Here is a 42,336-nt window from a genome sequence, read left to right as displayed (position 1 = left end):
CGGTCGTTCTGCTATGTCAGCGATCTGGTCGACGGTCTGTTCAAAGCGGCGACGTCGGAGCGCGCGCTGGGCGAAGTGATAAACCTGGGAAATCCTCGCGAGTACACGGTGCTCGAGGTCGCGAAGCTTGTGAGCCGGCTGTGCGGTGTCCAGGAGCGCTTCCGCTTCGCTGCGATGCCGGAGGACGATCCAGCGCGGCGCTGCCCCGACATCTCGCGCGCTACGACGCTCCTCGGTTGGGCTCCGCGCGTCGAACTCCAAGAGGGCCTGCAAAAGACGATCGCGAGTGATCGAGACAAAGCCTGAGACGAACCCGCTCGTCTCGCTGGTCGTGACCACCAAGAACTCGGGTGCGGTGCTCCGCGCCTGTCTTGAGAGCGCACGCCGGCAAGATCATGCGCGCCTCGAGATCATCGTCGTCGACAACGGCTCGAGCGATGACACGCTCCAGATCGCGCACGAGCTGGCCGACGTCGTGTTGCAAGCCGGACCCGAGCGCTCGGCTCAGCGCAATGCGGGCATCCGCGCGGCGCGCGGCCGGTATGTGGCGATCCTCGATTCAGACATGGTGCTCGATCCTGACGTGGTGAGCAGCTGCGTGGCCGCAGCCCAGCGGAGTGGTGCGCGCGGCATCTGCATCCCCGAGGAGTCGTTCGGGTCCGGCTTTTGGTCGCGTTGCAAAGCGTTCGAACGGGATTTCTATCGCTTCGACCAGACAGTGACAGCGGCTCGTTTCTTCGAGCGCGAGCATATCCTCGAGCTCGGCGGCTATGACGAGACGATGACGGGCACCGAGGATTGGGACATGTCGATCCGCGCCCTCGGCGCCGCGCCGATGGTGTTCTGCGCCGGACTGATCCGTCACGATGAGGGCCGCCAAACGCTCGCCTTGCTGTTCGCCAAGAAGTACTACTATGCGCGGGCCTTGCCGCAGTTCGTGCGCAAACACGGCAATGCGGCGATGGCGCGGCTCACACCGATGCGCCAGGCGCTCCTCAACAACGCCGGACAGTTCGTGCGCCACCCGGTGCTCGGGGGCGGACTTATCGTGATGAAATCTTGGGAACTCGTCGGCGCCGTTCTTGGGTTGCTCGATAGGCGACCGCGACGTCCGGGAGAGCTTTACGGTCGCAGCCGGGCTTCACGCTAACACCGCAACGAGCGGCGTCATGTCTTGCGCGCGACCACGATGAGGCCGCTCGCGAGGGACGGCCGTGCGCACATGATCGCGTCCACGAGATTCGCGAGCGGCACTCGATCCAATTCGAAGAAACGATTGCCGAGCACACGCTCGATCGTGAAGCCAAGGTCGCGCAGCATCTCGACCAGCGCGCCGCGCGTGAACAAACGCAGGTGTCCTTGCAGGCTCTGCCCGCCCTGGCCCAGCACCTTCAACCATCGCCCGTAGCGCTTGCGGGTGCTCGTCTCTGAGTACAGCGGCTGGATGCCGAGCGGCAAAAGCACGCGATTCGTCCAGCTTGCGAGATTGGGCGTCGTGACGATGAGCGTGCCCCCAGGCCGAAGTACACGGCGCACCGCGAGCACGCACGCATCTGGGTCGAAGACGTGCTCGATGACTTCGCCCATCAACGCGAGATCGACGCTGCCGTCGGGCAACGGAATCCCATCCGCCACGTCCGTGCGAAACACGGTCATTCCGCTGCGCTCGGCCTGATCGGCGAGACCAGGCGAGAGCTCGACGCCGTAGCAACGCACATCGGGCAGCTTCTCGCGCAGGGCGGATGCGAAAAAGCCCCGGCCGCAACCGATGTCCAGCAGACTCGAAGGCCGCGCGCGCACGCACTGCGCGAGCACCTTGCGCAAGCGGTCGTCGAGAACAGGATAGTCGGTTTCGGTCTTCGCGTAGAACTCGTCTGCGGGCTTGCTCACGCCTCCACGCATTCGCACCACAGCTCGTCGGCTACTTCGTCCCATGAGGAATAGCGCCACGAGCACGCCTCGTCGTGGAGCCGGCGGTACAACGCCTCATCGGTGAGCACCTCACGGATGGCCTGCGCGAGCGCTTCCGCGCTGGTGCCGCGTGCCGTATGGCGTCCGAGCGGAAATACTGCGGCGAACGCGGGCACGTCGAATGTGATGCACGGCAGACCGGCCGCAAGCGCCTCGCCGACCGCGAGCCCGTACCCCTCCTCTTTGCTCGCGGTGATGAAAGTCCGCGACGCGCTCATGAGCTCTCGCACCTCGTCATCGGAGGGGCCGATGAATATCTGCACCGCAGGTGCGAGGGAATGCCGTTGAATCTCGCGGGCGACGTCGAAGCCCGGCATCTCACCGCCGACGAGCGCGAGCCGTGCCGCCGGAACCGCGCGCCGAAGGATCGCCCACGCATCGAGCAGATCGATGATCCCCTTGGCCGGCGTCAACCTGCCGATGCAGATCGCATCGAACTGCGGCGGCGCCTTCGCTGCGAGTCCAGCGCGCGCTCCCATACCGGTCGTGACGATCGCCGTGGGCGCGATGCCGTTGCGGATCAGGTCGTCGCGAGCGCCCGCATATGCGACCAGCACCACGTCGGCGTAGCGTGCGATGAGTCGCAGCATGACGCGCTGTTCGATCCACGCGAGCAGGTTCGCCAGCGGATTGCCCGTACGATTGGTCGGCGGTGGCGTCACGTGATAGAACGGCACGATAATGCGCTTTGTCCGCCCCTGGATCTTCGCCGCGACCGCGGGCAGCACGTCGTAGAAGAATGGCGATCCTGCGTAAACAGCGTCGAGGTGTCCGACCTCGGGCAGGCGGCGCAGCGCGCGCAAGCAGCGGGCGATGTAACCCAGCCGCAGAGCGCCGATGCCCGAGGCGCGCGATTCGGTCAGCATGAGCGGAAGGTGGTAACCGAGGTTCTCGGCGAGCTGCGCACCGGTCCAACAGGCGATCACATGCATCTCGACATCGGGGCGGGCCGCCCAGCGCTGCCAGACCTCGAACTCGTGCCGATCGCCGCCCGCTAGGGTGCGTGCGGTGGGAGGGGCGCCAAGAACACACGCGATGCGCCGCAGGTGCGTCGATGTAGCGCCATCGCCCTCACTCACGCGTGCGACGTTCTGTGCTCGCGCGTCCGCTGCCCCCTCGGCGTCACGGCCGGGGCGTTGCGATGACGCAGACTGAGCCCAAGATGTAACCGAGCGGGGTTCGATACAGCGCGTCGAGCCAACGTCGCGACTGAAAGCGCTGTGTCGCCGAATAGTCGACGATGCGCATGCCGCGACGGCGCAACGCACGCCGTAGATCGAAGACGTTGATGAGGCAGATCGCATCTTCGTCAGGCTCCAGCGCGTTTTCGTCGACCGCATTCTCGATCAGCATGAACTCGCGATCCGCCCGCCAGCCGATCGGCAGAGCGCGACCGGCGAGGTACGCCGCATTCTGCAGCCTGATCAGCCACGGATTGCGCAATCCGCAGCGCGCCCGCGGCCACGTCAGCGACAGCATGTTGGGCGAGAATATCACCAGACTGCCCGCCGGCGAGAGCACGCGGCACATCTCGGTCAGCAGCGCCGATGGGTCCGCGACGTGCTCGAGCACGTTCATGCAGCCGACCACATCGAACGATGCATCGGAATAGGGCAGGCTCGATTGAGATACCATGGCCTCGAAATATTGTCCGCACTCCGCGCGCGCCGAATCGAGGGACGGGCCGGACACGTCGCAACCGAAGGCATCGCGTCCTAGCGCGCGCAACGCGGCGACGGCGGCTCCGATCCCACAACCCACGTCGAGCGCTTGCTTGGGATTCAGCGCCTCGATCGTGGCGACGTACTTGTCGTAGTCACCGCGGCCGCTGGTCTTGAGATACTCGGTGTACTGGCGGCTTTCGACGTAGAAATCGAACCCGACACGTTTTTTCATCAGCTGCCTGACGTCGCTTTCGGGTTCATAGCGGGACGGCCTGCGAGGGCAGGTGGCCGCTGCGGATGACCTAACTCTCCGCCAACCTACGTGATCCTTGGGGACGACTCGCGTTCATGTCCGACTCTCAACAGGAAGCGCCAATCCCGCACACCTCGGGCTCGCGCGAAGCCGACGTGCTGCGGGTTTGTGGCGTTGTCGTTTCGGCGTGGCTTCTCTGGAACGCGTATTATATCTGGGTCAACACGGGCACGGTCGAGCACGCCGATGCAGCGGTTGTGACCTTCGCCGCCTATTTGTTGTTCTTCGCCGTCTCAATACTGACGCTGCAGGGCACCCTCCCGCACCATTACCCCATCGCGCTCTTGTCCGGCTTGGGCATCGGCCTCTGCATGCGGGCATACGCGATGCTCCATTACGTATTGCCCGTGATCACGACAGATGGCCTGGCGTTGAGCCTGTACGCGGCGGAGCTGTTTCTGCGCGGTATCAATCCATATGGCTTGGACCTGGCCGCGTCATATGACATCTTCCACGTTCCAATCGCGTTCAACACGCCCCTAATAGAGGGCGGAGTCGTCGGCTCCATGCCGTATCCGGCGCTGGCCTTCTTGTCATACATCCCGGCTCTCCTCATACACGTCGACCCCCGTTGGGTCGACGTCTGCGCAGTATTGGTGTCGATCGCGCTGCTCTATGCGATCGCGCCGCGGCATTTGCGAAGCGTCGCGATCTTGGTGTTCTTGGTCGATCCCGGCAGCATCGATTTCTCTTTCGGCTCCGAGCAGGATATTCTGTATCTCGCGCCGCTCATGCTCGCCGCCTTTTTTTGGACCCAGATGCCAGCCGCTGCTGGGGCATTCTTCGGCATCGCCTGCGCCATTAAACAGGACCCGTGGCTGGACGCGCCTTTCTTCTTCATCGGTGTGATCGCGGCAGCTCCGGCCGGACGGCGAGTGCACAATTTCGTTCGCGCCGTCGCCGCGGCGTTTGCCGCATTCATGTTGCCGAACGCATATTTCGCGATCACCAAGCCCGCGGCATGGGCAGCTGGCGTCTTCGAACCCTTCATCGCCCACCACGTCGAGTGGGGCGCAGGGCTCGTCAACATCGTTCTCTCCGGCCACGTCCATTGGGCGCCGGAAGTCCTCACCAGAGTTGCAGCTGGCGTCTTTATAGCTCTGCTTCTGGTCGCGGCACTTTTTTTCAAACCCGTCCGGAACCTTGTTTGGCTAGCGCCAGGGCTCACGCTGTTGGTCGCACCTCGATCGCTTGAAAACTACTTCCTTTTTCTACTGCCGGTGTGTCTGGCGTCTTGGTTCGGTTCGTTGCCCGACGCCATCGAGCTCAAAGAGAGCCTTGCAGGGGCGTTCGCGGTTCGGATGCGGCGGTGGCTGCCCGCGGCCGCGGCCGTTGTACTGATCACCGCCCTATTCGGATGCGGTAAGGAGCCCCCGATCCACGCTACCATATCAGGCCTGTATGATTCGCACCACCTCGGTTTTATCGACAAAGTCTCGTTGAGCGTCCGCAATGATAGTGATGATTTTCTTGGCACAACCTACCTCATGGCCTACGACTTCATACAGTACCTCTGGCGCTGCGAGACGGGGTGCGAGCCGGTGCCCCCGCACGGGACACAAGCGGTCGTGATCGCCGCGCCGGACAACCTGGCGGCGATTCCGGCGGGCTCACTGGCACAAGTGCGCATCGTGAATGCTCGGACCGGCGAGGAATACCTGAGCAATCGTTTTCTCGCGTTGACGCCGATCGTCCACATCCCAAACCCTCAGCTCGCGATCCCTGTCAATCGAGGATATGTCGTCCCTGCGGCGTGGAGTTTGAACGTCGGAGATATGGTTGATGGTTCGATTAGCTACGTCCGCGGCGGAGGGCGGCGAGGCACGGTCGGCATCACGCTGATGCCGACCAAGAACCCCGCCCTCATGTGGACGACTCGGTCGGTCCAACAGAATTATGTGCCGTTCGATCAGCCAATCACCGCTCGCGTGTCGAAGACGATTCTCTTCAAGGCCGACGCAGCAGGCCACCCGACCCAGTTCGCGGGGATCGAGATCTATGGCGACGACGATTTTGTGACGTTCTGCTGGGGTGACGTCGCGAGCACGCAAGTGGTGGAATCCGGCGGATTGTACGTGGTCGAGCCTGTCCAGTCGAGCTCGGATGACCTGCTTATCGACCTCTGGAAATACGCGCGGCCAACGGGCTTCCCCAAGGGAGCCACATTCCGCTTGTCGTTCGTCGCAGCCGCGGTGCGTCCGGCAGCCCCGTTGCATGTGACCTTTTCCGGATTCGACTTACTTGGTCAGTCCAATACCGTCCAACCAGTGCAGTTCAAAGGCAGCCCGTAGCGCATCACGGTATATCGGCCCAACGGTAGACCGTCGCATCGACGGCGAGCGCATCGCTGCCCTCGATGTAGAGATCGCGCGCCGTGCGTTCGAGTCCATTGCGATCGCGCTCCGCGCTGTTCCACGAGCCGCGCGTGAACAGGAAATGGAAATCGGTCCCGGTACGCAGGCGCAGCTCGATGAAGAAATGGATCGCGTCTTGGCGCTGCATCTTCACCGCTTGCGGATTCCAGCCGCTCGTGTCGGTGGTCATGAACACGTCGTCGGTGAACGGCGTGTTCGGCGGCACTTGCACGGTGATGCGCACGAGCGTGTCCGTGCTCAGCTTGCTCGTGTACTTCGGCTTTGGCGGTTCAAGCTCCGGATTGCCCTGCGGGGGCGATGCCTGCACGACGTATTGGCGCGGGATCTGCGTGATGGACGTGCCCTGCGACAAGGGTTTGTGCGAGAACCGTACTGACGTCACCATGCCGCTCGCCGTGTCGATCGAGGCCAGCGCGAATATACCCGGGGCCGGCGCGTTGGTCAACGTCGCGCCTGTCGCATCGTCGAGCAGTGCCGCATTCGGCGCCAGGCGCAAAGCATCGCCGCTGGTGAAGACGATGAAGCCGCGCTCGATGTCGATCACCTGGCCGTTCACCTCCAGCGGCAGCGGCGTCGCCGATGGCGCAGCGAGGTCGGGCGGCGGCGTTTGCGATGCCTGCGGGATCGGCGTCGGCAGGGCATGCGCGGTCAGCGGTGTCGCCAGCATTGCCAGCGCGATCAGAGATCGCGCTACTACATTTGCGAACTTCATTGCGACGTTATCAAGATCTGGAAGTGCGGCGACCACGTCTGCCCGCCCCAGTTGAAGAAATACGAACGCTGCGCGTCGAGGAACAGCACGCGGGTGATGCGCATGCGCACGTCGCCGCTGATCTGATATCTCGGCGGTCCGGTCGCCAAAGGCGCCTGTTGCGGCGAATAGTCGGATTGGGTCGCCGCAACGGTGAATTGGAAGTCCGGCGACGGCGTCCATACGGTGTTGAGGCCATACGCGCGGTTGGTCGCCCGCAAGAACGGACCGAGCACGACGGGCAGGCCGTCGATGGACGACGGCAGGGGCACGGCTCCGGTCGCCTGGTTGGGCGAGATGATCGAGAACGCGTTGCGCGAGGTCGCGCTGTCGATGACGTCCGACCCGATCAGCAGCACGTGCGGCGAGACGCGCCGGCTGATCGTCGCCGTCGTCGTCTGCTCTTGCACGATGTTCGGGAAACTGAAGTAGGACTGGCTGATCGTGTACGCCGCGTTGATGCCGGTGCCGAGCGGGCCGCGGTAGGTCGGCGTGAAGAGCGAACCTGCGAAATAGTAACTGTTGACCTCCGGCTGGCCGCTGTTGCTCACCCCGAACGCATCGTGGATCGTGCCGAGCCCGGACGCGAGCCGGTAGGTGAGTCCGGTGCGCAAGAGCTTCTGATAGTACCCCTGCCACTGCAAGCCGCCGATGAATGGGTGATTCGGGATCCATTGATGCGACGGATCGCCGTAGTACCCGAGCGCCGGCTGCGCCAGCAGGCTTGAGTACTCTTGCGTGACGTCGACCAACACCGACGACTGGCGGATGCCCTGATTGTACTGCAGATCAGCGTAACCGCTGGACGAGAGCGGCTGAGACAAGCCGTACTGATAGGTGAACAGCTGCGTGTTGAGGCGCAGCGCGCTCGCCGGCGACATGCGGTCGTAGCTCAATAGATTCCACTGTTTGGGCGGTTCGCTCGCCGGATTCAGGCTCGCCACGGCATAGCCGGCGCCGAAGACCGAGTGATGCTCGAGCGACCAGTACGTGCTGACCGGCAGCACCTGATCGTAGCGGAAATGCAGCGCGTCGAGCGACACGGGCGAGCCGGCCAGATTGTACGGCACGTCGAAACTCGCGCCGGCCAACGCGTTCACCCCGAAGTTCTGATTGGCCGAGAAATTATACGTGTACGGAGGCAGCGGCGTGGTCCACAACGCGCCGTTGAACAAGACGAAGGTCGCCGGCGTCATGCGCAGATACGTAGAGGCGTTGATCGTCACGGCCCGGCCGACGATGTACGGCTTCGTGCCGGAGACGTCCGGGATGAAGAACGCATCGCCCGGCATCTGCCGGCCCTTTTTCGGATTCGCGAAATCGTAGTTGAAGAACGTCCAGCGGTCCGCTTCCGGGTCGAGCGGCACGAAATACTGGCGGCGGAACACGAGGAAATCCGCATAGGCCGCGCCCGACATCGCGCCGGCTTTGGTCTGCAAGCGCACGTGGCCGGCGACCAAGAACCGGCGCAACCCGAGATTCATGACGAAGACGTCGCCTTGCACGACCGAACCATCGGGTTCGACCACGTGAACGTCGCCGCGAGCGACGATCAGCGCGGAATCACCGTAGTATTCGACGCGATGTGCCGACACGCGGATGGGAGCGGGCAGCGCGGCGAGACGGGGATCGACCGGCGGGCCGGCGGCTTGCGCGATCAGCGGCGCGAACGCGAGCAGCGATGCGACAGCCGCGTGCGCGACGCGGGCCCGCATTAGGCGATCGGCGTAGCGGTTTCGCGCAGCTCGGCCGACGCCGCCGCGGCCGGCGCACGCACCTGCGCTCGAGCGCCGGCGAGGTCGCCGGCCGCCGCGCCGATCAGCAGCCACCACAGCAGGCCGACCTTCGGAAAGAAGAACAGATCGTCGAAGACCTGGTGGAGCAGCAGGCAGATGGTCGCGACCAGCGCCGCGCGCGCGAGCCACGACTGCGAGAGGCCGAGCCCGCATTCGCGCAACACGACGACGTAGAGGGCGAGCAGTGCGATGAACCCGACGAGCCCTTGCTCGGCCAGCGTCTGCAGCCAGAGGCTGTTCGCGTGCGTCTGGACGTTGGCCAAACCGACCGTCGAGAGCAGATGCTCGAAGTTGCCGGCCCCGACGCCGATCAGCGGATGCGCGCCGAACATCGCGAGCGCGGCGTTCCACAGCTCGTTGCGCGTGCCGACGCCGCCCGGGTCTTGCAGCGGCACTTCGGAAAGCCGGAAGATGTCGCCGAGCAGCGCGAAGCTGTGCGTTGCTCCCCAATACCATTGGATCGCGATCGCGAAGCCGGCCAGCGTGCCGGCTGCGAACGGGATCCACGACTTGCGCGCCGCAGCGCGGTCGACGAACCATACCAACGCGAAGGCGGCCAGCGCGAACGCTACGCCGGAGCGCGACAGCGTCATCGGGATCGCAAGCGCCGCGGCGAAGATCGCGATCCAGCGCAGCGCGCGCAGGCGATCGCTCAGCAGCAGCGGAGATAGGAACAGCACCGGCAATGCCATCTGCAAGAAGCCGCCCAGCTGATTGGGTCCTTCCAGCGGTCCGGCGACCCGCGGCAGGCGGTGGCCGTTGATCCACACGCCTGAAGGCGCGCCGCCGAGCAAGCCCTGTGCGACCGCATCGAGCGACACGACGAGCACCGACGCGATGATGCCCGCCTCGATCCAGCGCAAGTCCTCGCGCTGTTCGATCACCAAGCTCGCGGCGCACCAGAACATCACCAAGTATTCGACCTGTTTGAGGGCTTCGCGCAGCACCGGACCCGGATAGGTAGCCTGGATGCCGGAGATCGCGATCGCCGCGAGCACGATCAGACCCGCGATGAGGATGCGGCGCGCCGGCGCGCTCGCGGGGACGAGCGGAGCGCCTCGCAGCACCAGACCGATCGCCACGCCGATGATCACGACCTTTTCGAGGGTGATGGTCGTGTGCATGAAGTCGCGGTAGAACGCAAAAGGGATCACAAACGCGATGAGAGCCGCCGCCCATTGGGGGCGGCGCAGGCATAACCATAACGCGGCGAGACCGGCGAGCACGAAGAGCACGGCGGAGACGATCGTGAGCGGCGTTTGGTGGATGGTTTGGTCGACGACTGGGGGCAACAACAGCAAGGGGGCCGTTACCACGCGCCTTCCCCGCGAAAAACCGCGGGCACGGTGCGCGCCAAGATCCATAGGTCGAGCAGCGGATTCCAGTGGCGGGCGTACCAGACGTCCATCGCCATCCAGCGGCGGAACGGCACGTTGGCGCGGCCGCTCACCTGCCACAACCCGGTGATCCCCGGCATCACCGCGAGGCGCTGCAGGTAGTGCGGTTCGTAGTTAGCCACTTCACGCGGCAATGCCGGGCGCGGCCCGACAAGGCTCATGTCGCCGCGCAGCACGTTCCACAGCTGCGGGAGTTCGTCGAGGCTCGTGCGCCGCAACACGGTGCCGAAGTCGTGCACGCGCGGATCGTCGGCGATCTTGAGCGCCGGGCCGTCGAGCTCGTTGAGATGCAGGACGTGTTCGTGCAGCAGATGCGCGCCGTCCACCATCGTGCGGAACTTGTAGAAGCGGAACTCGCGGCCCCGTTTGCCGACGCGCATCTGCGAGAAGAACACCGGTCCGGGCGAGCTGAGCTTGATGCCGACGGCGATGAGCCCGAACACCGGCGCGAGGATCACCAAGAGAAGCGCCGATAGGACGATGTCCAGCGCGCGCTTGGCGATGCGCCATGAGAGCGGCGCGGTGCGGCTGTCGGCGATCCGTTGCGACCGCCGCTGCATCTCCGGAAGCGGACGCCCGACGACGGTTTGAGCGGCCGCGGTGGCGCTGGTGGCGATCATGCGAGAAGCGGCTCCGGTGCGGTCAAACCAAATGACTCCATGACGCGGCTGCCGACTTGTGCGAACGAGATGAGCTCGCCCAACGCGCGGCCCGGTTTGCCGGGAGCGTAGTCGAGGAGCGGGGCGTATTCACGCGTGTGGTCGGTGCCGGCTGCGGTGGGGTCGCATCCGTGGTCAGCCGTGATTATCAGTCGATCTCCGTCCTTCAATCGATCGAGAATATCGGGCAAACTCCGGTCCAGCGCCAGCAGTGCCTTGGCGTAGCCGTCGGGGTCGCGACGGTGGCCGTACTTCGAGTCGAAATCGTTGAGGTTTGTGAAGCAGAAACCGCCCTGTCCCGCATCCAACCACTCCCGCGTCCGGGCTAGTCCTTCTGCGTTGTCGCCCGTTCGGCTCCCCGCTGCGATACCCTGGCAGCAGTATATGTCGCCTATCTTCCCAATACCGCAGGTCGGCACACCTGCGGCGGCGAGCAGATCGAGGATGCTTGGCCGCGGGGGCGCCACCGCGTAGTCGCGCCTCCCCGCGGTCCGCGTGAAGCGGCCAGGCTCGCCGACGAACGGCCGGGCGATGACCCGATTCACGCGGTTGGCCCCTGTGAGGATGCTCCGTGCTTGTTCGCACCAGTGCCATAGGGTTTCCAGCGGTACGACGTCTTCATGCGTGGCCACCTGAAAAACCGAATCCGCAGACGTGTAGATGATGGGGCGGCCGGTCCGCATGTGTTCGGCGCCGAGCTCCTCGATGATCTGCGTGCCCGAGGCCGCGCGATTGCCGAGCACGCGTCTTCCGATCAGCGATTCGAAGCGCTCCACCACGTCCGGCGGAAAGCCGCGCGGATACGTCGGGAACGCCGTCCGGATGACGATGTTCATCATCTCCCAGTGTCCGGTGATCGTGTCTTTGCCCGCGCTCACCTCGCGCAAGCGACCCCACGACGCGCGCGGGGATGCCGCGTGCGCGACGCCGCGCATATCGGTGATGTTGCCTAACCCCAACTTCTCGAAGGTCGGCAGGGCGAGGCCGCCTGCTGCCGCCGCGGTGTTGCCGAGCGTGTTGACCGTCGGGGAGTCGTGGAAGGCGGCGGCGTCCGGCGCGGCGCCGACGCCGCCCGAATCGATGACGAGCACGATGACCGATGGGCCGGCCACAGGTCAGCGGATGTCGACGGAGATCGTGCGCTGTGCGGTAGCGCCGTCCGTCCTGATCGCGGTGATGATGACGGTCTGATGCGAGGAATAGAAGGCGAATGCGGGGACGTGCAGCTGGGTGCGGAAGATGCCGGGCGCTTTCTTCGGCACCAGGACGCGGATCGTTCCCACTGCGACGGTGACCGCCGCTGCGTTGCTCGAGCACGTCACCTCCGCCGTGACGGTGTCGCCGCGCTTGGGCTCGCTCGGTGAGAAGTTCACGGCGGTGATGCGCACAGGGTCAGTGTCCGACGCGTATGGCACCCCGGCCGGCAGGCCGTTATGCCCGGCTGCTCCGTCGTCGGCCCTAACGGCAAGGCAGCCCGCCGCGAGCAGCATGCCGGTCAGAATTGTGGTGGCGATTCTGTTTGTTTTCAATTATAATAGGTGGCCCGAGATAGGCTCGGGTAATATCGGTTTGACATAGGCCGGGTCGCGCGCGACCCGGCCAAAGAGCTTTGGAGATTATTCGTGGCCGCCTCGCTGGGTCCCCTGATACCGCGCATCGTGAGCAACGCGTCCGACGCGCTAGCGCGCGCCGAGCAAGCGGTCGGGGCGCGCGCGGCCGTAGATGTGACCGAGACGACAGCCGCCGCTCGTCCGGCGCTCGCCGCGGCGCTCTGGCGTTCTCTCGGCGGCTGCCTCATCGTGTGGAGCGCGACGCCCGACGCCGCCGATCGCTTCGCCAACGACGCTTCCTTCTATCTCGAAGACGCGGGCGACGTCGTCCACGTGCTGCGGCCGCGCGATCGCGCAGTGGGCGGATTGTTCAACCCGACCGAGCGCAGCGCGCGCATCGAAACGCTGTCCGGGTTGGCTGCCGGGCGGCCCGGCATCTACTGCGTTTCGCACGCGAGCATCCGGCAGCCGCTTCCTTCGCCAGATCGCTGGCGCGACGCATCCTTTGCGATGCGAACCCGCGACGATTACGAATGGGAGCCGCTGCTCGCCCGCCTCGTCGAGCTCGGCTACGATCGCGTCGACATCGTCAGCGCGGTCGGCGAGTTCACCGTGCGAGGCGGCTTGATCGACGTGTTCGCGGCGACCGCCGACCGGCCGGTGCGCCTCGAGTTCTTCGGCGACGTGCTCGAGAGCATCCGCGAATTCTCGCTGTCGGACCAACGCTCGATCGATTCGATCGACGAGATCACAATCGCGCCCTGGAACGAGGATGCGCTCGCGAATGACGGCGCGTTCATCGGCGAGTATGCCCCATCCGCGCCCTTCATGGTCGACGACGCCGAGCTGATCGTCGCGATAGACCACGGCTTCGCGGCCGAACGCGACGACGGCACGATCGCGGCCGCGGACAGCGAAAGCCCGGAGACGCGCTCGGCCGCTTCGAAAGCCGGGGCGTCGGCGCCGGCGAGAGCCGAAGCCGCCGAGCCGGAGAGGGAGAATATCCTGAAGCTCTCCGGCGTCCCCGGCGCAGAAGCGGCCGGCGCGCCTCCGGAGCTTTCGCCGTTCGCGCTCGACGACATCGCCGCTCGCCTAACGAAGCGCGCGGTCGTGACCTTCGCGACGGCAGGTCCGCGCGTCACTCGCCAGGCCGACGTGACGGTTGCGCTGCCGTCGGTCCCAGCGCCGATCTTCAACCGCAGCATGGAGCGCTTCGTCACCGACGTGCGCGCACGCGTCGCGGCCGGCGAGCTGATCGCCATCGCATCGGTGGGCCACCGGCGCATCCGCGAAGTGCTCGACGAGCATGACGTCGCGGTCGCACCGCCGCCCAAATCGTGGAAGCGCGGCGACGGCGGCCGCGTCGTCATCGCGGAGGGCGCGATCGACGCGGGATTCGAGATGACCTCGCTCGGCGTGGTCGTGCTCGGCGACGCCGAGCTGTTCGGGCACGCGGCGCGCCGTCAGAAGATCAAAGCGGTCAAGGAAGGCGTGCCGATCACCGAGGCCGACCTGAAGGCCGGCGAGTACTTCGTGCACGCCAACCACGGCATCGGCCAGTATCTCGGGCTCGAGCACATCGTCGTCAACGAAGTCGGCCGCGACTTCATGGCGCTCAAGTACGCGGGCGCCGACCGGCTCTACGTGCCGGTCGAGATGATGCACCTGGTGCGGCGCTACGTCGCCGGCGACGGCTCGCCGCCCGCCCTATCGAAGATGGGCGGCTCGGATTGGGCGCGTGCGCGCTCGCGGGTGCGCGAAGCGGTCGAGAAGATCGCCGAAGGTCTGGTGCGCCTGTACGCGCAGCGCGAGGCCGCACAAGGCCACGCGTTCGCACCGGACACGCCGTGGCAGGCCGAACTGGAAGAGTCGTTCCCATACGATGAGACGCCCGACCAGCGCTCGGCGATCGAAGCGGTGAAAGCCGACATGGAGCGGCCGCGGCCGATGGACCGGCTCGTCTGCGGCGACGTCGGCTACGGCAAGACCGAAGTCGCGATCCGAGCTGCGTTCAAGGCGATCATGGATCGCAAGCAAGTGGTGGTGCTCGTGCCGACCACCGTGCTCGCGGCGCAGCACTACCGGACCTTCACCGAGCGCTTTGCCGCGTTCCCCGTGAAGGTCGGGCTGCTCTCGCGCCTTCGTTCGAAAGCCGAGCAGAAAGAGACGCTCAAGCAGCTCGCCGACGGCGGCATCGACCTGGTCATCGGCACGCACCGCGTGCTGCAGCGCGACGTCGGCTTCAAGAACCTCGGTCTGGTCATCGTCGACGAAGAGCAGCGCTTCGGGGTCGCGCACAAAGAGCGCCTCAAGGAGATGCGCCGCTCGGTCGACGTGCTGACCCTGTCGGCGACGCCGATCCCGCGCACGCTCCACATGTCGCTCGTCGGCGTGCGCGATCTCTCCTTGATCCAGACGGCGCCGAGCAACCGCATGTCGGTCAAGACGGTGGTCACGCCGACCAGCGACGCGCTCATCGCCTCCGCGCTGCAGCAAGAGCTCGACCGCGGCGGCCAGGTCTACTTCGTCCATAACCGCATCGAGTCGATCTACGGCATCCGCGATGCGCTGCAAGCGCTCGCGCCGCGCGCGCGCATCGCGATCGGCCACGGGCAGATGGACGAGCACGAGCTCGAGGACGTCATGATCGGGTTCGTCAACGGCGACTTCGACGTGCTCGTCTCGACGACGATCATCGAGAACGGGCTGGACATCCCGAACGTCAACACGATCGTCATCAACAACGCCGATCATTTCGGGCTGGCGCAGCTCTACCAGCTGCGCGGACGGGTGGGGCGCAGCGCCCACCAAGCCTACGCCTACTTCTTGTATCAACCGCACCGCGCGCTGTCGGAAGCGGCTCAAGCGCGGCTCGAAGCGATCCGCGAGTTCTCTCATCTCGGGTCGGGCCTGCGTCTGGCGATGCGCGATCTGGAGATCCGCGGCGCCGGCAACCTGCTCGGGCATGCCCAATCGGGCTTCATAGCAGCCGTCGGATTCGACGCCTATTGCCAGATCCTGGAAGACGCGATCGGCGAGCTGCGCGGCCAGCCACACGTGCCGGATGAGCCGCCGCCGGTGCTGGACCTGCGCGTGAGCGCCTACATCCCGAACGAATACGTGCGCGGCGCCAGCCAGAAGATCGCGCTGTACCAGCGCCTCGCCGCCGCCCGCTCGCTCGAGGCGCTCGCCGGCGTCGCCGACGAGATGCGCGATCGCTACGGCCCGCGGCCCAAGGAAGTCGACGCGCTCATCGAGCTCGCCCGCTTGCGTTTACTCGCTGCGGGGAAAGGAGTCGAAAAACTGTCGCTCGAAGGCCGACGATTGACGCTCGAAGTCGGGCGCCGTTTTTCGCTCTCCGAAAGTTCACTTCCGGCTCTGACGTCCCTCACTCGAGGAAACTTCCGTTTCACTCAGGGCGCGATTGTGGCTCAGCTTCCGCCGCACGATTCCGCCGGCGACGGCAAGCTTGCGACTGTGCGTGAGATTCTAGCGGCATTGTAAATGGAGGAATGATGAAGTCCAGGTTCGCGACGCTCGCATCGCTCATGGCCGCCGCATGCGCGGTGCTGCTCATGACGGGATGCGGCGACCAGAAGACCGTCGCGACGGTCAACGGCGAGAAGATCACCAAAGGTGAGCTCGACGCCAAACTCGAGCAGCAGGGCGGCAAGAACACCCTCGCTGGAATGGTCCAGCAAGACCTTATCTTCCAGTACGCCAAAGAGCACAACATCACCGCGACCGATGCCGAAGTGAACGACAAGCTCACCGAGATCGAATCGCATTTCCCGCCCGGCCAGTTCGACACGATGTTGAAGTCGCAAGGCATCAGCATGGACGACGCGCGCAAGCTCGTGCGCCAGAACATCCTGACGACCAAAGCGGTCGACCAGAACATCACCGTCACCGATGCGCAGGTCAACGATTATCTCAAGCAGCAGCACCTGGTGCTCGGGCAGCCGGCACAGGTGCAGGCGCGCCACATCCTCGTCAAGAGCAAGGCGCAAGCGGAAATGATCGAGGCGCAGCTCAAGAAGGGCGCCGATTTCGCGACGCTCGCCAAGCAGTACTCGATCGATCCTGGCACCAAGGACAAGGGCGGCGACCTCGGTTGGTTCGGCCCGGGCCAGATGGTGCCGGCGTTCCAGAACGCGGCGTTCGCGCTCAAGCCCGGCCAGATCAGCGCGCCGGTGCAGACGCCGTTCGGCTGGCACGTCATCCAGGTCGAGGGGGTCAAGCCGCTGACCAAAGAAGCGGTGATCGACCAGATCAAGAAACAGCAAGAATCGCTGCAGATCCAGCCGTTCATGAACCAGTTGCGGGCCAGCGCGAAGATCGAGGTCGAGGACCCGCGCTACCAGGATCTGTTCCCGTCGCCGGCTCCGGTGGCGCCCGCGACCGCCGCGCCGGCACCGGCTCCAGCGACGCCGAACAAGTAGCGCTCGCAGCGCAACTTCCAGAAGCGACGGCGCAACGACTCAAGGCGCGGGCAGATGCCCGCGCCTCTTCTTTAAAGAGAACGGCTGGCGCACTAGAGGCCCTGCCGCAAGCGCCGCCAAACTTTTGGTTCCATGCCCACGCTAGCCATCGTCGGCCTTGGGCCGAGCGATAGCTCCCTTCTCACGCTGGGCGCGCTCGAGCGCCTGCAAGCCGCCCCGCGAACCGCGGTCTGTGCCGCCCCCGCATCGGTCAGCGAGTTTCTGCGCTCCAAAGGCGTCAACGTCGAGCGCGCGCCGTTCGAAGGCGCGGCGTTGCTGCGCGGCGTGCCCGCCGCCGTCGAGGCGCTCGTCGCGTTCGCGCGCGGCGGCGATGCGGCGCTCGGCGTCCCCGGCCATCCGATGCTGGACTTCCCCGGCCTGCCGCACGTGCTGCGCGCGCTCGAAGATGCCAAGATAGACGTCGAGCTCGTGCCCGGCATGCCGCGCGCCTCGCTCCAAGCGGCCACGGCGGCGCCGCTGCTGCCGCTGCCGCCGGTCGCGGTGCATCATTCATGGGAAGAACTGGTCGAGATCATGACGCGCCTGCGCGCGTGCTGCCCGTGGGATCGCGAACAGACCCATCAGACGCTGCTCCCGTATCTGATCGAAGAGGCGCACGAGGTCGTCGAGGCCGTGGACGAAGCCGATCCCAAAAAGCTGTGCGGTGAGCTCGGCGATCTGCTGCTGCAGATCGTCTTCCATTCGCAGATCGCCGCCGAGAAGGGTCAGTTCAGCGTCGCCGACGTCATCGACGCGCTGGCCGACAAGATGATCCGCCGCCACCCGCACGTGTTCGGCGACGCGAGCATCTCGACGTCGCAGGAGCAGATGAAGTCGTGGGAGCTCATCAAGACGACCGAGGCGGGCCACAAGCATCGCGAATCGCTGCTCGACGGCATCCCCAAGAGCCTGCCCTCGTTGCTCGGTGCGCAGCGGCTGCAGGAAAAAGCCGCGACGGTCAACTTCGATTGGCCCAAGACCGACGGCGTCGTCGAAAAAGTCGACGAGGAGATGCGCGAGCTGCGCAGCGCGGTGAAGAGCGGCGAACGGGCGCACGTCCGCGAGGAGCTCGGCGACGTCTTTTTCACTTTGGTCAATCTCTCGCGCCGCCTAGGCGTCGACGCCGAAGCCGCGCTGCGCTTCGCCAATGTGAAATTCCGCGAGCGCTTCGCCGCGATGGAGCGCATGGCCGGCGGCGGCGCGACCGCGCTGGCCGGGCGCAGCCTCGAAGACCTCGACGTGCTGTGGAAGCGCGCCAAGGACCATGAGACTGGACAAGTTCCTTAAGGTCTCGCGCCTGGCCAAGCGCCGCACCGAGGCCAAGGAGGCGCTCGACGCGGGCCGCATCGAGCTGGACGGGCGAGCGGTAAAACCGTCGCATCCGGTGAAGGTGGGAGACGAACTGCTCATCCACTACGCGTCGCGCGACCTCCGCGTCCGCGTGCTGTCGTTGCCGGAGCGGCCCGGTGCGCGCGTGAAACCCGAATCGCTGTATAGCGTGCTCGAAGAACGCCGAACGGCGTAGAGGAGCCTTGCCGAGCGACCGCCTCACGATCGGCATGTTCGCCGACTCGTACCTGCCAGAGATCAACGGCGTCGTCACCTCGCTGGTGAGCTCGACGCGCGAGCTGCGCCGCCGCGGCCATCGCGTGATCGTCATCGCGCCGTCGCACGAAAGCGCGGTCGACGACGATCCGGACGTGTTCCGCCTGCGATCGTCGCCCTTCCCCTTCTATCCGCAGTTCCGCATGGCGTTTCCGCTGCCGGCCAAACTGCTCGCGACGCTGCCGCGCATGCCGTTCGACGTGATCCACGTGCACTCGATGTTCTTCATCGGCTGCCTGGGCGCGTATCTGGCGCAGGTCCGCCGCATGCCGCTGGTCTTCACCTATCACACGCTGTGGACCGAGTACGCGCACTACGTGCCCGTCGATCCCGGCTTCACGCGCTCGCAAGCCGTCTGGGTGTCGCGCGAGTTCTGCAACCGCGCCACGCGCGTCATCGCGCCGACGCATGGGATACGCGAACTGCTGGCGACCTACGGCGTCGATCGCTCGGTGGTCGTGCTGCCCAGCGGCGTCGACGTCTCCGTGTTCGAGTTGAGCGTCGCGGACGCGCCGCGCATCCGCGCCGGCGGCGGGCCGATCGCGCTGTTCGTCGGCCGGCTCGGCAAGGAGAAGAACGTCGATCTGGTGCTCGACGCCTTTGACGTCGCAGCGCGGCGTATCCCCGACCTGCGGCTCATCGTCGTGGGTTCCGGCCCGCATGAAGAAGCGCTGCGCCGCCATGCGAACGGGCTGGCGTCGTCGCCGCGCATCCGCTTCACCGGCGCGCTCGACCAGCGCGAGCTGGGAGCCTATTACGCGGCAGCCGATGCGTTCATCTTCGCGTCGACGACCGAGACCCAGGGTTTGGTGCTGCTCGAAGCGATGACGCACGGCGTGCCGGTGGCCGCGGTCGATTGTCCGGTGTCGCGCGAAGTGGTCGCGGGCGAGTCCGGGCTGCTGGCGCCCGAGCGCGCCGGCGAGCTCGGTGACGCGCTGGTCGCACTGGTGCGCGCCGGCGAAGACGAACGCGCGCGACGCATCGCGTCGGCCAAGAACGTCGCGCGGCCGTATTCGCTCGAAGCGCTCACCGACAAGCTCGAGGAGCAATACGCACAGGTGTGCGCGCCCTCGTCAGCGGCGCTCTGACACCAGCCGTGTTCTCGACGGACGCCAAGGACGAGGTCGCCGCCGTCGCCTTCGAACGCGAATGCTGCCCGGCGACGTTCGTGCGCGCGCTCGCCGCGTTTTCAGGCGGCGCTCCGTCGCACATCGTCTCGACCGACCGCGCCGCGGTCGTGCGCGCGACGCTGCGCGCGGCCAAGCTCGCCGGCATCGAAGTCGCACCGGCCAGACCGGCAGGCCGCCGCTTCGGCCGCAGCGCGCTCGAGGTGGCGGGCGGCACGACGGTAACCCGTGCTCGCGTGCCGGCGCGCACGTGCTGCAGGCGCGCGTGGCTGCGGGCGGCATTCCTCGCCTGCGGTTCCGTCGCAGATCCGCATCGCGGCTACCACTTGGAGTTCGTCTTGCCCGATGACGATGCAGCACGGGCGCTGGCGCTCGGGTTGGCGGCGGTGGGGATCGATGCGGGCGTGTCGCGCCGTCGCGGCCGGCCGATCGTCTACGTCAAAGGGGCGGCGGCCGTCGCCGAACTGCTGGGACAGATGGGCGCGACGCGCGCCATGCTCGCGCTCGACGATCTGCTCGCGCTTCGCTATACGAAAAACGTCACGCGCCGGCGCGTCAACAGCGAAGCCGCCAACGCTTCGCGCGCCGCCACGACCAGCGTGCGCCAGCGCGAGGCGGCGCTGTTCGTCGTGCAGCCCGCTCGCGTGTCGCGCTTGAGCAGCGCATTGCGCGAAGCTGCCCGGCTGCGCATCGCGCACCCCGATCTCACCTTGGCGCAGTTGGCAGCTCGCGCCAAGCCGCCGGTCAGCAAAGCCGCGATGGCGTACCGCCTGCGCGAGATCGAACGGATGGCTACTTCGGTCGGATAATCCGACCGCCGCACGCACGACGCCGGAGGGCGCGGCCCTTCACAATCCGTATATTGAGGCCCCACATCTAAGGAGGGCACGTCCTTGAGCCAACGCGTCGCCATCAACGGCTTCGGTCGGATCGGCCGCCAGAGCCTGCGCGCCATCATGGAGCGCCATCCCGAGATCGAGGTCGTCGCGGTCAACGATTTGACCGACCAGAAGACCGCCGCCCACCTGTTCCGCTACGATTCGACGTATGGGCGTTTCCCTGGAACGGTGACCGAGGGCGACGGGCAGATCACCATCGACGGCAAAGTCATCAAGTATCTCGCCGAGCGCGATCCCGCGCGGCTGCCGTGGAAAGACCTGGGCGTCGAGCTCGCCATCGAGTCGACCGGTCATTTCACGGATGGGGCCAAAGCCAAGGCGCACCTAGACGCCGGCGCCAAGCGCGTGATCATCTCGGCGCCAGCCACGAATGAAGATTTCACGGTGGTCCTCGGGGTCAACGAAGACAAGTACGACCCGGCAAAACACAAGATCATCTCCAACGCGTCGTGCACGACCAACTGTCTCGCGCCCGTCGTCAAGGTGATCGTCGACGAGCTCGGGCTCGTCAGCGGCACGATGACCACCGTGCACTCGTACACCAACGATCAGGTCATCCTCGATTTCCCGCACAAGGATCTGCGCCGCGCGCGCGCGGCCGCGATCAACATCATCCCCACGAGCACCGGCGCGGCCAAGGCGTTGCACCTCGTCGTGCCCGAGGCGAAGGGGAAGATCGACGGGTTATCGCTGCGCGTCCCGACCCCGACGGTCTCGATCGTCGACCTGTCGGTGCAGGTCGAGAAGTCGACCAGTAAAGACGCGGTCAACGCGCTCTTCAAGAAATACGAAGCCGGACGCATGAAAGACATCCTCGGCTATACGGACGAGCCGCTGGTCTCGACGGATTTCCGCGGCGACCCGCGTTCTTCGATCGTCGACGGCTTGTCGACGATGGTCATCGGAGACACGTTCGTCAAAGTCGTGAGCTGGTACGATAACGAGTGGGGCTACTCGTGCCGCATCGCCGATCTGGCGGCGTTCGTCCTGGCGAAGGAACCGGTCGCAGCGCGGTGACCAAGGGCATCGCCGAGCTCGACGTCCGCGGCAAACGCGTGCTCGTGCGTGAAGACCTCAACGTGCCGCTTGCGGACGGCGCGGTCGCCGACGACACGCGCATCCGTGCCGCGGTTCCGACCTTGCGCAATCTCACGCAGCGCGGCGCGCGCGTGATCGTGATGTCGCACTTGGGCCGCCCCGACGGCAAGGTCGTCGACTCGCTGCGCATGGCGCCGGTCGCCGCGGCCCTGTCGAGCGCGCTTGGCGCGCCCGTGAAGACCGCTCCGGATTGCGTCGGGCCGGCTGCCCAGGCGGCGGTCGACGCGCTGGCGGACGGCGATGTGCTGCTGCTCGAGAACCTGCGCTTCCATCCCGAGGAAGAGGCGAACGATCCTGAGTTCGCGCGGCGGCTCGCCGCGTTGGGCGATGTGTATGTCAACGACGCGTTCGGCACCGCGCACCGCGCGCACGCCTCCACGGTCGGCGTGACCCGCTACCTTCCTTCTTATATGGGCCCGTTGCTCGAGCGCGAGCTCGACGTGCTCGACGAGGTCTTGGAGCGGCCTCGCCGGCCCTTCGTGGCGGTGCTCGGCGGCGCCAAGGTGTCCGACAAGATCGGGGTCATCACGCGGCTCATGCAGATCTGCGACGCGATCCTCATCGGCGGCGGCATGGCCAACACGCTGCTCGCAGCCGAGGGCTTCGACGTCGGCACGTCGCTGCGCGACGCGGACCTCGGACCCGCTAAGAAGATCCGCGAGCAGATCGACGCCGAGGCCACGCGCGTCGAAGTGCTGCTGCCCGAGGACGCGGTGGTGGCAAAGGAGCTCAAACCGGACGCGCAGAGCCGCTTCGCGGATGTCGATCAGATACTCCCTGAGGAGATGATCCTCGACATCGGTCCGACGACCGCCGAGAAGTTCGCCGGCGTCATCCTCGACGCCAAGACGATACTGTGGAACGGCCCGATGGGCGTGTTCGAGATGGACGCGTTCGCAGCGGGCACCGAAGCGGTGGGCCAAGCGATCGCGGATTCGGGCGCGATGTCCGTCGTGGGCGGCGGCGATACGGCCGCGGCTGCGCACAAGCTCGGCTTCGCCGACAAGATGACGCACATCTCCACCGGCGGCGGCGCGACGCTTGAATACCTAGAGGGAAAGGAACTGCCCGGAGTCGCTGCGCTGCGCAGCGCCGCGAGCGCATGAGACAGCCGCTGTTCGCGGCCAATTGGAAGATGTTCAAGACGCCGGCGCAGACGCGCGACTATGCCAACGCGTTCGTGCCGCTGGCGGAGAGGTTCCGCGAGCGCGCTGCCGTCGTGCTGTGCGCGCCGTTCATCGATCTCGTGCCGCTGCACGAAGAGCTGCTCATCGCGCAGACGTACGTCGAGATCGGCGCCCAAGACGTGTTCTGGGAAAACGAAGGAGCGTATACGGGCGAGATCAGCCCGGCGATGCTCGCCGGCGAGGGCGTCGACTACTGCATCGTCGGCCATTCGGAGAGGCGGCGCATGTTCGGCGACACGGATGAGACGGTCGCCAAGAAAGTCTCGGCGCTGCTGGCGGCGGACATCGTGCCGATCGTGTGCGTGGGCGAGACGCTTGAGGAGAATCGCGCGGGCAAGACGCGCGCACGCGTAGCGGCGCAGATCGCGGGCGGGTTGGGTCATCTGCGCGACGATCAGCGCGCTGAGGTCGTGATCGCCTACGAGCCGGTCTGGGCGATCGGGACGGGCCTCGCCGACACGCCGGAGAACGCGGAGTCCACCATCGCATTCATACGCTCGACCGCCGGCGGCTTGCTCGACGCGACCATCGTCTACGGCGGATCGATGAAGGCCGACAGCGCGCAAGCGCTGTGCGCCCAACCCGACATCGATGGCGGCTTGATCGGCTCGGCGAGTTTGGATCCGGCGTCGTTCGCCGAGCTCGTCGAGAACGGGCTGCGGGGGATCGATGCCCGCATCTGAGGCCGTGCGGCGCGTGGTCCTGTGCATCCTCGACGGTTTCGGCATCTCAAACGAGACGCGCGGCAATGCGATCGCTGCGGCGAAGATGCCGAACTATCGGGCGATGCTGGAAGCGTATCCCCACACCGAGATCGGCGCCGGCGGCGCAGCCGTCGGCCTGCCTGACGGACAGCAGGGCAACAGCGAAGTCGGCCACCTCAATCTCGGCGCCGGTCGCGTCGTCTATCAGAGCATCACCCGCATCGACAAGGCGATCGACGACGGCAGCTTCGCGCGCAATCCGGTGCTGCTCCAGTGCCTCGAGCACGTCGTGCGCACGGGCGGCACGTTCCAACTGCTCGGGCTGGTGTCGCCCGGCGGCGTGCACTCCTCGATGAAACATCTGTGGGCGTTGCTCGACGCCGCCAAGACCGCCGGCGTGCGGACGCGCGTGTGCGCGTTCTTGGACGGTCGCGACACCCCGCCAAAGAGCGCGGGGCCGTATCTCGAAGAGCTGCGGACCAAATGCGCGCAGATGCAGGACGGCGCGATCTCGATGATCTGCGGCCGCTATTACGCGATGGACCGCGACAAGCGCTGGGATCGCACGCAGGTGGCGTACGATGCGCTGGTGCGCGGCGTCGGGTTCAGCGCCGCAAACGCCGAGGAAGCGCTGGCGGCGGCGTACGCGCGCGGCGAGACCGATGAATTCGTCAAGCCGACGCTCATCGGCGAGGCCGCGCCGCTGATCCACGACGGCGATGCCTGCCTCTTCTTCAACTTCCGGCCCGACCGCGCGCGCGAACTGACCCGCGCCTTCTCGGATCCATCGTTCAGCGAATTTCCGGTGGCGCATTTCAGCGACTTCATCTTCGCGCTGATGACCTTGTACGACGATTCGTTCTCCAATCCGGTGATGTTCGGGCGCATCTTCGAGGAGCGGACGCTCGGCGAAGTGGTGGCCGACGCGGGGCTGCACCAATTGCGGCTGGCCGAGACCGAGAAGTACGCGCACGTCACCTACTTCTTCTCCGGCGGGCGGGAGGAGCCGTTCCCTGGCGAAGAGCGGATCTTGATACCGTCAGCGCGCGACGTCGGCACCTACGATCATAAGCCCGAGATGCGGGCGAACGAGATAACGCAGGCCGCGGTGGACGCGATCAAGTCCGGTGCGTTTGATCTCATCGTCATGAATTATGCGAATCCCGACATGGTCGGGCACACCGGCAAATGGGAACCCATCGTCACCGCGCTCGACGTCGTGGACGATTGCCTCGGCAAGGTCGAAAGAGCGGTGCTAGAATCTGGCAGCGTGCTCATCGTGACCGCCGACCACGGCAACGCTGAAGAGAAGATCGATCTCAAGACGGGCAAAGAGCTGACCGCGCACACCGCGAATCCGGTGCCGTTCGTGTTGGTCGGCGATGGATCGGGGCCGCTGCACGCCGGCGGCCGCTTGTGCGACGTCGCGCCGACGATCTGCGCGTTGATGGGACTGCGCAAACCGGCGGAGATGACGGGCAAGAGCCTGCTTCCTTGACTGCGAACAGGTCGCGCGTGACATGATCTACATGCCCCCGGACTACCAGCCGACACCGCGCGAGCTCTATGATCTCGTCCTCACGCTCAAAGAGGCGATGGAATTCGGCTTCGCACGGGCCGACGCCAAGACCGCTCGCCTCGAAAGCGAGCTCGGCGAACGGCTCACGCGGCTCGAGAACCGGGTCACGCAGCTTGATGTGCGGGTCGCAGGCGTCGAGGGGCGGCTCACAGCTCTGGAAAGCCGGATGGCGGGGCTTGAACGCTGGGCGGCACGCATCGATGAGCGCCTGGACCGCATTGAGCTGCGCCTCGATCGCGTCGAGCTTCGCCTCAATCGCGTTGAGCTTCGCCTCGATCACGTTGAGCTTCGCCTAAACCAGATCGAGCTCCATCTCGGCCTGGAGACCCCGCAAGACGCTTGATATCTGCGAGCGCTCGCATCGGCTCCCGTTCACACTTCGGCAACATCTCAATAATCGCACGCTCATAAGAGCGGCGTAGCCTTCGTGTCTCCAGCCGGTGCAGCTTCGCGCGCAGCCGGCCCTGACGGAGGCACGCAATGCAACTTCCTAATGCGCTTGCGAGCGCAGCGGCCGGCATGCAGGCGCAGACATCCCGCCTCGACGCCATCGCCGAAAATCTGGCCAACGCGGAGACGCCCGGTTACAGTCCACGGCGATCGGTGGTACGCGGTTTCGGCGAACAGATGCAAAACGCGGTGGTCGCCGCACCGGCCCAAGGAGCGCTGCGCCGCACCGGCGTTCCCACCGACCTGGCCCTGGTCGGTCCCGGTTATTTCGCGGTAGCGGGCACGAGCGGCGTCGAGTACACGCGCGACGGCCGGATGTCGCTCGATGCCGATGGCGCGCTGTGCGACGTGCGCGGCAGACACGTGCTCGGCTCGCTCGGCGCGGTACACCTTCCGCCTGGCGCTGCCATCCACGCGGATGGCCGCGTCTTCTCGCACGGCCGCGTCATCGACCGCCTGCGCATCGTCGACCTCGAAACTGGAAGACCGCAACGCGGGCGTGCGTCAGTCCGCGCGGGCTATCTCGAGGAGTCCGGCGTCGACCCGATCGCGGAGATGACCTCGCTCGTCGCAGCCGAGCGGGCGTTCGAGGCCGACCAGAAAGCGGCGCAGCAGACGGACGAAGCGCTTAAGCGCGCGGTCGTCGAGCTGCCGGCGGTGAAGCCGTGAACCGCGCTTTAGCCGCAGGCGCGTCGGGCATGGCCGCGCAGCAAAACGTGCTCGATATCATCGCCGCCAACCTCTCCAATGTCGACACGCCCGGCTTTCGTGCCGACCGGCCTGAGTTCGCGTCGCTGATCGGTCCCGATGGCCGCGGCATGGGCGCACTATCGCAGCACTCCGTGCGCCTGTTCTCCCAAGGCAAACTCGATGCGACCAGCAACGATTTCGATCTCGCGATCGACGGCCAAGGACTATTCGAAGTGCGAAGCGCCTCCGGCGCCGTCGCCTACACGCGCGCGGGCAACTTCGCTCGCGATGTCGCAGGGATGCTCCGCTTACCCAACAATGCCGCGCTCGCGCACGTCCGCTTGCCGGCCGGCACGCTGTCGGTGACGTTCGATCAAGACGGGCGCATTCACGCACGGGTCGCCGGCAAACCCGCTGCGGTCGACGCCGGACGCATCGGATTGTGCTCGTTTGCGAATCTGTCCGCGCTGCGCCTGGGCGACGACGGTCTGTTCTACGCCTCGCGCGACGCCGGGCCGGTGGTGCGCGGCGCGCCCGACTCGGGCGGCTTCGGCAAGCTGCGCCAGCATTGTCTCGAGCGCGCGAACATCAATGTGGTCAACGCGATGATGTCCGTGCTCGCGGCGCAGCGCGCGTACGAGGCTAACGCGAAAAGCGTGCAGGCCGCCGACGAGATGCTGCGCCTCGCGAACAACCTTGAGCGCGGGTAGCACCGTGGAACCGCGATTGCTCGACGCCTGCCGGCAGTTCGAGGCCGTGATGATCCGCCCGCTGATCGAAAGCATGGGACTCGGCCGAATGCGCGGCTGGGATTCCGATGATGGCGATGCGGGCAGCGGCACCGGCGCGGACGGTCTGATGTATTCGCTGTTCACCGATGCGCTCGCGCTGGCGCTAGCCCGCGACGGCGGTCTTGGGCTGGGTGAAGAGCTCGCGCGTGCATTCGCACCGCGTCAACCATGATCGCGTTTTCATGCACCGCGCTCGATGCGCTTGCCGCCACCCACGCGGCGACGCGCTCGCGCGAGGATCGCGACCGGCTCTGCGAAGCGGCGATGCCGTTAGTCCGGCGCATCGCAATGGTCGTCCGCCGGCGGCTTCCCTCTCACTTCAGCTACGAAGACCTCGTCGGCGACGGCTGCGTCGGCCTGCTGCGCGCGGTCGATCGATACGACCCGGCGTTCGGCGTCTCGTTCGAGTCGTGGGCGGGTCGCATCGTGCGCGGCGCGATGCTCAACGGCTTGCGCCGCATGGATGCGGTGCCCGAACGCGTGCGTCGCGATGCCCGAGCGCTCGAGGAGGCGCGCTGGATCGTCGCGCAACGCACCGGCTACGCGCCGAACGATCGCGAAGCCGCGCGGACCGCCTGTTTGAGCCGATCCAAGCTCGCCGCCGTGCACGAAGCGGGCAAGCACAGCTCGTTGTCGATCGATGGTCCGTCTGCAGGCGCGCAGAGCCCGCCGATCTCCGAGCGCCTGGCCTCGCCTCAATGCGATCCTGCGTCCGAGACCGCCGAGCGCGCGCTGCGAGAGGTCATCGCCACCGCGGTCGATGGCCTGCCACCGCGCGAGCGGTCGATCGTGCTCGCGTTCTACTGCCGCGAAGCGACGTTCGGCGAGATCGGACGCGTGCTCGGCGTGAGCAAGCAACGCGTCTCCCAGCTGCATGGCCGCGCGCTTGCTTTGTTGCGCTCCAAACTCGAGCTGCTGGCGGCTGACATATGAGCGTCGGCCGGCCTCCGGGCACGAATGATCTTGCTCGGGTGCTCACCCACGGCGCCAACGCCCCGGCGGCTCCTGACGCGCCTGAAATCGTGGACGATCATGAGATCGTGCCGGCCGGAGGCCATACCCCCGCTCTCGATCTGATCACGTTGAGCGCTCGCGCATGGTCGCTCGTACGAGCCGGTTTGGCCGTCAGAGCATTCGTCATGACGGCGCTGACGCGCACCTACCGGACGTTAGTGCTTCGCGGCCGGACCGTGATACTGGAGTTCGGCGTGTACCGCTGACGCGGTCTTATGAAGACTCGCGCATGATGATGTCGTGCTCGGTATCCGAGGGCAGCGGGATCGACGGAACCATTCCGCCGTCTCGCGCGGCAGCGACCTCTTCGTCGAGCAGCGCGCTGTGGCGCGCCAAGAACGCCCGTAGATTCTGTTTGACCGCGGCCACCTGATCGTTGTGGCGCTGCAGCTCGCGCTTGGCATCGGCGATGTGCGTGCGCACGTCCGCCAACACCTGTTCGAGGTCGAGTTTGGCGCTCTGCTTGACGAGATCGGCTTCTTTGTGGGCTGAGGCCTTGACCTCGTCGGCCGTGCGCTGCGCGAGCACCAGGGCGCTCTGAAGGCTCTCCTCCATCGCCTTGTACTGCGCGACTTTCTCCTGCAGCTCGCCCACGCGCGCCTCGAGCTTGGCGCGCTCGTCGATCTCGACCTCGAGCGTCTCGATGATCTCGTCGAGGAACGAGTCTACCTCTTCGCGCGCGTACCCCTGCAGCGCTTTCTTGAACTGCTTGTGCTGGATGTCGACTGGTGTGATCTTCATGGCCTGCTCTCCGGCTACCACGCCTCGTACGAGCCGCCCACAGCCTGCTCCGGTTCTTTGGAGTTGACCTGGACGTTGCTCGGCACGAAGAGGAAGATTCCCTCGGACAGGCGCTGCATCTTGCCGTCGAGCGTATAGACGACCCCGCTGAGGAAGTCGATGACGCGCTGCGACAGCGCCCGGTCCGCGCCCACGAGGTTGACGACGACGAGCAAGCGGGCGCGCAGGTTGTCCGCGATGTCCGTCACCTCCTCGTACTGCCTGGGGTGGAAGACGGACACGCCGATCCGGCGCGCGCCGCGCGCGTCGTTGATCGGGACGACTTTGGGCTTGCCTTCGTCGTCGAACAGGTCATCCTCGAACTCGTCGGAGTCCCTGAACCCGATCGAGTTGACGATGCTCGACCAAACACCCATGAGCGTTATACCTTGCCTTTCGCGGGGCGCTGCCCGAACAACGCGGTGCCCACGCGCACCATCGTCGCACCGCTGGCCACCGCCGCTTCGAGATCTCCCGACATGCCCATCGAGAGCAGATCGACCGCGCGATGCGCGCGCGCGAGCTCGTCGTACGCTGCCGCCGCGTGTTTGAACGCCGCCGGCGACTGCGACGTGTCGGCCGGGCCTACCGCCATGACGCCGCGCAGACGCAGATGCGCCAACGCCGCCAATTCGTTGCCCAGCATCCCGACCTGTTCGGGTGCGACACCGTTGCGGTCATCATGCGCGACGTTGACCTGGATCAAGACGTCGAGCGTCTTGCCCGCCTCGCGTGCGCCGCGGTCGAGCGCGTGGCCGAGCTCGATGCCGTCGATGGTCTGGACGACATCGAACAAAGCCGCGATCTTGCGCGCCTTGTTGCTTTGGATCCGGCCGATGAAATGGCGCGTGCAGCGCGAAGGCCAGACGACGCGGGCGAATTTCGCCTGCGCTTCCTGGTAATAGTTCTCGCCGATATCTGCGATATTCGCCTCGATAGCCGCCTCGATCGCCTCCGGCCCGAAGCCTTTGGTGACTGCAAGGACGCGGACTGCGGATGCGTCCCTGCCGGCGAGCGCGCACGCCCGTTCGATTCGTCCGCGCAGCTCCCGCAGGGCCCGCGCGACATCCCGAACCGGCGCACCGGCTTCGGCATCACTCACACGTTCGATTCGTTCCAAGGTGCGGGCCAGTTATCCTTCGGCCGGCTTCGCGCCCAGCGACTCCATCACGCCGGTCCGCCAGTTCGAAAAACGGCCGTCGATGATCGCCGCGCGCGCCGCCGCGCTCAACTGCTCCAACATCCACACGTTGTGCAGGCTCACCAGCCGCGGCGCGAGCGATTCGTTCGCGCGGAAGCAATGCGCGAGATATGCGCGCGAGAAGCGTTTGCAGGTCGGGCACGAGCAGGCCGGATCAAGCGGCCCGAAGTCAGTCGTATAGCGGGCGTTGCGCAGGTTCAGTCGGCCGCCGGCCGTGAGCGCGAGCGCGTGCCGGGCGCTGCGCGTCGGATACACGCAGTCGAACATGTCCACGCCGCGGCCGATGCACGCGAGCATATCTTCAGGCGTGCCGACCCCCATGACGTAGCGCGGCTTGCCGGCCGGCAGCTGCGCCGCGGCGATCTCGACCATCTCGAGGCCGCGGCTCTTGGCTTCGCCGACCCACAGCCCGCCGATCGCATAGCCTGGAAAATCGAGCGCCGCCAGCGCGCGCGCGTTCTCGCGGCGCAACGCCTCGAACGTCGAGCCTTGGACGATGGCGAAGGTCAGCTGATCGTCGCGGGTGCGCGCGCGTTTGGCGCGCTCGGCCCAGCGCAGTGTCCGCTGCGCCGCTTCGCGCGCGCGCGACTCGTCCACGCCGGCCGGCGCGACGTCGTCAAGCACCATCGCGATGTCGCTGCCGAGGCGCTCTTGCAGCCGCACCACCGACTCCGGCGTGAAGGTGTGGCGCGTGCCGTCGAGATGCGACGCGAAGTGATAGCCTTCGTCGTCGACCGACCCGAGCGTCGCGAGCGAGAACACCTGAAAGCCGCCGCTGTCGGTGAGGATCGCACCGGGCCAGCTCATGAACGCGTGCAGTCCGCCGGCGCGTTCGATCACCTCAGCGCCGGGTCGCAGATACAGATGATAGGCGTTGGCCAGCACGATGTGTGCGCCGCTGGCCACCAGCTCGTCGGGCGTCAGGCCCTTGACGCTGGCTTGCGTGCCGACGGGCATGAAGATAGGCGTCTGCACATCGCCGTGCGCCGTGCGCAGCGTGCCGGCTCGGGCGGCGCCGTCGGTGGCCTCGAGCGTGAAGGCGCCCACGCTGACGTTCATGGCGCGCCGCCCGTGCGGATCCGCGCGACAAGCGCCGCGAAATCGTCGGGCCACGGCGCATCGAACGACAACGGCGCGCCGCTCACGGGGTGCACGAAGCGCAACCTCGCGGCATGCAGCGCCTGGCGCTCGATCCCCAGGCCGGGATAGCCTGCCCCGTAGATCGGATCGCCGACAATCGGGTGGCCGATCGCCGCGCAGTGGACGCGGATCTGATGCGTGCGCCCCGTCTCCAGCGTCACGCGCAACAGCGCCGCCCGAGCTGCCTTCGAGCGGTCGAGTTTGCTCGACCGAGCAGAGCGCTGCGGCCCGACCTCGTACGTCTCGACCGTCCGATAATGCGTGACCGCGGGTTTGCCTTCGTGCCGTACCGCGAAGCGTGTGCGCGACGCGGGATCACGCGCGAGCGGCGCGTCGATCGAGCCGCTGTCCGCCGGCGGCACGCCCCAGACGACGGCGTCGTATTCGCGTTCGACGTGGTGCGCGGCGATCGCAGCGGACAGCGCGCGCATCGCGCGCTCGCTTTTCGCGACGACGAGCAAACCCGAGGTGTCTTTGTCGAGGCGATGCACGATGCCGGGGCGCGCCGAGTCGCCGAGCGCGGGCAGCGAGCCCATGCGCGCGAGCAGCGCGTTGACGAGCGTTCCCGACCGGCTGCCCGGCGCGGGATGCGTCGCCATGCCGGCGGGCTTGTCGACGACCGCGATATCGGCGTCGTCGTACAGGATGGCGAGCGGGATGTTCTCTGGTCCGGGTTCGCGGACGCCGCGATCGGGCACGACCGCTTCGACGCGTTCGCCCGGCTTGAGGTGATGCGCCGGTTTGGCCGGACGGCCGTCGATGCGCACCATACCGGATCGGATCAGCGCGGACATCTCGGCGCGCGAGCGCTGCGTGCGTGTCGCCAGCACCGCGTCCAAGCGCCCGCCCGCCTCGGTGTCCGTCGCCGTGAACGCGACGGTCTGGCTCACGGCTCCGCTGGACTGCGTTCGGACAGCGGCGGGGACACGGCTTGCGCGGCCGGCGCGGCGGCGGCTTGCTGTCTGCGTTCGTGCACCAGGATGCGCAGCAGCAGCAAGGCCACGCCGATGGTGATCGATGAATCGGCTACGTTGAAAACCGGATAGCCGGTCGTCTTGAAATCGATGAAGTCGATGACGTAGCCGAGGCGCACGCGATCGAGGATATTCCCGACGGCGCCGCCGAGTATCAGGCCGAACGCCGTGTGGGTGAGCAGCGTCGCGCCTTCCTGGCGGTACCAGTAATAGAACACCAACACGACCGCCAAGGCGAAGCCGGCCAAGAGCAGCGGGTGCGAGCCGAACATCCCGAACGCACCGCGGTGGTTCTGCACGTAGGTGAGCCACAGCACGTGCGGTATGACGATGCGGCTCTCATCGGGCAAGAAGTGCGTCGCGATGGCGTGTTTGGTGAGTTGGTCGAGCCCGACGACGAGCGCTGCCACCAAGAAGAACACGAACGACATGTCGCTGACGGTTCTACGCGGATGCAGGCCTGACCTCATACGCGTCCACCAGCGTTTCAAGCCTGCGCCCCGTGAGCAGCGAGATGTACGCGGGCACGAGCGGCAGCACGCACGGCGAGATGAAGGATACGACGCCGGCGAGGAACACGGCCCCAAAGGTGAGCGCGCCGCCGCCGAGGTCCGGCCCCGTGCCGACGTTGGCGAGCGCGGGAAATTCTTTGTACAGGAAACCGGTGAAGCGCAAGAACGAATTGGTGACGAGGATGAGACCCATGCCGATCACGATCGTGCCGGCGACGATCTCGATGGCGTGCAGATATCGTCTGAAGCGTTTGAGAACGGGCAGCACGTAGTTGAGCGCTAGTCCGGTCAAGATGAACGGGATCCCCAAGCCGAGCGAATAGACGAGCAGATACGCCACGCCGAGCCCGACGCTGCTCGTGCTGCCTGCGAGCGCGATCACAGCCGCGAGCACCGGCCCGATGCACGGCGACCAGCCGGCCGCAAAGCCGATCCCTGCCACCAGTGTCGCAGGATACGACGTGGAGGTGTGCGCGAAATGCAAACGCTTATCCATAGCGAGGAATGGGATGCGGAACAGGCCCATCATGTTGAGTCCGAGAAGGATGATGACGACGCCGATGACGCGCGCGATGAGCACTTGGTGCTCTTTGAACAGCGCGCCGAGCGCGCTCGCCGACGCACCGGCCAGCACGAAGACCAGCGTGAACCCCAGCACGAACACGATCGAGTGCGCGAGGAGTTCTCGCCGGACTGAGATGGGAGCTGGCGCGGATTCGACGGATCCGGCGGCGGTGCTCATCGGGCGTGGTTCCTTGTAGACGCTCGGGTCGGTCCGGAGGTGATTGATTGCTCGCCGTTCTTCTCGATGCCGGTCACTGGTTCTCGTATCCGCACATCGATCCGGTCGCGATCCATATCCACGGGGATTTCGGGATCCGCTGGTACGGGCTGTCGTATGTTATCGGCGCCCTGCTCGTCTACCTCCAGTTGCAGAGCAAGAGCAGCCGCGCGCGCACGGGACTGACCGTCGAACAGGCGCAGGAATTCATCGTCTATACGATGATCGGCATCATCATCGGCGGCCGGCTCTTCTTCCTCGTCGCCGATATGCTCACGCCGCTTTCAGCCGGCGGCCATTCGCTGGATTATTATCTCGCCAACCCGCTGCAGATCATCGCGATCTGGACCGGCGGCATGGCGTTCCACGGCGGACTCATCGGCGGTATCGCGGGCGCGGCCATCTACGTGAACCATATCAAACTGTCCATCTGGAAAGTGCTCGACGAGGCGGTGCTGTGGCTGCCGGTCGCGATCTTCCTGACTCGCTGCACGAACTTCATCAACGACGAGTTGCCAGGCCGCGTGACCGGCTCGCCGATCGGCATCCTGTTCCCCGGAGTCCCTGGCTACCGCTACCCCTCGCAGCTGTTCGAAGGCATCGGCATGGTGCTCGTCGTGCTGCCGCTGGTGTGGTTCATCCGCTCGCGGCCCGACTTCTTCCGGCCGGGTGCGGTCTTTTGGTCGTTCATCGCCGGCTACGGACTGGTGCGCACGATCGTCGAATTCTATCGCGAGCCGGGCATCATTCTGTTCGGCTTGACGGGCGCGCAGTATCTGACCATTGCGATGGTGATCCTGGGCGTCGTGATGATCTGGCTCGGGCAGCAGCAGCCGATGCCGACCGCAGCCGCGGTCAAAAAGCCCGCGGCCGCCGGCAAGCCGGCGTCGAAGGCGTAGTCCCTCAGCTCACCTTGCGCACGGTGACCGCGAGCGACTCTGCGCGGACCACCTCGACCTTGACGGCCAATGTCTGCTCCATGATGTACTCGCGCCAGGCGTCGACCGCCGCCTCGTAATCCGCGTCAGCCGCGATGGTGACGGAGATCCGATCGCTGATGTGCAGCGCGGCGTGCTTGCGCGCGTCCTGCACCGCGCGCACGACCTCGCGCGCGAGCCCTTCTTTCATGAGATTCTCGTCCACGCGCGTGTCCAGCGCGACGAGCATGCCGTTGGATTCGGCTGACGCCAGACCGCGGGCCGACTTGCTGTCGACGAGCACATCGTCAGGCCCGAGCGAAAAGGTCTCGCCGCTAGCCGAGACGTCGAAGGTGCGGCCTTCAGCGGCCGCTATGGCGATCTCGCGCGCATCGACGGTGGCGAGCGCTTTGCGCAGCGCGGCCAGCTTGTTGCCATAGCGCGGACCCAAGCGCGGCAGGTTCGGACGGATGGCATATTCGATGAAGGCAGCGTCCAGCCCGACGACTTGCAGTTCCTTGACGTTGAGCTCTTCGAGCACGAGAGCTCGGAAGCGCGTCAGCGCGGCACCGTCGGCGGCCGAGCGCGGACGCACGTACGCGATCGGCAGCGGCTGGCGGGTCTTGATCTTGGCCGCGGCACGCACCTGGCGCCCGAGGTCCACCGTCTCCTGGGCGACGCGCATCGCCGCCACCAGCGCCGCGTCGACTCGTTCTTGCTGCGCCTGCGGCCAGGGCACCAGATGCACGCTCTCCGGCGCCTGCTTGTCGAGCGATCGCACGAGCATCTGATACACCGATTCCGCCAGCATGGGCGCGAACGGCGCCACAAGCAGGCCGATCGCGTAGAGCGACTCGTACAGCGTGCGATACGCGGCCGCTTTGTCGGCGCCTGTGCCGGACGCCCAGAAGCGGTCGCGCGACAGGCGCACGTACCAGTTGGACAGCTCGTCCACGAAGCTCTCGATCGCGCGCGCCGCGCCTTGCGCATCGTACAGCTCGAGGCGCCGGGTCACATCCGCGGTCAGCTCGGTCAGCCGCGCCGCCGCCCAGCGGTCCATGTCCGGCCGTTGGCGCAGCGGCACATCGGCGGGGATGCCGATCGCGTCATCGTTCGCGTATAGCGTGAAGAAGTTGACCGTGCTCCATAGTGTGTTGAACAAGGCGTGCGTGCCTTCGCGGACCAGCTCAACCGAGGCGCGCTTGGCCACGCCCGGCGGGCTCGACGCGAAGAAGTACCAGCGCAGCGCGTCTGCGCCGAGCGCATCGAACACCTCCCATGGATCGAGCACATTGCCTTTGCTCTTGCTCATCTTCTCGCCGCGCTCGTCCACGACATGGCCGAGACAGACGACGTTGCGATAGGCCGGCGCCGCGAAGCGTTGCGGATCCAAGGCGTTGAGCATGGTGCCGATGGCGTGCAAGCTGTAGAACCAGCCGCGCGTCTGATCGACCGCCTCGCAGATGAAATCGGCAGGATAGAAGCGCGCGAACTGCTCCCCGTTCTCGAAAGGATAATGCCACTGCGCGTACGGCATCGAGCCGGAATCGAACCATGCGTCGATCACTTCGGGCACGCGCCGGTATTCGCGCCCCTCGTGCATGAATGTGATCTCGTCGATCGCCGGCCGATGCAGATCGAGCTCCGAGAGGTCGCGCCCGGCGCGATCCGAGAGCTCTTTGACGGAACCGATGCAGATGTGGTCCGAGCCGTCCGTCCACAACGGCAGCGGCGTGCCCCAGAAGCGCTCGCGCGACAGCGCCCAGTCGACGTTGTTCTCCAGCCAGTTGCCGAAACGGCCCTGCTTGACGTTCTCCGGCACCCAGTTGATGACGTCGTTGTTCGCGAGCAGCTGCGTCTTGAACTCGGTCGTGCGGATGAACCACGCGGTCTTGGCGATATAGAGCAGCGGGTCGTCGGTGCGCCAGCCGAACGGATACGTATGCCGGATCGTGCCGGAACGGAACATCAAGCCGCGCTGCTTGAGGTCGGCGATGATCGGCGGATCCGCGTCCTTGAAGAACGCGCCGGCTGCGACCGCCACCTCGGACACGACGTGCCCCGTGTAGTCGACGCTGTAATAGATAGGGAGATCGCACGATTTGCCCAGCGCCAGATCGTCCGGGCCGTACGCCGGGGCGACGTGCACGATGCCGGTCCCGTCCTCGGTGGTCACGAACGGCGCGGGGATGACGTAGTAGCGGTCCTTCTCGCTGACGCAATAGTCGTACGGCGGCGCGTAGCGCGTGCCGGCAAGCTCGCGGCCGCTCACGCGCCGGACGACCGCCGCTTCATCGTCACCGAACACTTTTGAGATCAGCGGCTCGGCGACGATGAGCTTTTCGCCTTCCCGCTCTACGACCGCATAGGTGACGTCGGGATGCACGGCGAGCGCCATGTTCGCAGGCAGCGTCCACGGAGTCGTCGTCCACGCGAGGAACGAGGTCGTCGGATCGTCCTTGAGCCGGAAACGCACGTACACCGACGGGTCGTCGGTCTCGCGATAGCCGAGCGCGACCTCCGCGTCCGATAACGTCGCGCCGATGCGCGGGTCGTATGGCACGGACTTATAGTCCTGTTGGATGAGTCCGCGATCCCACAGCTGCTTGAGCAGCCACCACACCGTTTCGATGTAGCTGTTGTCGAGCGTGACATACGGGTGTTCGAGATCGGTCCAGTACGCCATGCGCATGGTCATGCTGTTCCAGTCGCTGACGTAGCGATATACGCTTTCGCGACAGCGCCGGTTGAACTCGGCGATGCCGACCTCGGCCTCGAGCCGGCTCTTGTCCAGGATGCCGATCTCTTTTTCGACCTGATGCTCGACCGGCAACCCGTGCGTATCCCAACCCGCCTTGCGCAGGGCGAAATGCCCGCGCATGGTCCAAAAGCGCGGATACAAGTCCTTGAAGGCGCGCGCCAGCACGTGATGGACGCCGGGCTTGCCGTTGGCCGTCGGCGGACCTTCGAACATCACATAAGGTGCGCCGCGCTTGGTCTGCTCCAGCGAGCGTTCGAAGATCTTCGCATCGCGCCAGAACTCCAACACCCCAAGTTCGCGCGCCGGCGCGTCGGGCAGCATGCCGGGGGTGGGGAACAGCTTGTCTCCGATCGGCTCGATCACGTCGCTGTCGCCGCCGTGGCCGCCGCCGTCGTTCGATCGCGCAGCGCCGAGAAGATGATGTCCTCGGACACCACGCCGGTCAGTTCGCCGTTCTCGAACACCGGCAAGCTGCGGGCGCCGCTCTTGGCCAGCGCGGCGAGCGCATCGCTGGCCGGCGCGTCCACGCTGAGGGCGGGCATCTTCGCGGCTGGGGTCATGATCGCACGCACCGGCGTATGCGGCCACAGACCCGGCGGCACGCTGCCGGTGTCGCGCGGATTCACCAGACCGACGAATGCGCCGTTATCGACCACCGGATAACCGGTCCGATTCCCGTCCGATACTTCGGCGACAAACGATGTGAGCGGCGCGTCCGCAGCCACGGGGATGAGCGTGCGCGCCATGCAATCGTCGACGGACATGCGCTCAAGCGCAAGGCTTATGCGCGCCTGTTTGCCGCTGGCGACGGCGGCCTGAAGCAAGAACAGCGCGATCAGCACGAGCCAGATGCCGTTCCACATCTTATTGAACGCCATGAACGCGCCGGCCACGATCAACAGCGCCGCCACAACGGCGCTGACCGTGCTGGCCATGCCGGTCGCACGGGCCTGGCTGCCCGTGAATCGCCATAACGCGGCGCGCAGCAAGCGGCCGCCGTCGCTCGGGAAAGCCGGCAATAGATTGAAGATCGCGAGCACGAGATTGGTCACGGCGAGGATCAGGCATAGCGTGTAGACCCAGGACCAGTGTGCGAGACCAGTCGCCTCCGCGAGCGCGCCGAAGACAGCTGCCAGCATGAGGCTGGCTAACGGCCCAGCACCTGCGATCTTGACTTCGTCGGACGGGGTTCCCGGCTCACGCAAGATACTGGCCACGCCGCCGAACAAGAACAGCGTGATGTTGCCGATCGGTACGCCCACACGGCGGGCCACGACGGCATGCGATACCTCATGCAGCACGACGCAGACGAACAGGACCAAGGCGGCTACCATTCCCAGAATGACGGCGTTGCTGGTGGGGATCGGCATGTTGTGCGAGTCTGCGATAAGGCGCGCGAACCTCATCGATGCAAATGCGGACAACGCATAGATCACGATCCAGCTTGGATGGATGGCGATGTCGATGCCGGCGATGCTCCCGACTCGCCAGCTTGAGCGCACGAGCATGGTACCTGCGAGTTTATCTCTCGGACAGCGGCGCGCCTTCGCGTTCGACCAGCGCCTGCAGCCAGTCGAACGCCGCCATCGCGCGGACCTGCATTCCCGGCACCCGCGCGCGCAGATGCTCGCGCAATGCGGGCCTGCGCGACCACCATTGATCCGTCAGCTCCTCGGCCAGGCTCTCGCGCGTGAGCGGCGGCATCGGATACGCCAGTCCCGCGGTCAGCGCTTCGATCTTCGGGTCGTACGGCACCGCGAGGAACGGCACCGCCAGGCGGGCCGCAAGGATCAAGGCATGCAAACGCATCGAGATGACTGCGGAGCAGCGCGACAGCAACGCCGTCATGGTCGCCAGATCGTAGCCGCCGGTGAGCAGCGCCGGCGCGGACTTGCAGCGCCGGATCACCGTGATCGCGGCCTCGGCGTCATGCGGGGGCTGCAAGGGCACGAAGACGACGTGCGCGCCGTGGCGCGAGGCCAGCCGGTCGCACACCGAGACGAGCCGCTCCGTGACCTGGTCGAGGGCCGGACCGCGCCGCACGACGACGGCGACGACGTCGCGCAGGTCGTCGCGCAATCCCTCGCGCACCAACGCGGCGCGCGCTTGCGGCGACTCTGCGGCATCCGCCAAGAAGACCGGATCGGCGCTCAAGCGCACCTCGACGCCCGGAAGCAACGCTTTGAGAGTTCCTTGGCTGAGCTCGTCGCGGACGCACGCAAGATCGACGCGCGCACACGAACGCTTGACGACTTCTCGGCCGAAATAGTTGAGCGGTCCGATGCCTTGCGCGAAGATCGCAGCCTTGCGCCCGGCACGTTTTGCTTCGCGGATGACGCTGGCGTAATACAGCAGGCTGCGCAAACTGGTAGCGCTTTGCAGCAGGCCGCCGCCGCCGCTGACGGTGACGTCGGCGGCGCGCACCGCATCGGAGACGGCGCGCCACGCCATGCGCGGGACCGCTTGCACGCCGTACGTGCGGGCCGTCTGCTCCGGGCTCTCGGACAAGACGACGAGCTCGTCCATCGGGCGGCGGCGGCGCCATTGCTCGACCATGACGTCGAGAATCGCCTCGTCCCCGAAATTGGCGAAGCCGTAGTAGCCGGAGAGCAGCAGGCGCGCCGGCCGGTCGCTCATGCGCGCCTCATCATGGTCCGGGCGCGGGGAGCGCGGTGCGCAGACGCCGGTACAGCCACTGCAGCACGATGCCGATGAGCGCGCCGACCACCAGTCCGTTGAACAGGCGCAGCACGCTGATGATGAGCGGCGTGTGGATATGCGAGAAAGTGTCGAGCACGTCCGAGAGCCCGATACCTGCAGCGATGATGATGATCCAGCCGATCGCGCGGCGATGCGCGGGCAGGAGCGCCGGCAACAGCATCAACGCCGGAAAGCCAAGCAAGAACTCCTTGAAACGCGGGCGCGCCCCCAGCAATGTGGTGAGGAATCCTCGCAGGTGCGTTTCGAAATCCGACACGCCGATATCGGGCTGATTGCCCGAGCGCATCAGCAGGAGCACCGCGCCGCCCGCGAGCGCGAATCCCACCAGCAGTTGCCACAGTTTGACCGGCGCTTCGCCCGCCTGGGCGGGCTTGACCGCATTGCCGAAGAGCGGCGCGAAGGCATACAAGATCAGCAGCGCGATCGGCGGCACGACCAGCAGCGCTTTGACGCCGAAGAACTGTTGGACCTCGAGCATGAACGTGGTCTGCGCGAGCAGGCCCACGACGAATAGGCAGCCCAGCAGGGCCACGCCGACGGCGGTCAGCGTGCAGCGCAATCCGTCTGCCGCGTTCGCCGACCAGGTGTCGCCCGGCGGCGCCGGACCTTTGAAGAAGCGCGCCATCGTCGTGCCCGCAAGCACCGCGAAGGTCAGAGCGCCGCCAAGCGCCCAGACGCGCCGCGTGATGTCGTCGTGCCCGACGGCGCGCAGCCCCCAGAATGCGGCGAGCGTCACCACGTAGCACGTCCAAGCGAACCAATCGCGCGACCAGCCATAGATGTCGAGCAGCAGCAAGAAGCCTGCCGTCACGCCGAGCGCGGCAAGGCAGTAGAGCACGTCGAGCCACAGGCCGCCGAAGTCGACCAGCGTCGACGGGCGGCCGAGATAGAAACCGTTCGCGACCAACCCGTCGCGCAGGCGATGCAGCATCTCGAGGTTCGTCTGCTGCGCGGTGAGCGTCTTGTACGTGCCGTCCTTTTCATGCACTTGCGCGAGGTGCGGGAACGGCCGCAGGTAGACGACGCGGATGTTGCGCTCCCGCACGCCAAGGATGTAACGCGCGATCACCGTGTCAAGATCGAGCTTGTCGAGCTCGAGCCGCGAGATCGCCTGCACGCGCACCGTCAAGCCTGGGATCTTGCGGCCGAGCGTGTCGCCGCCTTTTTGGAACTGCGTCGGATCGTACGCCTCGACGTTGCCGAACAACGCGTGATACTGCGCGTCATAGCGCCGGAATGCGTCCGCGGTCGCGTCGAGGTTGTAGGGGAAGCCGAGCACCTCGTTGCGCAGGCCGAAGAAGATGACCGTGCCGATCGTGTCGCCGGCCAGCATCTGGCGGAAGACGACGTCGATGTGATCGGCATCGAGCCGTTCGTTGTTCTGGACGCGCGGATCGATCAGCAGCCCGAGCGCGTGCGCCTGATCGATGTTCTCCTGCGGTATCCCCAGTCCCAGATTGTTGAAGTAGTCGATCTGCGTGCGCACCTCGAGCAGCGCCGGCATCGTCTGCCGCAGGACGATGACGTTGCGCGGCTCGAGCTGGTTGCGCAGCACGGTGACGTAGCGGTCGAGCGTGGGCCGGTCGAACACGAGGATGTACACCGCGCCGGATTCGAGCGCGTTCGAACGCACGAGCGACGCGAGCAGCGCGTCGGTCAGCGGCGACGTGCGCGCGGCGTCGATGATCTGCTGGCCCGTCTGCGCATAGGCGTGGTCGCCCAGGTTGATGCGGTTGCCGAGCTCTTCGTAGATGGCGAGCGAGGTCAAGCCCGCGGCCTTCATGAGCCGCAACAGGCCGTTCTGATCGTAGCCGTACGCGCTCGTGAAGTCGGCGAGATCCTGCTGATCCATCGAGATCTCGACATACTTGCTGGCATGCTCGTAGCGCAAGCGCACCGCGGCCGCGATGAACGACGCCAGCGCCCCGATGATGACAACAGCAAGAGCCACGCGCTGCATGGCATTCGTGCGCATGGCTCTTCTGGTTTGAGTTCGGCCCGGTTATTGCCTGGTTTTGAGCCGCTCCGCCGCTTCGCGAATTTTCTTCGCGGCGATGTCGAGCGCAGTCGCGACCGAGTCCATCGTCACGCCGGCGATGTGCTCGCCCTTCTCGGCCGCCACGCGCGCGAATTCTTCGGCGCGCTGGCCGAAGCGGCCGCTTTGGAATTGATCGGCGACGTAGTCGCCGGGCCACTGCCACGTTCCGGCGCGATATGCGGTCGCCAACGAATTGGCGCACGTCTGCGGCGTGCCCAGCGTCTCGAGATGCGCGCGGACGATGTCCGCATCGACCGTCCCCGAGCCGGCGGATTGCGCCTTGGCCCAGCAGGCGCTAAGGATGTCGTGATAGAGGCGGTCGGCGACCGCGAGCCGGGTGCTCGGGGCCAGCGGCAACGCGGCGCGCACGCGGTCGACGTAATCGTTGATGATCTCGGTGGCTTCGGGTG

The 42,336-nt window shown here is 66.2% G+C and carries 41 protein-coding genes; 20 read left to right on the top strand and 21 right to left on the bottom strand.

All coding sequences use genetic code 11. The features are described 5' to 3' along the window. Together VKF82_07380 and VKF82_07375 are read left to right on the top strand one after the other, a co-directional pair. Positions 1-306 (top strand): hypothetical protein (locus tag VKF82_07380; protein ID HME81884.1); only part of this gene is annotated, 306 nt, incomplete at its 5' end. Then, complete coding sequence (locus VKF82_07375; protein ID HME81883.1) at positions 287-1,150, top strand: glycosyltransferase; 864 nt, start codon at positions 287-289, stop codon at positions 1,148-1,150. The genes VKF82_07380 and VKF82_07375, both read left to right, overlap by 20 nt. 17 nt (positions 1,151-1,167) lie before the next feature. On the opposite strand, the gene VKF82_07370 is transcribed toward VKF82_07375, so the two are convergent. The 3 genes from VKF82_07370 to VKF82_07360 are packed head-to-tail and all read right to left on the bottom strand — an operon-like array spanning position 1,168 to position 3,867. Next, positions 1,168-1,890 carry a methyltransferase domain-containing protein gene (locus VKF82_07370; GenBank protein ID HME81882.1) on the bottom strand — a complete coding sequence of 241 codons (723 nt, stop codon included), beginning with the start codon at positions 1,888-1,890 and terminating at the stop codon, positions 1,168-1,170. Beyond that, positions 1,887-3,050, bottom strand: coding sequence for a glycosyltransferase family 4 protein (locus tag VKF82_07365; protein HME81881.1), 1,164 nt, complete (start codon positions 3,048-3,050; stop codon positions 1,887-1,889). Before VKF82_07365 ends, VKF82_07370 begins: the two co-directional genes overlap by 4 nt. A gap of 43 nt (positions 3,051-3,093) precedes the next feature. Further along, positions 3,094-3,867 (bottom strand): class I SAM-dependent methyltransferase, encoded by a 774-nt coding sequence (locus VKF82_07360; protein ID HME81880.1) that lies wholly within the window; start codon positions 3,865-3,867, stop codon positions 3,094-3,096. Positions 3,868-3,983: 116 nt separating this feature from the next. Here VKF82_07360 and VKF82_07355 point away from each other — a divergent pair, with 116 nt between their 5' ends. Further along, a complete protein-coding gene (locus VKF82_07355) occupies positions 3,984-6,239 on the top strand; it encodes a hypothetical protein (protein ID HME81879.1) in 2,256 nt (751 codons plus the stop codon). A gap of 4 nt (positions 6,240-6,243) precedes the next feature. Here the strand turns inward: VKF82_07355 and VKF82_07350 are convergent, their stop codons facing one another. Genes VKF82_07350 through VKF82_07325 form a run of 6 tightly spaced genes read right to left on the bottom strand, consistent with a single transcriptional unit; the run spans position 6,244 to position 12,455 of the window. After that, the gene (locus VKF82_07350; GenBank protein ID HME81878.1) at positions 6,244-7,035 is read right to left on the bottom strand and encodes a hypothetical protein; all 792 of its coding nucleotides are present in this window, start codon (positions 7,033-7,035) and stop codon (positions 6,244-6,246) included. Further along, positions 7,032-8,789, bottom strand: coding sequence for a hypothetical protein (locus VKF82_07345; protein HME81877.1), 1,758 nt, complete (start codon positions 8,787-8,789; stop codon positions 7,032-7,034). The genes VKF82_07350 and VKF82_07345 overlap by 4 nt, the downstream gene beginning before the upstream one ends. Beyond that, the gene (locus VKF82_07340; GenBank protein HME81876.1) at positions 8,789-10,186 is read right to left on the bottom strand and encodes an O-antigen ligase family protein; all 1,398 of its coding nucleotides are present in this window, start codon (positions 10,184-10,186) and stop codon (positions 8,789-8,791) included. Before VKF82_07340 ends, VKF82_07345 begins: the two co-directional genes overlap by 1 nt. Further along, positions 10,180-10,887, bottom strand: a complete 708-nt coding sequence (locus VKF82_07335) for a sugar transferase (GenBank protein HME81875.1) — start codon at positions 10,885-10,887, stop codon at positions 10,180-10,182. The genes VKF82_07340 and VKF82_07335 overlap by 7 nt, the downstream gene beginning before the upstream one ends. Continuing rightward, complete coding sequence (locus VKF82_07330; GenBank protein ID HME81874.1) at positions 10,884-12,038, bottom strand: phosphopentomutase; 1,155 nt, start codon at positions 12,036-12,038, stop codon at positions 10,884-10,886. The genes VKF82_07335 and VKF82_07330 overlap by 4 nt, the downstream gene beginning before the upstream one ends. A gap of 3 nt (positions 12,039-12,041) precedes the next feature. Then, positions 12,042-12,455: a hypothetical protein gene (locus VKF82_07325; protein ID HME81873.1), complete on the bottom strand. Its 414-nt coding sequence runs from the start codon at positions 12,453-12,455 to the stop codon at positions 12,042-12,044. Positions 12,456-12,548: 93 nt separating this feature from the next. On the opposite strand from VKF82_07325, the gene mfd reads away from it, so the two are divergent. The 16 genes from mfd to VKF82_07245 all read left to right on the top strand — a co-directional run bounded on the left by mfd (position 12,549) and on the right by VKF82_07245 (position 28,307). Beyond that, positions 12,549-15,980 (top strand): transcription-repair coupling factor, encoded by a 3,432-nt coding sequence (gene mfd / locus VKF82_07320; GenBank protein ID HME81872.1) that lies wholly within the window; start codon positions 12,549-12,551, stop codon positions 15,978-15,980. A gap of 8 nt (positions 15,981-15,988) precedes the next feature. Then, the gene (locus tag VKF82_07315) at positions 15,989-16,918 is read left to right on the top strand and encodes a peptidylprolyl isomerase (protein HME81871.1); all 930 of its coding nucleotides are present in this window, start codon (positions 15,989-15,991) and stop codon (positions 16,916-16,918) included. Positions 16,919-17,050: 132 nt separating this feature from the next. Then, positions 17,051-18,244: a nucleoside triphosphate pyrophosphohydrolase gene (mazG, locus tag VKF82_07310; GenBank protein HME81870.1), complete on the top strand. Its 1,194-nt coding sequence runs from the start codon at positions 17,051-17,053 to the stop codon at positions 18,242-18,244. Next, on the top strand, positions 18,222-18,482 hold the full coding sequence (locus VKF82_07305; GenBank protein HME81869.1) for an RNA-binding S4 domain-containing protein: 261 nt from the start codon (positions 18,222-18,224) through the stop codon (positions 18,480-18,482). The genes mazG and VKF82_07305 overlap by 23 nt, the downstream gene beginning before the upstream one ends. 7 nt (positions 18,483-18,489) lie before the next feature. After that, a complete protein-coding gene (locus tag VKF82_07300) occupies positions 18,490-19,650 on the top strand; it encodes a glycosyltransferase (protein HME81868.1) in 1,161 nt (386 codons plus the stop codon). Beyond that, the gene (gene whiA, locus VKF82_07295) at positions 19,623-20,498 is read left to right on the top strand and encodes a DNA-binding protein WhiA (protein HME81867.1); all 876 of its coding nucleotides are present in this window, start codon (positions 19,623-19,625) and stop codon (positions 20,496-20,498) included. Before VKF82_07300 ends, whiA begins: the two co-directional genes overlap by 28 nt. Positions 20,499-20,582: 84 nt before the next feature. Beyond that, positions 20,583-21,605: a type I glyceraldehyde-3-phosphate dehydrogenase gene (gene gap / locus VKF82_07290; protein HME81866.1), complete on the top strand. Its 1,023-nt coding sequence runs from the start codon at positions 20,583-20,585 to the stop codon at positions 21,603-21,605. Then, on the top strand, positions 21,602-22,792 hold the full coding sequence (locus VKF82_07285) for a phosphoglycerate kinase (protein HME81865.1): 1,191 nt from the start codon (positions 21,602-21,604) through the stop codon (positions 22,790-22,792). The genes gap and VKF82_07285 overlap by 4 nt, the downstream gene beginning before the upstream one ends. After that, complete coding sequence (gene tpiA / locus VKF82_07280; GenBank protein ID HME81864.1) at positions 22,789-23,556, top strand: triose-phosphate isomerase; 768 nt, start codon at positions 22,789-22,791, stop codon at positions 23,554-23,556. The genes VKF82_07285 and tpiA overlap by 4 nt, the downstream gene beginning before the upstream one ends. Then, entirely contained in the window at positions 23,543-25,075 is a 1,533-nt protein-coding gene (gene gpmI, locus VKF82_07275) for a 2,3-bisphosphoglycerate-independent phosphoglycerate mutase (protein HME81863.1), read from the top strand. Before tpiA ends, gpmI begins: the two co-directional genes overlap by 14 nt. A gap of 22 nt (positions 25,076-25,097) precedes the next feature. Continuing rightward, complete coding sequence (locus VKF82_07270; protein ID HME81862.1) at positions 25,098-25,499, top strand: hypothetical protein; 402 nt, start codon at positions 25,098-25,100, stop codon at positions 25,497-25,499. Between the two features lie 137 nt (positions 25,500-25,636). After that, positions 25,637-26,275, top strand: a complete 639-nt coding sequence (locus tag VKF82_07265) for a flagellar hook basal-body protein (GenBank protein HME81861.1) — start codon at positions 25,637-25,639, stop codon at positions 26,273-26,275. Beyond that, positions 26,272-27,006: a flagellar hook-basal body protein gene (locus VKF82_07260; protein ID HME81860.1), complete on the top strand. Its 735-nt coding sequence runs from the start codon at positions 26,272-26,274 to the stop codon at positions 27,004-27,006. The genes VKF82_07265 and VKF82_07260 overlap by 4 nt, the downstream gene beginning before the upstream one ends. A gap of 4 nt (positions 27,007-27,010) precedes the next feature. Further along, positions 27,011-27,259, top strand: coding sequence for a hypothetical protein (locus VKF82_07255; protein ID HME81859.1), 249 nt, complete (start codon positions 27,011-27,013; stop codon positions 27,257-27,259). Next, entirely contained in the window at positions 27,256-28,020 is a 765-nt protein-coding gene (locus VKF82_07250) for a sigma-70 family RNA polymerase sigma factor (protein ID HME81858.1), read from the top strand. The genes VKF82_07255 and VKF82_07250 overlap by 4 nt, the downstream gene beginning before the upstream one ends. After that, positions 28,017-28,307 (top strand): hypothetical protein, encoded by a 291-nt coding sequence (locus VKF82_07245; protein HME81857.1) that lies wholly within the window; start codon positions 28,017-28,019, stop codon positions 28,305-28,307. The genes VKF82_07250 and VKF82_07245 overlap by 4 nt, the downstream gene beginning before the upstream one ends. A gap of 7 nt (positions 28,308-28,314) precedes the next feature. Here VKF82_07245 and VKF82_07240 read toward each other — a convergent pair whose 3' ends face one another. The 7 genes from VKF82_07240 to VKF82_07210 are packed head-to-tail and all read right to left on the bottom strand — an operon-like array spanning position 28,315 to position 33,450. Next, positions 28,315-28,842, bottom strand: a complete 528-nt coding sequence (locus tag VKF82_07240) for a DivIVA domain-containing protein (GenBank protein ID HME81856.1) — start codon at positions 28,840-28,842, stop codon at positions 28,315-28,317. A gap of 14 nt (positions 28,843-28,856) precedes the next feature. Next, positions 28,857-29,258 (bottom strand): cell division protein SepF, encoded by a 402-nt coding sequence (gene sepF, locus VKF82_07235; protein HME81855.1) that lies wholly within the window; start codon positions 29,256-29,258, stop codon positions 28,857-28,859. Between the two features lie 5 nt (positions 29,259-29,263). Further along, positions 29,264-29,983 (bottom strand): YggS family pyridoxal phosphate-dependent enzyme, encoded by a 720-nt coding sequence (locus tag VKF82_07230; GenBank protein HME81854.1) that lies wholly within the window; start codon positions 29,981-29,983, stop codon positions 29,264-29,266. 30 nt (positions 29,984-30,013) lie between these two features. Further along, positions 30,014-31,141: a tRNA guanosine(34) transglycosylase Tgt gene (gene tgt / locus VKF82_07225; GenBank protein ID HME81853.1), complete on the bottom strand. Its 1,128-nt coding sequence runs from the start codon at positions 31,139-31,141 to the stop codon at positions 30,014-30,016. Then, entirely contained in the window at positions 31,138-32,112 is a 975-nt protein-coding gene (locus VKF82_07220) for an RluA family pseudouridine synthase (GenBank protein HME81852.1), read from the bottom strand. The genes tgt and VKF82_07220 overlap by 4 nt, the downstream gene beginning before the upstream one ends. Continuing rightward, a complete protein-coding gene (lspA, locus tag VKF82_07215) occupies positions 32,109-32,627 on the bottom strand; it encodes a signal peptidase II (GenBank protein HME81851.1) in 519 nt (172 codons plus the stop codon). The genes VKF82_07220 and lspA overlap by 4 nt, the downstream gene beginning before the upstream one ends. A gap of 13 nt (positions 32,628-32,640) precedes the next feature. Then, positions 32,641-33,450: a cytochrome c biogenesis protein CcdA gene (locus VKF82_07210; protein HME81850.1), complete on the bottom strand. Its 810-nt coding sequence runs from the start codon at positions 33,448-33,450 to the stop codon at positions 32,641-32,643. A gap of 47 nt (positions 33,451-33,497) precedes the next feature. Between VKF82_07210 and lgt the strand changes: the two genes are divergently transcribed. Continuing rightward, the gene (gene lgt, locus VKF82_07205; protein HME81849.1) at positions 33,498-34,388 is read left to right on the top strand and encodes a prolipoprotein diacylglyceryl transferase; all 891 of its coding nucleotides are present in this window, start codon (positions 33,498-33,500) and stop codon (positions 34,386-34,388) included. 4 nt (positions 34,389-34,392) lie between these two features. Here lgt and ileS read toward each other — a convergent pair whose 3' ends face one another. The 5 genes from ileS to VKF82_07180 all read right to left on the bottom strand — a co-directional run. After that, complete coding sequence (gene ileS / locus VKF82_07200) at positions 34,393-37,530, bottom strand: isoleucine--tRNA ligase (GenBank protein ID HME81848.1); 3,138 nt, start codon at positions 37,528-37,530, stop codon at positions 34,393-34,395. Then, entirely contained in the window at positions 37,527-38,675 is a 1,149-nt protein-coding gene (locus VKF82_07195; protein HME81847.1) for a site-2 protease family protein, read from the bottom strand. The genes ileS and VKF82_07195 overlap by 4 nt, the downstream gene beginning before the upstream one ends. A 13-nt stretch (positions 38,676-38,688) precedes the next feature. After that, positions 38,689-39,804, bottom strand: coding sequence for a polysaccharide pyruvyl transferase CsaB (csaB, locus tag VKF82_07190; GenBank protein ID HME81846.1), 1,116 nt, complete (start codon positions 39,802-39,804; stop codon positions 38,689-38,691). A 10-nt stretch (positions 39,805-39,814) separates the two neighbouring features. Further along, positions 39,815-41,839: a DUF5693 family protein gene (locus tag VKF82_07185; GenBank protein ID HME81845.1), complete on the bottom strand. Its 2,025-nt coding sequence runs from the start codon at positions 41,837-41,839 to the stop codon at positions 39,815-39,817. A 51-nt stretch (positions 41,840-41,890) separates the two neighbouring features. Then, a partial coding sequence (locus VKF82_07180; GenBank protein ID HME81844.1) for a hypothetical protein occupies positions 41,891-42,336 on the bottom strand: 446 nt, incomplete at its 5' end.

The organism is Candidatus Eremiobacteraceae bacterium, assembly GCA_035314825.1.
In the GTDB taxonomy this organism is placed as follows: domain Bacteria; phylum Vulcanimicrobiota; class Vulcanimicrobiia; order Eremiobacterales; family Eremiobacteraceae; genus JAFAHD01.
Note: the sequence above shows the minus strand (reverse complement) of the source record. Positions and strands in the feature narration are given on the sequence as shown.

Coding starts and splice junctions, on each gene's coding strand:
- mazG (HME81870.1), top strand. CDS start 17,051: ATGCCCACGCTAGCCATCGTCGGCCTTGGGCCGAGCGATAGCTCCCTT.
- VKF82_07240 (HME81856.1), bottom strand. CDS start 28,842: ATGAAGATCACACCAGTCGACATCCAGCACAAGCAGTTCAAGAAAGCG.
- VKF82_07350 (HME81878.1), bottom strand. CDS start 7,035: ATGAAGTTCGCAAATGTAGTAGCGCGATCTCTGATCGCGCTGGCAATG.
- VKF82_07270 (HME81862.1), top strand. CDS start 25,098: ATGATCTACATGCCCCCGGACTACCAGCCGACACCGCGCGAGCTCTAT.
- VKF82_07265 (HME81861.1), top strand. CDS start 25,637: ATGCAACTTCCTAATGCGCTTGCGAGCGCAGCGGCCGGCATGCAGGCG.
- VKF82_07335 (HME81875.1), bottom strand. CDS start 10,887: ATGATCGCCACCAGCGCCACCGCGGCCGCTCAAACCGTCGTCGGGCGT.
- VKF82_07315 (HME81871.1), top strand. CDS start 15,989: ATGATGAAGTCCAGGTTCGCGACGCTCGCATCGCTCATGGCCGCCGCA.
- tgt (HME81853.1), bottom strand. CDS start 31,141: ATGAACGTCAGCGTGGGCGCCTTCACGCTCGAGGCCACCGACGGCGCC.
- VKF82_07360 (HME81880.1), bottom strand. CDS start 3,867: ATGAAAAAACGTGTCGGGTTCGATTTCTACGTCGAAAGCCGCCAGTAC.
- VKF82_07355 (HME81879.1), top strand. CDS start 3,984: ATGTCCGACTCTCAACAGGAAGCGCCAATCCCGCACACCTCGGGCTCG.
- VKF82_07345 (HME81877.1), bottom strand. CDS start 8,789: ATGCGGGCCCGCGTCGCGCACGCGGCTGTCGCATCGCTGCTCGCGTTC.
- VKF82_07245 (HME81857.1), top strand. CDS start 28,017: ATGAGCGTCGGCCGGCCTCCGGGCACGAATGATCTTGCTCGGGTGCTC.
- tpiA (HME81864.1), top strand. CDS start 22,789: ATGAGACAGCCGCTGTTCGCGGCCAATTGGAAGATGTTCAAGACGCCG.
- VKF82_07210 (HME81850.1), bottom strand. CDS start 33,450: ATGAGCACCGCCGCCGGATCCGTCGAATCCGCGCCAGCTCCCATCTCA.
- VKF82_07250 (HME81858.1), top strand. CDS start 27,256: ATGATCGCGTTTTCATGCACCGCGCTCGATGCGCTTGCCGCCACCCAC.
- gpmI (HME81863.1), top strand. CDS start 23,543: ATGCCCGCATCTGAGGCCGTGCGGCGCGTGGTCCTGTGCATCCTCGAC.
- sepF (HME81855.1), bottom strand. CDS start 29,258: ATGGGTGTTTGGTCGAGCATCGTCAACTCGATCGGGTTCAGGGACTCC.
- lspA (HME81851.1), bottom strand. CDS start 32,627: ATGTCGTTCGTGTTCTTCTTGGTGGCAGCGCTCGTCGTCGGGCTCGAC.
- VKF82_07305 (HME81869.1), top strand. CDS start 18,222: ATGAGACTGGACAAGTTCCTTAAGGTCTCGCGCCTGGCCAAGCGCCGC.
- VKF82_07195 (HME81847.1), bottom strand. CDS start 38,675: ATGCTCGTGCGCTCAAGCTGGCGAGTCGGGAGCATCGCCGGCATCGAC.
- csaB (HME81846.1), bottom strand. CDS start 39,804: ATGAGCGACCGGCCGGCGCGCCTGCTGCTCTCCGGCTACTACGGCTTC.